General features: G+C 75.6%; 53 protein-coding genes, 1 tRNA gene, 1 pseudogene and 1 riboswitch (1 of these 56 running past the window's edge). Of the genes and pseudogenes, 25 read left to right on the top strand and 30 right to left on the bottom strand.

All coding sequences use genetic code 11. From position 1 onward, the window contains the following. The 4 genes from atzF to VER05_RS03785 form a co-directional block, all read left to right on the top strand. A protein-coding gene (gene atzF / locus VER05_RS03800) for an allophanate hydrolase (RefSeq protein ID WP_324844063.1) crosses the window boundary here: on the top strand, positions 1–822 show its 3' portion. It extends 960 nt beyond the left edge of the window; the window shows 822 of its 1,782 coding nt (coding positions 961–1,782); the start codon falls outside the window, past its left edge; it ends in the stop codon at positions 820–822. Between the two features lie 52 nt (positions 823–874). Then, entirely contained in the window at positions 875–1,864 is a 990-nt protein-coding gene (locus tag VER05_RS03795; protein ID WP_324844062.1) for an ABC transporter substrate-binding protein, read from the top strand. Between the two features lie 62 nt (positions 1,865–1,926). Then, positions 1,927–2,868 carry an ABC transporter permease gene (locus VER05_RS03790; RefSeq protein ID WP_324844061.1) on the top strand — a complete coding sequence of 314 codons (942 nt, stop codon included), beginning with the start codon at positions 1,927–1,929 and terminating at the stop codon, positions 2,866–2,868. Positions 2,869–2,899: 31 nt separating this feature from the next. After that, on the top strand, positions 2,900–3,715 hold the full coding sequence (locus VER05_RS03785) for an ABC transporter ATP-binding protein (RefSeq protein WP_324844060.1): 816 nt from the start codon (positions 2,900–2,902) through the stop codon (positions 3,713–3,715). Between the two features lie 88 nt (positions 3,716–3,803). On the opposite strand, the gene bla is transcribed toward VER05_RS03785, so the two are convergent. The 5 genes from bla to dnaK form a co-directional block, all read right to left on the bottom strand. Further along, entirely contained in the window at positions 3,804–4,787 is a 984-nt protein-coding gene (bla, locus tag VER05_RS03780; RefSeq protein WP_324844059.1) for a class A beta-lactamase, read from the bottom strand. After that, entirely contained in the window at positions 4,777–5,226 is a 450-nt protein-coding gene (locus tag VER05_RS03775; RefSeq protein ID WP_324844058.1) for a heat shock protein transcriptional repressor HspR, read from the bottom strand. Before VER05_RS03775 ends, bla begins: the two co-directional genes overlap by 11 nt. A gap of 75 nt (positions 5,227–5,301) precedes the next feature. Then, the gene (locus VER05_RS03770; protein ID WP_324844057.1) at positions 5,302–6,312 is read right to left on the bottom strand and encodes a DnaJ C-terminal domain-containing protein; all 1,011 of its coding nucleotides are present in this window, start codon (positions 6,310–6,312) and stop codon (positions 5,302–5,304) included. A gap of 127 nt (positions 6,313–6,439) precedes the next feature. Continuing rightward, positions 6,440–7,069 carry a nucleotide exchange factor GrpE gene (locus VER05_RS03765; RefSeq protein ID WP_324844056.1) on the bottom strand — a complete coding sequence of 210 codons (630 nt, stop codon included), beginning with the start codon at positions 7,067–7,069 and terminating at the stop codon, positions 6,440–6,442. Next, the gene (gene dnaK, locus VER05_RS03760) at positions 7,066–8,928 is read right to left on the bottom strand and encodes a molecular chaperone DnaK (RefSeq protein WP_324844055.1); all 1,863 of its coding nucleotides are present in this window, start codon (positions 8,926–8,928) and stop codon (positions 7,066–7,068) included. The genes VER05_RS03765 and dnaK overlap by 4 nt, the downstream gene beginning before the upstream one ends. A gap of 203 nt (positions 8,929–9,131) precedes the next feature. Here dnaK and VER05_RS03755 point away from each other — a divergent pair, with 203 nt between their 5' ends. Beyond that, positions 9,132–10,019, top strand: a complete 888-nt coding sequence (locus VER05_RS03755; protein ID WP_324844054.1) for a hypothetical protein — start codon at positions 9,132–9,134, stop codon at positions 10,017–10,019. Positions 10,020–10,050: 31 nt separating this feature from the next. Here the strand turns inward: VER05_RS03755 and VER05_RS03750 are convergent, their stop codons facing one another. Beyond that, complete coding sequence (locus VER05_RS03750; protein ID WP_324844053.1) at positions 10,051–10,641, bottom strand: GNAT family N-acetyltransferase; 591 nt, start codon at positions 10,639–10,641, stop codon at positions 10,051–10,053. Between the two features lie 60 nt (positions 10,642–10,701). Next, positions 10,702–11,670, bottom strand: coding sequence for a cold-shock protein (locus VER05_RS03745; RefSeq protein WP_414647542.1), 969 nt, complete (start codon positions 11,668–11,670; stop codon positions 10,702–10,704). 101 nt (positions 11,671–11,771) lie between these two features. Here VER05_RS03745 and VER05_RS03735 point away from each other — a divergent pair, with 101 nt between their 5' ends. The 8 genes from VER05_RS03735 (at position 11,772) to VER05_RS03700 (ending at position 17,636) form a co-directional block, all read left to right on the top strand. Then, a complete protein-coding gene (locus tag VER05_RS03735; protein WP_324844052.1) occupies positions 11,772–12,191 on the top strand; it encodes an HNH endonuclease signature motif containing protein in 420 nt (139 codons plus the stop codon). Further along, positions 12,188–12,661: an NUDIX hydrolase gene (locus VER05_RS03730; protein ID WP_324844051.1), complete on the top strand. Its 474-nt coding sequence runs from the start codon at positions 12,188–12,190 to the stop codon at positions 12,659–12,661. The genes VER05_RS03735 and VER05_RS03730 overlap by 4 nt, the downstream gene beginning before the upstream one ends. A 97-nt stretch (positions 12,662–12,758) precedes the next feature. Next, the gene (locus tag VER05_RS03725; RefSeq protein WP_324844050.1) at positions 12,759–14,321 is read left to right on the top strand and encodes an SDR family NAD(P)-dependent oxidoreductase; all 1,563 of its coding nucleotides are present in this window, start codon (positions 12,759–12,761) and stop codon (positions 14,319–14,321) included. A 28-nt stretch (positions 14,322–14,349) separates the two neighbouring features. Next, a complete protein-coding gene (locus VER05_RS03720) occupies positions 14,350–15,207 on the top strand; it encodes an arginase family protein (RefSeq protein ID WP_324844049.1) in 858 nt (285 codons plus the stop codon). A gap of 81 nt (positions 15,208–15,288) precedes the next feature. Beyond that, positions 15,289–15,696 (top strand): PadR family transcriptional regulator, encoded by a 408-nt coding sequence (locus VER05_RS03715; protein WP_324844048.1) that lies wholly within the window; start codon positions 15,289–15,291, stop codon positions 15,694–15,696. Between the two features lies 1 nt (position 15,697). After that, entirely contained in the window at positions 15,698–16,066 is a 369-nt protein-coding gene (locus VER05_RS03710) for a DUF1048 domain-containing protein (RefSeq protein ID WP_324844047.1), read from the top strand. Continuing rightward, positions 16,063–16,863, top strand: a complete 801-nt coding sequence (locus VER05_RS03705; protein ID WP_324844046.1) for an ABC transporter ATP-binding protein — start codon at positions 16,063–16,065, stop codon at positions 16,861–16,863. The genes VER05_RS03710 and VER05_RS03705 overlap by 4 nt, the downstream gene beginning before the upstream one ends. Further along, the gene (locus VER05_RS03700; protein WP_324844045.1) at positions 16,860–17,636 is read left to right on the top strand and encodes an ABC transporter permease; all 777 of its coding nucleotides are present in this window, start codon (positions 16,860–16,862) and stop codon (positions 17,634–17,636) included. Before VER05_RS03705 ends, VER05_RS03700 begins: the two co-directional genes overlap by 4 nt. 16 nt (positions 17,637–17,652) lie before the next feature. On the opposite strand, the gene VER05_RS03695 is transcribed toward VER05_RS03700, so the two are convergent. From VER05_RS03695 to VER05_RS03670, 6 genes are all read right to left on the bottom strand, one after another. Next, positions 17,653–18,492 (bottom strand): class II glutamine amidotransferase, encoded by an 840-nt coding sequence (locus VER05_RS03695; protein ID WP_324844044.1) that lies wholly within the window; start codon positions 18,490–18,492, stop codon positions 17,653–17,655. A gap of 93 nt (positions 18,493–18,585) precedes the next feature. Continuing rightward, the gene (locus tag VER05_RS03690; protein ID WP_324844043.1) at positions 18,586–18,807 is read right to left on the bottom strand and encodes a hypothetical protein; all 222 of its coding nucleotides are present in this window, start codon (positions 18,805–18,807) and stop codon (positions 18,586–18,588) included. Between the two features lie 124 nt (positions 18,808–18,931). Further along, positions 18,932–19,870 (bottom strand): S41 family peptidase, encoded by a 939-nt coding sequence (locus VER05_RS03685; protein ID WP_324844042.1) that lies wholly within the window; start codon positions 19,868–19,870, stop codon positions 18,932–18,934. Between the two features lie 190 nt (positions 19,871–20,060). Beyond that, entirely contained in the window at positions 20,061–20,729 is a 669-nt protein-coding gene (locus tag VER05_RS03680) for a TetR/AcrR family transcriptional regulator (protein WP_324844041.1), read from the bottom strand. Positions 20,730–20,940: 211 nt separating this feature from the next. Continuing rightward, positions 20,941–22,179 (bottom strand): Nramp family divalent metal transporter, encoded by a 1,239-nt coding sequence (locus VER05_RS03675; RefSeq protein ID WP_324844040.1) that lies wholly within the window; start codon positions 22,177–22,179, stop codon positions 20,941–20,943. A gap of 102 nt (positions 22,180–22,281) precedes the next feature. Then, the gene (locus tag VER05_RS03670) at positions 22,282–22,947 is read right to left on the bottom strand and encodes a hypothetical protein (RefSeq protein WP_324844039.1); all 666 of its coding nucleotides are present in this window, start codon (positions 22,945–22,947) and stop codon (positions 22,282–22,284) included. 127 nt (positions 22,948–23,074) lie between these two features. Between VER05_RS03670 and VER05_RS03665 the strand changes: the two genes are divergently transcribed. Then, on the top strand, positions 23,075–24,202 hold the full coding sequence (locus tag VER05_RS03665) for a GNAT family N-acetyltransferase (RefSeq protein WP_324844038.1): 1,128 nt from the start codon (positions 23,075–23,077) through the stop codon (positions 24,200–24,202). Between the two features lie 77 nt (positions 24,203–24,279). Further along, complete coding sequence (locus tag VER05_RS03660; RefSeq protein WP_324844037.1) at positions 24,280–24,741, top strand: SRPBCC domain-containing protein; 462 nt, start codon at positions 24,280–24,282, stop codon at positions 24,739–24,741. A gap of 131 nt (positions 24,742–24,872) precedes the next feature. Here the strand turns inward: VER05_RS03660 and VER05_RS03655 are convergent, their stop codons facing one another. From VER05_RS03655 to VER05_RS03645, 3 genes are read right to left on the bottom strand one after another with little or no spacing between them, the layout of a single operon-like run. Next, the gene (locus VER05_RS03655; RefSeq protein ID WP_324844036.1) at positions 24,873–26,000 is read right to left on the bottom strand and encodes an ABC transporter ATP-binding protein; all 1,128 of its coding nucleotides are present in this window, start codon (positions 25,998–26,000) and stop codon (positions 24,873–24,875) included. Continuing rightward, a complete protein-coding gene (locus tag VER05_RS03650; RefSeq protein WP_324844035.1) occupies positions 25,997–27,769 on the bottom strand; it encodes an iron ABC transporter permease in 1,773 nt (590 codons plus the stop codon). Before VER05_RS03650 ends, VER05_RS03655 begins: the two co-directional genes overlap by 4 nt. A 22-nt stretch (positions 27,770–27,791) precedes the next feature. Further along, positions 27,792–28,904, bottom strand: coding sequence for a thiamine ABC transporter substrate-binding protein (locus VER05_RS03645; protein WP_324844034.1), 1,113 nt, complete (start codon positions 28,902–28,904; stop codon positions 27,792–27,794). Positions 28,905–28,977: 73 nt separating this feature from the next. Then, positions 28,978–29,111: riboswitch (TPP riboswitch) on the bottom strand. A 113-nt stretch (positions 29,112–29,224) separates the two neighbouring features. On the opposite strand from VER05_RS03645, the gene VER05_RS03640 reads away from it, so the two are divergent. Both VER05_RS03640 and VER05_RS03635 read left to right on the top strand, forming a co-directional pair. Continuing rightward, complete coding sequence (locus VER05_RS03640) at positions 29,225–29,509, top strand: DUF4235 domain-containing protein (protein ID WP_158370717.1); 285 nt, start codon at positions 29,225–29,227, stop codon at positions 29,507–29,509. Positions 29,510–29,603: 94 nt separating this feature from the next. Continuing rightward, on the top strand, positions 29,604–30,398 hold the full coding sequence (locus tag VER05_RS03635; RefSeq protein WP_324844033.1) for a class I SAM-dependent methyltransferase: 795 nt from the start codon (positions 29,604–29,606) through the stop codon (positions 30,396–30,398). Positions 30,399–30,426: 28 nt separating this feature from the next. On the opposite strand, the gene mnhG is transcribed toward VER05_RS03635, so the two are convergent. The 6 genes from mnhG to VER05_RS03605 are packed head-to-tail and all read right to left on the bottom strand — an operon-like array spanning position 30,427 to position 37,159. Continuing rightward, positions 30,427–30,831: a monovalent cation/H(+) antiporter subunit G gene (mnhG, locus tag VER05_RS03630; RefSeq protein WP_324844032.1), complete on the bottom strand. Its 405-nt coding sequence runs from the start codon at positions 30,829–30,831 to the stop codon at positions 30,427–30,429. After that, positions 30,828–31,400, bottom strand: coding sequence for a monovalent cation/H+ antiporter complex subunit F (locus VER05_RS03625; RefSeq protein ID WP_324844031.1), 573 nt, complete (start codon positions 31,398–31,400; stop codon positions 30,828–30,830). Before VER05_RS03625 ends, mnhG begins: the two co-directional genes overlap by 4 nt. Then, complete coding sequence (locus VER05_RS03620; RefSeq protein ID WP_324844030.1) at positions 31,397–31,978, bottom strand: Na+/H+ antiporter subunit E; 582 nt, start codon at positions 31,976–31,978, stop codon at positions 31,397–31,399. The genes VER05_RS03625 and VER05_RS03620 overlap by 4 nt, the downstream gene beginning before the upstream one ends. Then, complete coding sequence (locus VER05_RS03615) at positions 31,975–33,525, bottom strand: Na+/H+ antiporter subunit D (protein ID WP_147795228.1); 1,551 nt, start codon at positions 33,523–33,525, stop codon at positions 31,975–31,977. Before VER05_RS03615 ends, VER05_RS03620 begins: the two co-directional genes overlap by 4 nt. Next, positions 33,522–34,064 carry a Na(+)/H(+) antiporter subunit C gene (locus tag VER05_RS03610; protein ID WP_324844029.1) on the bottom strand — a complete coding sequence of 181 codons (543 nt, stop codon included), beginning with the start codon at positions 34,062–34,064 and terminating at the stop codon, positions 33,522–33,524. The genes VER05_RS03615 and VER05_RS03610 overlap by 4 nt, the downstream gene beginning before the upstream one ends. After that, positions 34,061–37,159: a Na+/H+ antiporter subunit A gene (locus tag VER05_RS03605; protein WP_324844028.1), complete on the bottom strand. Its 3,099-nt coding sequence runs from the start codon at positions 37,157–37,159 to the stop codon at positions 34,061–34,063. Before VER05_RS03605 ends, VER05_RS03610 begins: the two co-directional genes overlap by 4 nt. Before the next feature lie 310 nt (positions 37,160–37,469). Between VER05_RS03605 and VER05_RS03600 the strand changes: the two genes are divergently transcribed. Then, positions 37,470–39,710 carry a (Fe-S)-binding protein gene (locus VER05_RS03600; protein ID WP_414647544.1) on the top strand — a complete coding sequence of 747 codons (2,241 nt, stop codon included), beginning with the start codon at positions 37,470–37,472 and terminating at the stop codon, positions 39,708–39,710. 121 nt (positions 39,711–39,831) lie between these two features. On the opposite strand, the gene VER05_RS03595 is transcribed toward VER05_RS03600, so the two are convergent. Next, positions 39,832–41,412, bottom strand: a complete 1,581-nt coding sequence (locus tag VER05_RS03595; protein ID WP_324844026.1) for an MFS transporter — start codon at positions 41,410–41,412, stop codon at positions 39,832–39,834. A gap of 82 nt (positions 41,413–41,494) precedes the next feature. Between VER05_RS03595 and VER05_RS03590 the strand changes: the two genes are divergently transcribed. The 3 genes and pseudogenes from VER05_RS03590 to VER05_RS03580 all read left to right on the top strand — a co-directional run bounded on the left by VER05_RS03590 (position 41,495) and on the right by VER05_RS03580 (position 45,994). Further along, on the top strand, positions 41,495–42,013 hold the full coding sequence (locus VER05_RS03590) for a TetR family transcriptional regulator (protein WP_324844025.1): 519 nt from the start codon (positions 41,495–41,497) through the stop codon (positions 42,011–42,013). A gap of 483 nt (positions 42,014–42,496) precedes the next feature. Next, a pseudogene (locus tag VER05_RS03585) lies at positions 42,497–45,220 on the top strand (cation-translocating P-type ATPase); the annotation flags it as partial. Further along, the gene (locus VER05_RS03580; RefSeq protein ID WP_324844100.1) at positions 45,203–45,994 is read left to right on the top strand and encodes a type II toxin-antitoxin system prevent-host-death family antitoxin; all 792 of its coding nucleotides are present in this window, start codon (positions 45,203–45,205) and stop codon (positions 45,992–45,994) included. The pseudogene VER05_RS03585 and the gene VER05_RS03580, both read left to right, overlap by 18 nt. A 54-nt stretch (positions 45,995–46,048) precedes the next feature. Here VER05_RS03580 and VER05_RS03575 read toward each other — a convergent pair whose 3' ends face one another. The 6 genes from VER05_RS03575 to VER05_RS03550 all read right to left on the bottom strand — a co-directional run bounded on the left by VER05_RS03575 (position 46,049) and on the right by VER05_RS03550 (position 52,255). After that, complete coding sequence (locus VER05_RS03575) at positions 46,049–46,849, bottom strand: SDR family NAD(P)-dependent oxidoreductase (RefSeq protein ID WP_324844024.1); 801 nt, start codon at positions 46,847–46,849, stop codon at positions 46,049–46,051. Positions 46,850–46,919: 70 nt separating this feature from the next. Next, on the bottom strand, positions 46,920–48,800 hold the full coding sequence (locus tag VER05_RS03570; RefSeq protein ID WP_414647541.1) for a glycoside hydrolase family 15 protein: 1,881 nt from the start codon (positions 48,798–48,800) through the stop codon (positions 46,920–46,922). A 25-nt stretch (positions 48,801–48,825) separates the two neighbouring features. Further along, on the bottom strand, positions 48,826–49,719 hold the full coding sequence (locus VER05_RS03565) for an SDR family oxidoreductase (protein ID WP_324844023.1): 894 nt from the start codon (positions 49,717–49,719) through the stop codon (positions 48,826–48,828). Positions 49,720–49,865: 146 nt separating this feature from the next. Further along, complete coding sequence (locus VER05_RS03560; RefSeq protein ID WP_324844022.1) at positions 49,866–50,963, bottom strand: hypothetical protein; 1,098 nt, start codon at positions 50,961–50,963, stop codon at positions 49,866–49,868. A 7-nt stretch (positions 50,964–50,970) separates the two neighbouring features. Next, positions 50,971–51,546, bottom strand: coding sequence for a dCTP deaminase (dcd, locus tag VER05_RS03555; protein WP_147795220.1), 576 nt, complete (start codon positions 51,544–51,546; stop codon positions 50,971–50,973). A gap of 178 nt (positions 51,547–51,724) precedes the next feature. Next, complete coding sequence (locus VER05_RS03550; protein ID WP_324844021.1) at positions 51,725–52,255, bottom strand: hypothetical protein; 531 nt, start codon at positions 52,253–52,255, stop codon at positions 51,725–51,727. Positions 52,256–52,442: 187 nt separating this feature from the next. On the opposite strand from VER05_RS03550, the gene VER05_RS03545 reads away from it, so the two are divergent. The 3 genes from VER05_RS03545 to VER05_RS03535 all read left to right on the top strand — a co-directional run bounded on the left by VER05_RS03545 (position 52,443) and on the right by VER05_RS03535 (position 56,008). Beyond that, on the top strand, positions 52,443–54,935 hold the full coding sequence (locus VER05_RS03545; protein WP_324844020.1) for a GH36-type glycosyl hydrolase domain-containing protein: 2,493 nt from the start codon (positions 52,443–52,445) through the stop codon (positions 54,933–54,935). Positions 54,936–55,056: 121 nt separating this feature from the next. Further along, positions 55,057–55,127 (top strand) — tRNA-Gly (locus VER05_RS03540). Positions 55,128–55,312: 185 nt separating this feature from the next. Then, positions 55,313–56,008 (top strand): hypothetical protein, encoded by a 696-nt coding sequence (locus VER05_RS03535; RefSeq protein WP_324844019.1) that lies wholly within the window; start codon positions 55,313–55,315, stop codon positions 56,006–56,008. Here the strand turns inward: VER05_RS03535 and VER05_RS03530 are convergent. After that, positions 55,970–56,482 carry an Lrp/AsnC family transcriptional regulator gene (locus tag VER05_RS03530; protein ID WP_324844018.1) on the bottom strand — a complete coding sequence of 171 codons (513 nt, stop codon included), beginning with the start codon at positions 56,480–56,482 and terminating at the stop codon, positions 55,970–55,972. The two genes, VER05_RS03535 and VER05_RS03530, sit on opposite strands and share 39 nt — an antisense overlap. Before the next feature lie 128 nt (positions 56,483–56,610). On the opposite strand from VER05_RS03530, the gene VER05_RS03525 reads away from it, so the two are divergent. After that, a partial coding sequence (locus VER05_RS03525) for a hypothetical protein (protein ID WP_324844017.1) occupies positions 56,611–56,915 on the top strand: 305 nt, incomplete at its 3' end.

The raw sequence follows: 56,915 nt of genomic DNA, 5'->3' as shown, positions 1-56,915 counted from the left end.
GCGCGGATCGCCGCCGAGGCCGGCCGGGTCACCGCGGCCGAGTACCAGGCCGCGCGGGACGAGGTGGCCGCGCTGCGGACGACCGCGCTGGCCGCGCTCGACGGCTGCGACGCGCTGCTCGTCCCGACCGCGCCCGAGCACCCGACGCTCGCCGAGGTGGCCGCCGCGCCGCTCACCACCAACGCCCGGCTCGGGGTGTTCACCAACTTCGTCAACCTGTTCGACCTGGCCGGCGTCGCGATGCCGCTCGGACCGACCGGCGCGGGCGAGGCGGGCGTCACCGTCCTCACCCGGGCGTTCGACGACCAGGTCGCGCTGGACCTGGCCGCGCTGCTGGAGCTGGACGGCCGGGCCGACGACGCCTCGTGGCGCGACCTGCCCGCCGCCGACGCCCCGGCGCCCGCGCCGCTCCCGGCGGCCGGCGTCCCCGTCCTCGTGTTCGGCGCCCACCTGCGCGGGCAGCCGCTGCACCCCGAGCTGCTGGCGCTCGGCGCCCGCTGGGTGGGCCCGGCCCGCACGGCGCCCGACTACCGGATGCTCGCGCTGGCGACGACCCCGGCCAAGCCGCTGGTGCACGCCGTCGCGCCCGGGACCGGCGGGGTGCTGGAGGGCGAGGAGTACCTCCTCACGCCCGACGCCCTCGGGCGGCTGCTGCTGTCCGTGCCCGCGCCGCTCGGCCTGGGCCGCGTCCGCACCGACGACGGTCGCGAGCTCGTCGGCTTCGTCGGCCAGCCCGGCGCCGCCCCGGACGCCGCCGACGTGACCCACCTCGGCGGGTGGCGCGCGGCCCTCGCCGCGAGGACCGCCGCCCCCTCCGCCTGACCTACCCGAGACCCTCCCCGATCCCCCGCACGCCGAGAGAGAAGAGACCCCCGTGCGCCTCCGCAGCCCCCTCGTGACCGGCTCCGCCGTCCTGCTCGTCGCCGGCCTCGCCGCCTGCTCCCCCGACTCCGCGGGCGCCGCGCCCGCCGGTGGCGACGGCGACGGCCCCACCGTGGTCACCGTCGGCACCCTCAAGGGCCAGCCCCACCTGTACGCCCCGTTCCTCTACGAGGACCTGGCCCCCGAGGGCGTCGAGTTCGAGGTCGTGCAGTTCGACACCTCGCCCGACATCAAGAACGCCGTGGTCAGCGGCAACATCGACTTCGGCGTCGCCGGCGTCCCGTCCGCCGTGTCCGGCGCGGCCGCCGGGCAGGACGTCGTCGTGGTCGCCGCGGCGGCCGACGGCGGCTCCGGCATCATCGGCCGCGAGGGCCTGGACGGCGTCGAGTCGCTGGCCGGCCTGACCGTCGGGTACCCGCAGGGCTCGTCGCAGGAGATCCTGCTCCGCCTGACCCTCGAGGCCGCCGGGATGGACGCCGACTCCGACCTCGAGCTGGTCAACCTGCCGTTCTCCGACATGGCGGGCGCGCTGGCGGCCGGCCGGATCGACGCGTTCGCCTCCGCCGAGCTCGGCCCGTCCACGGCGCTGCAGGCCGGCGCCGTGGAGGTCGCCTCGCCGTACGACACCCCGGTCGGCCGCGTGAACATCGGCCTCTACACGACCGGCGAGCTCATCGAGAGCGACCCCGAGCTGGTGCAGCAGGTCGTCGACACCCACGTGCGGGCCACCGAGCAGATGGCCGCGGACCCGCAGGCGTGGGCCGACGGCGTGGTCGCCGAGTTCGGCATCGACCAGGCCGTCGTCGACACCGCGGTGCAGAACATCTGGCCGCGCTGGGAGATCGACGACGAGTACGCGGCCCAGGTCGGCGCGCTCGTGGAGCAGATGGCCCTGCTGAAGCAGATCGACGGCGACGTGGACGTGGCCACGCTGCTCGACACCACGTTCGTCGAGGCCACCGAGGCCGGCGGCGACTCCTGACCACCCGGTGCGCCGGCCCGGCCCGCCCGGGCCGGCGCACCCCGCCCGCGAGGGAGACCCCCATGACCAGCACCGAGGCCACCCCGGCCGCCCCGGCGACCGCCGCCGTGCCCGCCCGTGCCGCGCAGGCGGCCGCGCCCGACGACGCGCCCACCGCCGCGGCCGCGCCGCGCACCGGGCGTCCCGGGCGCCCCGCCCGACGCGGCCCCCGCGTCGGCCCGCTCCTGCTCGCGCTCCCCGTCCCCGCGCTCGTCCTGGTCCTGTGGACCGTCGGCGTGCAGCAGGCGTGGGAGCTGCCGTTCGGCATCAAGATGGGCTTCCTGCCCACCCCGCTGGAGGTCGGCCGCCGCCTGGTCGACCTGGCCGTGGGCGGGATCGTCGACGACGCGTTCAGCGGCACCCTGCTCGCCCACCTGTGGGCGTCGACCCAGCGCGTGCTCGCCGGGTTCGCCCTGGCGGTCGCGCTCGCCGTGCCGCTCGGCGTCGTCATGGGCCGGTTCTCGCTCGCGTTCCGGATGCTCGAGCCGACGGTGAACCTGGCCCGGCCGATCCCGGTCACCGCCTGGGCGCCGCTGACCCTGCTCATCATCGGCTACGGCGACGGCTCCGCGATCTTCCTGGTGTTCCTCGCCGCGTTCTTCCCGGTGCTGCTCAACACGATCGCCGGCGTGCGGCAGGTCCCGGTGCGGCTGCTGGAGGCCGCCGCGATGCTCGGCACCAAGAAGGCCCAGGTGCTCTACAAGGTGGTGCTGCCCGCCTCGATGCGGTCGATCGCCAGCGGCCTGCGGGTCGCGCTCGGCCTGGCCTGGGTGATCCTCGTCGTCGGCGAGACCGTCGGGATCAACACCGGCCTCGGCGCCATGATCACGCAGGCCCGCGACCAGTCGAAGACCGACCTGATCGTCGCCGGGATGGTCGTCATCGGCCTGTGCGGCTTCGTCGCCGACCGCCTGCTCACCGGCCTCCTCGCGCTCGCCACCCGCGGCCGACCCACCCTGACCTGACGCGCCCCGCCCGACCCGACAGGAGACGACCATGCCCCGCATCGGCACCGTCCGCCCCCGCCAGCCCGCCGACGTGCACGTCGCCGGCCTCGGCAAGCAGTACCCGACCCGGTCCGGCGGGACCGTCGCCGCGATGGCCGACGTCGACCTCGACGTCCCCGCCGGCGAGTTCGTGTGCGTCGTCGGCGCGTCCGGCTGCGGCAAGAGCACGCTGCTGCGGATCCTCGCCGGATTCGAGGACGCCACGTCCGGCACCGTCGCGGTCGCCGGCGCACCGGTCACCGGCCCCGACCCCGAGCGCGGCGTCGTGTTCCAGGACTACGGCCTGTTCCCGTGGCTGTCCGTGCGGGAGAACATCGCGTACGGGCCGCGGCAGGCGCGGCTGCAGCGCTCGGTCGTCGCCGAGCGGACCGACCGGTTCCTCGCCGCCGTCGGCCTGACCCGGTTCGCGGACAAGTACCCGAGCGAGCTGTCCGGCGGCATGCAGCAGCGCGTCGCCATCGCGCGCGTGCTCGCCAACGACCCGTCGCTGCTGCTGATGGACGAGCCGTTCGGCGCGCTCGACGCCCTGACCCGGTCCTCGCTGCAGGGCGAGCTGTCCCGGATCCACCGGGAGACCGGCACGACCGTGCTGTTCGTGACGCACTCGATCGAGGAGGCCGTGTTCCTCGCCGACCGGGTCGTGGTGATGGCGGGCGGCGCGGCGCACGGGGTCCCCGGGCACGTGAAGGAGGTCGTCCGCATCGACCTCGCCGGCGAGCGGGACGTCACGTCCGCGGAGTTCAACGCCCTGAAGCGCCGCATCTCGGCCCTGGTGCACGAGGAGGTCGCGGCCCCGGCCGCGTGACCCGCGGATCGGCCCTCGGCCACCTCGCCGAGAGAGGACCCGCGCGCCGAGACAGGACGCGCCGCGGCCCTGTCTCGGCGAACGGGTCCTACCTCGCGGCCTCGTCGGCCCCGTACGCCGCGAGCACCGCGCGGGCCGCCGCGGCGAGGACCGCGTCGTCCGGCTCCGCGGCCTCGTCCGGGTGGTCCGTCAGCACGGCGAGCACGATCGGCTCGCGCCCCGGGGGCCAGACGACCGCGAGGTCGTTCCGCGAGCCGTACCGTCCGGCGGTCCCCGTCTTGTCGCCGACCACCCAGCCCTCCGGCGTCCCCGCGCGGATCGCGTCCAGGCCCGTCGTGCTCGCGGTCAGCCAGCCGACGTAGGCCTCGCGGACCGCCGGGTCCAGGGCGTCGCCGAGGGCGTAGGTCGCCAGCCCCTCGCCGAGGGCACGCGGGCTCGACGTGCGCGCCGGGTCGCCCGGCGTGAACCGGTTGAGCTCGGGCTCGGCGGCGTCGACCCGCGTCGTGGTGTCGCCGCGGGCCGCGAGCGCCGCCTGCAGCGCGTCCGGGCCGCCCAGGTGCCGGAGCAGCACGTTGAGCGCGCCATTGTCGCTGTCGGTGACCGCGGCCGCGCCGAGCTCGCCGATCGTCAGGTCCGTGCCGGCCGTGCCGGCGGTGACCGGGGCGTGGCCGACGTCCGCGACGTCCTCGGCGGTCACGGTCAGCGGCTGGTCGAGCACCGACGCCGGCCGCCCCGCCAGCACCTCGCCGGCCGCGAGCGCCTTGAGCGTCGACGCGTAGCCGAACCGCTCGTCCGCGCGGTACGCCACGGTGTCGCCGGTCGCGGTGTCGCGGGCGTAGACGCCGACGCGGCGGCCGGTCGACCGCTCCAGCGCCGCGAGCTCGGCCGCCACGGCGGCGGTGAGGTCGGCGGGGGCGGCGGGCGCGGGCGAGGCGGTGCCCGCGGTGGGCGCCGGCGCGGGCACCTCGGTCGCCCGCGGGTCGGGCCCGCCGGGCGTCCCGGGCGCGCAGGCACCGAGCACGGCCGTCAGCGCCAGCGCGACCAGGGCGGCCGCGCGGCGCTCAGCGCGCACCCGGCCGCCACAGCACGATCGCCCCGCGCGCCCCCACGGCGCGCGGGTCCTCCGCGGGCGCGGCGCCGTCCGCGGTGCCCCGCCGGCGCTGGCCGCGGCCCATGGCCACGACGTCCCCGGACGGGTGCGCGGTGAACACGCGCCGCCCGGGCTCGGCGAACGCCCGCAGGTACTCGACCTGCCGGCTCAGCCGCTCGACCTCGGACTCGAGCTCGAGGATCCGCTTGATGCCGGCGAGGTTGACGCCCTCCTCCTGGGAGAGCCGCTGCACCTCGCGCAGCGTGGCGATGTCGCGCAGCGAGTACCGCCGGCCGCGGCCGCGGGTGCGCCCGGGCTGCACGAGCCCGAGCCGGTCGTACTGCCGCAGGGTCTGCGGGTGCATGCCCGCGAGCTCGGCGGCGACCGAGATCACGTAGACCTGCGCGTCCTCCGAGACCATCCCCGCCACCTCCTCCGGTCGTCCGTCGGCGGGCCGGCGCGCCCGGGCCGCAGCCCCGCGCGCCGGCGCCGTCCGTCAGTCCTTGGCGCGCGCCAGCAGGTCGGCCCGCGGGTCCTCGCCGGACGTCGCGATCCCGAACGCCTGCACGGCCTCCTTCGCCGCGGCGCTGAGCCGCTGCGGGACGACGACCTGCACGGTGACCAGCAGGTCCCCGGTGCCGCTCGTCGTGGTGACGCCGCGGCCCTTGACCCGCAGCGTCCGGCCCGACGGGGTGCCCGCCGGGATCTTCAGGCGCACCTGCCCGCCGTCGAGGGTCGGCACGGGCACCTCGGCGCCCAGCGCGGCCTCGTCGAAGGCGACCGGCAGGGTCACCCGGAGGTTGTTGCCGTCCAGCGCGAACACCGGGTGCGGCGTCACGCGCACGGTGACCTCGAGGTCGCCCGCGGGCGCGCCGTTCTCCCCGGGGCGGCCCTTGCCGCGCAGCCGGATCTTCTGGCCGTCCCGCACGCCGGCGGGGATGCGGGCCTTGACGGTCCGCCCCTCGACGCCGAGCGCCACGGTCGAGCCCTCGACCGCCTGCCGGAACGGCAGCGTGGTCACGGCCGCCAGGTCGGCGCCGCGTCGCGCGGTGCGGCCCTGGCCGAAGCCGCCGCCCCCGCCGAACAGGCCGCCGAGCAGGTCCTCGAACCCGCCGTTGCCGCCCGCGGCGCCGCCGCCCGCGCCCTGCGGGAACCGCACGCGGGTGCCGCCGGCGCCGCCGCCGAACACCCCGCCGAACAGGTCCTCGAAGCCGCCGTTCGCGCCACCCGCGCCGCCGGGCCCGCCGGCGCCCGCGCGGAACCGCGCGCCGCCGGCCATCGCCCGGAGCTGGTCGTACTGCTGCCGCTGCTCGGGGTCGGAGAGCACCGCGTAGGCCTCGCCGACCTCCTTGAACTTCGCCTCCGCCGCCGCGTCCCCCGGGTTGTGGTCGGGGTGCATCGTGCGGGCGAGCTTGCGGTACGCCTTCTTGATCGTGGCCGCGTCCGCGTCCTTGGCGACGCCGAGCACGGCGTAGAAGTCCTTCTCCAGCCAGTCCTGACCGCTCACGACGCCTCCTTCCGCTCTCTCGTCCGGTCCCCCGGGGCCTGCGTCCGACCCCGGACCGGGGTGGACCCGACGGCCGGGGCCGCGCCGTGACGACGCGGCCCCCGCCGGTGGGTCCTGATGATGCCCGTCACGCCTCCGGGTCGACGACCGCCACCCGGGCGGCGCGGATCACGCGCTCGCCCATGCGGTAGCCGGGCTGCAGCACCTGCTGCACCGTCGGCTCCGTGACGTCGGCCGAGTGCCCGTGCATGAGCGCCTCGTGCACCGTCGGGTCGAACGGCTCGCCGGCCGCGCCGTAGCGCTCGATGCCGAACCGCCCCAGGGTGCCCTCGAGCTTCTCCGCGATCGACGCGAACGGGCCGACCAGGTCGCCGTGCTGGCGAGCCAGCTCGATGTCGTCGAGGACGCTGATCAGCGCCTCGGCGACGGACGCGACGCCCTGGTCCCGGGCGGTGACCGCCTCGGCCTTGGACCGCTTCACGTACGCGGAGTACTGCTGCTCGAGGTTGAAGTAGTCGGCGTTCCGCCGCTGCAGCTCGTCGAGCCGCTCGGCGGCGAGCTTCTGCGCCTCGACCAGGCCCTCCAGCATCACGGCCTCCTCGGCGGCGGTCGCCGCCTGCTCGGCCTCGGCCAGCACCTGCTCCTCGGCCGTCGGCTCGCGCAGCTGCCCGGTCTCCGGGTCGATGCGCCGCTTGTCGGTCACGCGCGGGGCCTCCTCCTCGGGATCGCGCCCCTGCGGGTTCGGCTGGTCGGTCACTTCTTGTCGCCCTCGTCGTCGACGATCTCGGCGTCCACCACGTCGTCGTCCTGCGCGGACGACGCGTCGCCCGCCGGCTGCTCGCCGGCCGGGGCGCCCTCGGGCTGCTGGTTCGCCGAGTACAGCGCCTCGCCGATCTTCTGCGACGCGGTGACCAGCGCGGTCTGCTTCGCGGTGACCTCGGCCAGGTCGTCGCCCTCGAGCGCCTTCTTCAGGTCGTCGACGGCCGAGCGGACCTCGGTCTTCACGTCGTCGGACAGCTTGTCGTCGTTGTCGGTGAGCAGCTTCTCCGTGGAGTAGACCAGCTGCTCGGCGGAGTTGCGGGTCTCCGCCTCCTCGCGACGCTTCTTGTCCTCGGCGGCGTGCGCCTCGGCCTCCTTGACCATGCGGTCGATCTCGTCCTTCGGCAGGCCGGAGCCGCCGGAGATCGTCATCGACTGCTCCTTGCCCGTGCCGCGGTCCTTGGCGGACACGTGCACGATGCCGTTGGCGTCGATGTCGAAGGTGACCTCGATCTGCGGGACGCCGCGCGGGGCCGGCGCGATGCCGGTCAGCTCGAACGTGCCGAGCGGCTTGTTGTCCCGGGCGAACTCGCGCTCGCCCTGGAACACCTGGATCAGCACGGACGGCTGGTTGTCCTCGGCCGTCGAGAAGATCTCGCTGCGCTTGGTCGGGATGGCCGTGTTGCGCTCGATGAGCTTGGTCATCACGCCGCCCTTGGTCTCGATGCCGAGGGACAGCGGGGTCACGTCGATCAGCAGGACGTCCTTGCGGTCGCCCTTGATGACGCCGGCCTGGAGCGCGGCGCCCACGGCCACGACCTCGTCCGGGTTGACGCCCTTGTTGGGCTCCTTGCCGCCGGTGAGCTCGCGCACGACGTCGGCCACGGCCGGCATGCGGGTCGAGCCGCCGACGAGCACGACGTGGTCGATGTCGGCCAGCTTGATGCCGGCGTCGCGGATGACCGCGTTGAACGGCGCCTTGGTCCGCTCGAGCAGGTCGGCCGTCATCTGCTGGAACTGCGCCCGGGTGAGCTTCTCGTCCAGGTGGATCGGGCCGTTCTCGGACATCGAGAGGTACTGCAGGCTGATGTTGGTGCTGGTCGCGGAGGACAGCTCCTTCTTGGCCTGCTCCGCCGCCTCGCGCAGCCGCTGCAGCGCGATCTTGTCCTTCGACAGGTCGACGCCGGTCGAGTTCTTCACCTGGCCGACCAGCCACTCGACGATGCGGTTGTCCCAGTCGTCGCCGCCGAGGCGGTTGTCGCCGGAGGTCGCGCGGACCTCGATGGTCGAGAAGTCGTCGTCCTTGCCCACCTCGAGCAGGGAGACGTCGAACGTGCCGCCGCCGAGGTCGAAGACGAGGATGAGCTCGTCCTCCTTGCCGCGCTCCAGCCCGTAGGCGAGGGCGGCCGCGGTCGGCTCGTTCACGATGCGCAGGACGTTCAGGCCGGCCACCTGGCCGGCGTCCTTGGTCGCCTGGCGCTCGGCGTCGTTGAAGTACGCCGGGACGGTGATGACCGCGTCGGTGACGGGCTCGCCCAGGTACTCCTCGGCGTCGCGCTTCAGCTTGCCGAGCACGCGGGCCGAGATCTCCTGCGCGGTGTACTTCTTGTCGTCGATCTCGACGGACCAGTCCGTGCCCATGTGGCGCTTGACGGACGAGATGGTGCGGTCGACGTTGGTGACGGCCTGGCGCTTGGCCACCTCGCCGACGAGGACCTCGCCGGTCTTGGAGAACGCGACGACCGACGGGGTCGTCCGCGAGCCCTCCGCGTTGGCGATGACGGTGGGCTCCCCGCCCTCGAGGACGGCGACCACGGAGTTCGTGGTGCCCAGGTCGATGCCGACTGCTCGTGCCATGTCTGTGCTCCTTCGTCGTGCTGCGTGGTCCGGCGCTCGTCCGTCCCGGGGCGGGACGGTGGCGCCTTGAGCCTGCTGCGCTCAAGTCTGCGTCGCGGTCGGTCGCGGTGCAACTCCGCGGCTGCGAACTTGAGTCTGCTGGGCTCAACGTTGGACTCGCCCGGATGATTCCCCTCCCGCCGGGCGGGCCCTACGCTCGGCCCGTGGCGACTGACCCGGACGAGGCGCGCGCCGCGGTCCAGGCGGCCGCGTGGCGTCGCCGTGCGGGGGTCGAGTCACCCGAGGGGCTCGTCGACGTCGCCGTCTCCGCGCTGGTGGCGGGTCTCGACTCCCCGGCCCTGGCCGAGCTCGCGGGCGCGGACCCGCGCGAGGCGCACGACGTGCACGACCTGTTCGCGGAGGCGCTCGGACAGCTCGGGCTCGCCTGGCCCGACGAGCGGACGGCGCTCTGGCAGGTGGTGCGCTCGACCGCGCGGCAGATCGTCGACGGCGAGGTCGACCCGTGCGACGGGGCCGCCTGGATCTGGCGGCACGCAGGACACGACCGCGCGCTCGAGGGCGACCTCCGGGTCTTCATCGGGCTGGCGTCCGAGTACGAGGGCCTCCCCGCAGACGGGGCTCCGCTGCCGCCGGGATGGCCGCGCTCGGCTGCGGACGACCTTCCCGGGTACCGCGACCGGCTCCGCCGCGAGATCGTGCGGGCCGCCGAGGACCTGCTCGGACGCGCCGAGCCCCGGAGGTGGCTCCGGCTGAGCGCGGACGCCGACCACCCGCTCTCGCTGTCGCTGCCGAGCCAGCACGGCACCCTGCCGCCCGTCGACCCGACCGGCCTCCCGGTCCCCGCGGGCGTGGCGGAGCAGGTGGACGCGTGGCGGCTGGCGCGGCGTGCGGTGGAGGGGCGGGGTGGGTTCGACTCCCGCGAGCACGCCGTCCGCTTCGTCGAGGAGGGCCGGGCGCTGGCCGCGTCGCTCCAGGAGGCGCTCGGCGACACGTGGGTCGTGGAGTACTGGCCCGAGCCGACGGCGCCGCCCGGCCTCCGGCTGCGCCCGCGGGGATGGCGACGCCGGAGAGGGCGCGGCCGACGCTCGTGACGCTGCGCCGACGGGCACGGCTCGGACGAGGTCAGATCACGTCGCCGCGGTCCTCGGCCGCCCGTCGGGCCCACCGCTCCCGGGTGATCTCGTACCGGTACCCGCCGAGGTCCGCGCCCTCGACCGCGAGCATGTCGTCGGGGGTCGGCAGCGGCTCCGTCACCGTCATCCCGACCTTCTCCATGACGCGCTGCGACGGGCGGTTCAGCGCCATCGTCGCGCCCCACACCACCCGCACGCCGAGGTCGGTGAACGCCTTGTCGACGAGCGCCGTCGACACCTCCGTCGCGTAGCCCCGGCCCCAGGCGGCGCGGCGCAGCCGGTACCCGAGCTCGACCTCGTCCAGCGGGCCCTCGCGCTCCGGGCGCAGGCAGAACCAGCCGAGGAACGCGCCGTCGCCGGCCTCGTGCGCCGCGAACAGGCCGAACCTGCCGGCCCACCGGTCGTAGCCGGCGCGGATGCTCGGCAGGTCGCGCTCCCGCACCAGCTCCGGCGCGGTCGGCTCGCCACCGGACAGGTAGCGCATCACCGCGGGGTCGCTGTCGAGCTCGATCAGGAGGTCGGCGTCGTCCGCGCCGAACGGCCGCAGCGTCACGCGCTCGGTGCGCAGGTACGTCTCCACGGCGGCCAGCATGCCGGACCGGCCGGCCGGGGCGGCGGTGCCCCGGCCGGCCGTCGCGGTTCAGATCAGGTCGACGCGGTCCGCCTGCGGCCCGCGGTCGCTCTGCCGCACCTGGTAGCGGACGCGGTCGCCCTCGTACAGCGCCTCCTCGCGCTCCAGGACGGACACGTGCACGAACAGGTCCGGCCCGCCGTCGTCGGGCGTGATGAAACCGAACCCGCGCTCCGCGTCGTAGCGCGCGACGACGCCCTGGCCGCCGCGCGCGGACGTGCGGGGCGCCGGGCCGCGGCCGGCGTCGCGCCGGTCCGACCCCCCACGGCCGCCGTGGCCGCCGTGGCCGCCTCGCGACGGGCCGCCGACCAGCCGGACGCCCTGGGCCTGCAGGCCCTTCTCCCCCTCCGAGGCCCGGAAGCTGACCCGGTCGCCCTCGACGAGCTCCGCGAGGTCGCCGGACAGCGACCGGGCGTGCACGAACACGTCCTGGTCCCCGGAGTCGGGGGTGATGAAGCCGAAGCCCTTGCCCGCGTCGTACCAGGTCACGGTGCCGTCGGCGCCGTCGTTCTTCGCGGCGGCGCGGCTCGGGCCCGCCGCGGCGTCGGCGCCGAGCGGCAGCAGGTGGTCGGCCTGCGGGCCCTTCTCCCCCTCGACGACGAGGAACGCGACGCGCTGGCCCTCGGCGATCACGCCGCCACCGACGATCGCGGAGCTGTGCACGAAGATCTCGCCGTCCCCGCTGTCGGGGGTGACGAAGCCGTAGCCCTTGGCCGGCTCGTACCAGTTGACGGTGCCGAGCACGCCGAGCGCCGCGTCGGCGGCGACGTCACCGGTGACGCGGACCTGGCGGGCCTGCGGGCCGCGGTCGCTCTCGCCGACCTCGAACTCGACGGCCTGCCCCTCGCGGAGGGACTTCGTCCCGTCCTGGCCGACGATCTCGGACGCGTGGACGAACAGGTCCTCGGCGTCGTCGCCGAGGGCGAGGAAGCCGAACCCTCGCTCGGTGTCGAACCAGCGGACGGTTCCCTGCGGCACGGTGGTACTCCTCGGTGGTGATGGCGGTTGCTGACTCCAGTGTCCACCGGTCGGCGGCGCGGGACGAACCGCTCCCGGGCGGCGGGCGGTAGCGTCGCCGCGTGGTCCGCCGTCGCAAGGTCTCCTCCGGGGCGTCGCCGGCGACCCGGGCGCGGTACGCGAAGCGGCGGGCGCGCCGGGTCGCCCTCGCGGACAACGACCTGACGGCGGCCGAGTGGGCCGGCCTGGTCGACGCGTGGGGCGGGGCGTGCGCGTACTGCGGCACGGCCACCCCGGCGCTGCAGCGCGACTGCGTGCTGCCGATCTCGCGCGGCGGCCGGTACACGCTCCAGAACGTCGTGCCGGCGTGCGCGTCCTGCAACGCGAGCAAGCACAACGACGAGGTCACCGGGTGGCTGCGGCGGAAGAGGCTCGACGAGCGGGCGTTCCTTGTCCGGCACGCGACGATCCTGCGGGCGCTGCGGCCCACGGACGACGCCGCCGAGGCGGCGGACGCGGCCGAGGCCGGCGGGCCGGCGTGAGGCCCGACGCGCCAGCGCGCCGAATCGTCACCGCCACCCCGGACGCGCCCTGGCTTCCGCCCGGCGGGCTCGCCGAGGTCGTCGCCGATCCCGGCGGCCACGCGCCCGCGCCGACCGGGCTGGTCCGGCTCCTCGTGCGCCGCCACGGTCGCGCGTTGTGCGTGCCGCGCTCCGGCTCCGGCAAGGTCGACCTGCCGACGCGGCCGGTGCCCGACCTGGGCGACGGGCGCGGGGCGGCGGAGGACCTGGCGGGCGAGGTGCTCGGCACGGCCGACGGCCTCCGGCTCGTCGGGTACGTCCGCAACGTCGTCGCGCCGGGGGCCGAGGACTACCCGTGGCCGACGCCCGTCGCGCACTTCGCGGTGTGGGAGGCGGAGGGCGACCCGCAGGTGCCGGGGTCGTGGGTCCCGCTCGACGGCCCGGTGCTCCGCGACCGCCACTGGTGGCCACTGGCCGGCGGGCCGGTGTGACCAGACCCACCGTGGGCCTGCCGGGACCCGCCGCGTAAGATCCTCCGGGCCCCGCGCGACCGCGGCGCCCTACTCCCCACCCCAGGACGGACGGCGCATGAGCGCGCAGACGACCACGCCCGCGCAGCACCCGGACGGGCCCGGCGACGACGCGGACCTCGACCTCGCGACCGGCACGGACCTCGACCCGACGGCGGACGTGCCGCCCGGCGTCGACCCCGCCGAGTTCGCCACCTTCCTGCGCGTCGCCGACCAGGTCGCGGCCCTGCCGCAGACGCACCCGCAGCACGCCGCCGCCCGGCGCGCCGCGTCCGCGATGTTCAAGGCCGCCAAGAAGCACCGCCGCGGCGAGAAGCGCCGGCTGATCGCCGAGGCCGACGCCGCCGTCGTCGCCGCGACCGCGACGGGCAGCCCGGGCCGCATCGACGACGAGACCGCCGGCATCCAGATCACGTCGTCGGCCACCGGCGCGATCGCCGGCACGCTGCTGCGCCCGCGCGCCTGCTACGTCTGCAAGCAGGACTACACGGTGGTCGACGCGTTCTACCACCAGCTCTGCCCGGACTGCGCGGCGCTGCACCACGCCAAGCGCGACGCCCGCACGGACCTCACCGGCCGGCGCGCGCTGCTCACCGGCGGCCGCGCGAAGATCGGCATGTACATCGCGCTGCGGCTGCTCCGCGACGGCGCGGACCTGACGATCACCACCCGGTTCCCGCAGGACGCCGTGCGCCGGTTCCGGGCGATGGACGACTCCGCCGAGTGGATCGACCGGCTGCACGTCGTCGGGATCGACCTGCGCGACCCGGCGCAGGTGGTGTCGCTCGCGGACCACGTCGCCGCCCAGGGGCCGCTGGACATCCTCATCAACAACGCCGCCCAGACGGTGCGGCGGTCGCCGGGCGCGTACGCGCGGATCGCCGAGGCCGAGGACGCCCCGCTGGCGCCCGAGGACGCGCGGATGATCACGACGTTCGGGCGCACCAGCGACGCCCACCCGCGCGCGCTCGCCGGCTCGGTCAGCGAGCTGAGCAGCCCGGCGCTGGCGATCGAGCGGGCCGGCCGCGCCGCCGCGGAGGAGCTGACCGCGCTCTCGCTCACCGCCGAGGCCGCGAGCCTGGAGCGGCTGGTCGCCGGGACGTCGATCGACGCCGGCGGGCTGATCCCCGACGTCGCCGAGACCAACTCCTGGGTCGCGACGGTCGACGACGTGGACCCGATGGAGCTGCTCGAGGTGCAGCTCTGCAACCAGACCGCGCCGTTCATCCTGGTGAGCCGCCTGCGCCCTGCCCTGGCGGCGTCGCCGGCCCGCCGGACGTACATCGTGAACGTCTCCGCGATGGAGGGCGTGTTCGCCCGCGGGTACAAGGGCCCCGGCCACCCGCACACGAACATGAGCAAGGCCGCGCTCAACATGCTGACCCGGACCAGCGCCGGCGAGATGCTCGCGGACGGCATCCTCATGACCGCCGTCGACACCGGCTGGATCACCGACGAGCGCCCGCACCCGACCAAGGTGCGGCTCGCCGAGGAGGGGTTCCACGCCCCGCTCGACCTGGTCGACGGCGCGGCGCGGGTGTACGACCCGATCGTCCGCGGCGAGGCCGGCGAGGACCTGTACGGCTGCTTCCTCAAGGACTACGCGCGCTCCCAGTGGTGACGGGGGCCCGCTGGGCCATGCTGGCGGCATGCCGCAGCGGATCCGCCTGATCGAGGTCCCGTACGACTCCGGCCGCCACGGGGTGCGGCACGGCGCGGGGCCGGGCGCGCTGGTCGCCGCCGGAGCGGCCGCGCGGCTGGGGGCGCACGGCGCCGACGTGGCGCACGCGGTCGTGACGGTGCCGGACGGCTTCGCGGTGGAGGCCGCGCACGGGACGGCGGCGATGGGCGCCGTGGCCCGCGAGGTCGCGGCGCACCCGGCGGACCTGCCCGTGGTGCTCGCGGGGAACTGCGGGGCCACGCTCGGGGTGCTCGCGGGGCTGCGCGCCCGCGCCCCGGGGCGGCGGGTGGCCGTGCTGTGGTGCGACGCGCACGGCGACCTGCAGCTGCCGAGCACGTCGGGCAGCGGGTTCTTCGACGGGATGGCCCTGGCGATGGCGACCGGGCGCGCCTGGCAGCGGCTGGCCGCGGGCGTGCCGGGGCACGCGCCGGTGCCCGACGAGCGCGTGCTGCACGTCGGCGGGCACGACCTCGACGACGCCGAGCGCGCCCTGCTCGCCGCGTCCCGCATGGCGCGCCTCGGCGTGCCGGACGTCCGGGCCGGCCGGTCCGCCGCCGCCCTCGACGCCCTCGCCACGCGCTGCGACGCCGTGCACGTGCACGTGGACCTGGATGTCCTCGACCCGTCGGTGGCACCCGCCAACTCCTACGCGGCGCCCGGCGGGCTGACGGCGGACGAGCTCCGCGGGGTCGTGGCGGCCGCGGTCGACCGGCTGCCGCTCGCGTCCGCGACCGTCGCGTCGTGGGACCCGGCCTGCGACGTCGACGGCCGGATGCGCCGGACGGCGCTCGACCTGCTGGGACTGCTGGGGCGGCTCGCCGGCTGATCGGTATTCAGTGTTGCCAAGTACCGGTACCTAGCGTTACGTTGTACCGGTAGTCAGCGACACCGAGTACAGGAGCCTCCGATGGCCAACCAGATGACCGAGATGCTCAAGGGCACGCTCGAGGGGATCGTCCTCGCGATCCTCGAGGCGCGGCCGGCGTACGGCTACGAGATCACCGCGCAGCTCCGGGACGAGGGGTTCGCCGACCTGGCCGAGGGCACCGTGTACGCGCTCCTGGTCCGGATCGAGCAGCGCGGGTTCGTCGACGTCGAGAAGGTCCCGTCCGAGAAGGGCCCGCCGCGCAAGGTCTACTCGCTCAACGCCGCGGGCCGGGCCCAGCTCGACGAGTTCTGGGCCACCTGGACCTTCCTGGCCGGGCGGATCGAGCACCTCCGCGCCGCGCACGCCGGCCGCACCGGCACGGGCACCACCAGCACCGACTCCGGCACCACCCAGCGCACCACCGACCGCACCGAAGGGGACGACTGACATGGTCGCGAAGTGGATCGAGGCCCTCACCGGCTCGCTCGAGCAGAAGAAGCAGTACCGGCAGGACATGGCGCGGATCAAGGCGCTGCCCGAGCCGTACCGCACCGCCGCGAAGGCGACCCACCGGTACCTCATGTACTCCGGCGGCGTCACGGACGGCGACACGATGGTCACGATGTTCACCGACCTCGCGGACCTGTGGGAGCGGGCCGCGACCGACGGCACCCCGGTCCGCGACGTCGTGGGCGACGACCCGGTCGAGTTCGCCGAGACGTTCGCGCAGGCGTACGTCGGCGACCGGTGGATCGACAAGGAGCGCGCCCGCCTGACGAAGGCGATCGACGAGGCCGAGGACGGGGGTGCCCGGTGACCGCCGGGCGCGCCGGGGTCGCGGCGCCGGCCGTCGCCGTCCGCGGCGTCGAGAAGTCGTTCGGCGACCTCCGGGTCCTGCGCGGCGTCGACCTGGAGGTGGCGCCCGGCACGATCGTCGCCCTGCTCGGCTCCAACGGGGCCGGCAAGACCACCCTGGTCCGCATCCTGTCGACGCTGCTCCGGCCCGACGCCGGCACGGCGACGGTGCACGGCTTCGACGTGGTCGCCCAGGCCGCCGACGTCCGGGAGTCCATCAGCCTCACCGGCCAGTTCGCGGCCGTCGACGGGATGCTGACCGGGCGGGAGAACCTCCGCCTCGTCGCCCGGCTCCGGCACCTGCCCGACCCGGGCGCGGTGGCGGACCGGCTGCTCGACCGGTTCGCGCTCACCGAGGCCGGCGGGCGCCGGGCGTCCACCTACTCCGGCGGCATGCGGCGCCGGCTGGACATCGCGATGAGCCTGATCGGCGACCCGCCGGTGATCTTCCTCGACGAGCCGACCACCGGCCTCGACCCGCAGGCCCGCGCCGAGGTGTGGCGGACCGTCGAGGAGCTCGCCGGCGGCGGCACCACCGTCCTGCTCACCACGCAGTACCTGGACGAGGCGGAGCGCCTCGCCGACCGGATCGCGATCCTGCACGAGGGGACGATCATCCAGGACGGCACGCTCGCCGAGCTCAGGCAACTGCTCCCGCCCGCGCGGGTGGAGTACGTCGAGAAGCAGCCCACGCTCGAGGACGTCTTCCTCGCCCTCGTCGGCGCCGGCAGCACGCCGGCCGGGAAGGACCCGCGATGAGCGCCACCGCCACCACCCACGTCGTCGGCGACACCGTCGCCCTCACCGACCGGTCGCTGCGGCACATCCTGCGCAGCCCGGACACCATCATCACGACCGCGGTCACCCCGGTCGCCCTCATGCTCCTGTTCGTCTACGTGTTCGGCGGGGCGATCCACGGCGGGTCCACCGCGTCGTACGTCGACTACCTGCTGCCGGGCATCCTGCTCATCACGGTCGCGTCCGGCGTCGCGTACACCGCCTACCGGCTGTTCCTCGACCTGCAGGGCGGCATCGTGGAGCGGTTCCAGTCCATGCCGATCGCCCGGCCGAGCGTCCTGTGGGCCCACGTGCTGACCTCGATGGCGGCCAACCTGACGTCCGTGGTGCTGGTCGTCGGGATCGCCCTGCTCATGGGGTTCCGCACGGGGACGACCGTGCTCGCGTGGCTGGCCGTGGCCGGGATCCTCGTCCTGTTCACGCTCACGCTGACCTGGATCGCGGTGCTCGCGGGCCTGTCGGCGAAGACCGTCGACGGGGCGAGCGCGTTCTCCTACCCGTTGATCTTCCTGCCGTTCATCAGCTCGGCGTTCGTGCCGACGGACTCCATGCCGACCGCGGTCGCGTGGTTCGCCGAGCACCAGCCGGTCACCGCCGTGGTCGACTCGATCCGGGCGCTGTTCGCCCAGGAGCCGGTCGGGGGCGACCTGTGGGTGGCGCTGGCCTGGCTGGTCGGGATCCTCGCGCTGGCCTACGTGCTGGCGGTGCGGGCGTACCGGCGCAAGATCGGCTGACCCGCCGGGCCGGCGGTCACGCCGTCGTCAGGACGGGCGCGAAGGGCACCAGCTCCTCGCGCCCGTCCTCGACGACCAGGCAGGTGCTCTCCGGGACCTCCAGCCAGGCGCCCTTGAGGTCGCCGAGCGGCTCCGAGACGACGATCCGGGTGTCGTCCGACAGGCCGTGCAGCACCGGGTTGTCCGGGTACTGCGCCCGCAGCACCGCGACGTCCCGGTTCCGGAACAGCGACCGCGACCGCCCCTCGGAGGAGTACCGGAACGTCCAGAGCCGCTGCCCGTCGGTCGTCGCGAACGTCCCCTGCACCGGGAAGGCCACGCCGTGCCGGAGGGCGACGTCCTCGATCAGGCCGACCGCCCGGGCCACGGCGGCCGGCGGGTCGTCCGTCAGCCCGAAGGTGAGCGCCAGGTAGAACAGCGTCTCCGAGTCGGTCGAGCCCTCGATCAGCGGGTAGAGCGTCGGGTCGACGGCGAGGCGCAGGTCGCGCTTCAGGGTGCTGAACCCGTTGATGACGCCGTTGTGCGCGAACAGCCACTGGCCGTGCCGGAACGGGTGGCAGTTGGTCTGCTGCACGGCGGTCCCGGTGGTCGCGCGGATGTGGGCGATGACCATGCCGGACCGGATGTGCTGCGACAGCTCGCGCAGGTTCCGGTCGCTCCACGCCGGCTCGATGCTGCGGAACAGCCCGGGGATCGGCGAGTGGTCGTCGTACCAGCCGACCCCGAACCCGTCGCCGTTCATGGGCTCGACGCCGAGCCGGCTGTGCCGGCTCTGCATCACGAGCGAGTTCTCCGGCTTGTAGAGCAGCTCGTCGAGCGTCACCGGCGAACCCGTGTACGCGAGCCATCGGCACATGGCGGCCTCCCGTGTGGGTGGGCCCGCGCCGTCGCCGGCCCCTCGGGGCCACTGTGCACCGGGGCCTCGCAGGCGGGCCCCGGTGCGCGCGGGTCAGCGCTCGGTCGGCGCCTGCTCGACGGCGGCCGGAGCGGGCTGCCGGCGGCGCATCGCGATCGACGCGACGGAGACGACGGCGGCGGCGCCCATCGCGGCGAGCACGAGCCAGGCAGCCGCCTCCATCTGCGACGCGACGACGCCGAGGACGAGCAGGGAGCCGCCGATGCCGAGCAGGGCGGTGGCCGGGGTGGACGCGGTGTACTTGTCGGTGTTCATGCTGGTCAGCCTAGGTTCGCGCCCGGGGCCGACGCCTCGGGCCGGCGGCGGATCTTCTCCCTCGTGCTCGAGGACGAGACACCGCGCCGCCGGTCCGTCGCGGGGTGGACCACGCCCGCGAGCGCTAGGCGGACGCCTCGCAGCCCCGCTCCGCGAGCCACCGCGCCGCGTGGGCCGCGGCGTCCCCGGCGGGCGTCGCCTCGTCGGGCGGGATCGGCGCGTCCCCGAAGAGCTCGCCCGTCCGGGCGCGGGTCTCCCCGACCGTGAGCACGAGCGTGGAGCCGCTGAAGAGCGTGGTCGACCGGTTGACGCTCGCGTACCCGGCGGTCGGCTCGCCGAAGGTGCGGGCGTCCTCCAGCCCGCGGAACGCCAGGACCACCTGCTCCGCCGAGCTCCCCGTCCCCCCGTCGGTGAGGACCGCCACCGGCACGCCGAGCGCGGTCCCGCCGCTGTCGGCGCGCGTGGGCGTCCCGCCCCCGGTGAACCGGCCGTCGTCCAGCCGCAGGTCGGTGACCACGTCCCCCACGACGAACGACCCGAGGACGCCCTCCGGCAGCAGCGGGGCCAGACCCGCCAGCATCGGGCCCATGTCCCCTCCCCCGTTCCCCCGGACGTCGACGACGACGCCGCACGCCCCGGACCCGGCCAGGCCGTCGGCGAGGGTCTCCGCGTACCTGCGCCCCGCCTCCGCGCCGCCGGTGAACTCCGGCACGACCGCGGTGGCGACGCCGCCCTGCACCGCGACGGTCGGGACGAGCTCGTCCGACGCATCGGCGTCCCGGTCGCGCGGGGGCAGCACCGTCGAGTGGTGCCCGCCCGCGACGGCCACCGCCACCCGGAGGACGTCGTCGGCCTCGGCGAACGAGGTCACCCGCTCCAGCTCCGCCAGCGCGGAGCGCCGCGCGGCGTCCCACGCCTCCCCGTGCGCGTACAGCCCGGCGTCCATCTGCCGCACGGCGTCCTGCCCGTAGCGGGCCGGGCTCGGCGGCACCACCCAGATCCCCACCCGGGGGCCGAGCTGCCAGGCCGCCCACCCGGCGCCGGCGACCGCCAGCCCACCCACGACCACCATCGTCAACGCGACCCGTCGCGCCGTCCTCCGCCTGCTGCGCACCACTGCTCCTCCGACGTCACCACGACCCGCGGCCGCTGGACCCACCGTCTCGTGACGTCGCAGGTCAGCGCGTCCGCCCGCGGTTCCGCCCTCGGTACCACCACGGGATGACGACCCCCGGGCCGTTGCCCCGATCGGCCTACGCCTCGGGGTCCCAGCGGGACGGCACCAGGTCGGCCAGCAGGGTGCGGTGCGCCCACCGGGCCCAGGCGAGCGCGCTCCACCCGCCCCGCCGCACGAGCGCGTTCCACGTCTCCGGCCCCAGCACGAGCGCCACGACGTCGGTCGCGCGCTCGACGTCGAGACCGGGCCGGAGCACCCCGTCCCGGTCGCACGCCTCGACGAGCAGCCGGTGCACCCCGCGCCGCCGCGCCTCGTCCCGCTCCCACGCCGCGTGCAGCACCGGGTCCCCGACGGCGTGCGCCCGCACGAGGTCCTGCACCCCGGCCGCCCGGCCCAGCAGCTCGGCGGCCCCGCGCGCGTGCAGGAACACCCGGCGGGCGGGGTCCGGCTCGGCCACGACGGCGCGCACCCACGGCTGGTCGGCGAGGTCGGGCGCCGCGTCCCGGCGGTCCGCGCCGTCGACGGCGTGGTCCAGGCAGCCGACGAGGATGTCGGACTTGGACGGGTAGGAGTAGTAGACGGTCTGCACGCCGAGGCCCGCGGCCCGGCCGACGGCCGTGATCGTCGTCGGGCCGTAGCCGTCCGCGAGGAACAGCCGGGTGGCGGCCTCGGCGATCCGCGCGCGGGACGCGGCGGCCCGGGCGGCCCGCCCGTCGCGCGCGGGCGCGGTCTCGCTGCTGGTCACGCCGGTAACCGTAGCAGCGCTACGCATTCCTTCCGGTAGCGCCGCTCCGGAAACCGTGTGCACCCCTCGACTTCCTCCGCCCCTCTCCCGGCGCACCCCGCACCGAGATGGCAACTCTCGGCTGTGACCAGGGCCTTCGCCGCAGCCGAAAGTTGCCATGTCGGCGATCCGGGCCGGCGGGGTTGTCGGAGCGGCGCTACCGAAAGCGCCGTCAGTGGCCCGTCGCGAGGAGGACCAGCAGGGCCAGGTTGAGCGCCACCACCAGGGCGACGACGACGATCAGCACCGCCTGCAGCCGCGCGCCGTTGGCGTGCGCGCCCATCAGCGCCCGGTCCCGGTTCAGCCGCACCAGCGGGATCACCGCGAACGGGATGCCGAAGCTCAGCACCACCTGGCTCACCACCAGCGTCCACGTCGGGTCGGCCCCGACCGCGAGCAGCACCAGCGCCGGGACGAGCGTGATCGACCGCCGGACCAGCAGCGGGACGCGCTTGCGGATCAGCCCCTCCATCACGGCGGCGCCGGCGTAGCAGCCGACCGACGTGGACGCGAGACCCGACGCCAGCAGCCCGACCGCGAACACCACCCCGACGACCGGGCCGAGGGCCCCGCTGATCGCCGCGTGCGCGCCCTCGATGGTGTCGGTGCCCTCGACGCCGCGGAGGTTCGCGGCGGCGAGCAGCAGCAGGCCGATGTTCACGGTCCCCGCGAGCGTCAGCGCCGCGCCGACGTCCCACCGGGTCGCGCGCAGCAGCCCCGACCGGGCCGACGCGTCGGGCACCCGGCCGAACCGGTCCCGGCTCAGCGCGGAGTGCACGTAGATCGCGTGCGGCATGACCGTCGCGCCCAGCATCGACGCCGCGAGCAGCACCGAGTCCGTGCCGGCGAACCGCGGGACCAGGCCGCCGAGCATCTCGCCCGGGTCCGGCGGGCCGACGAGCAGCCCGGCGAGGAACCCGACCACGATCACCAGCAGCAGGCCGACGACCACCGCCTCGAACCGCCGCTGCCCGTACCGGTTCTGCGTCGCCAGCAGCAGCATCGAGACCGCGCCGACGATCAGGCCGCCGAGCACCAGCGGCAGCCCGAACAGCAGATGCAGCGCGATCGCGCCGCCGACCACCTCGGCGATGTCGGTGGCCGCCGCGACCACCTCGGCCTGCGCCCAGTAGGCCAGCCGCGAGCGCCGGCGCAGCCGCCGCCCCAGCACGCCCGGCAGCGAGTCGCCCGTGACGATGCCGAGTTTGGCCGACTGGTACTGCACCAGCACCGCCATCGCGTTCGCCCCGACCAGCACCCACAGCAGCAGGTAGCCGTAGCGCGCGCCGGCGGTCAGGTTCGCCGCGACGTTGCCGGGGTCCACGTAGGCGATCGCGGCCACGAACGCCGGGCCGAGCAGGGGCAGCACGCGGCCGCGCCGCGCGGTCTGCCGGTCGACAGTGCTGGTCACCGCACCTCCAAGTTCGGATGTCCGAACTCAGTCTAGGCACACGAGTTCGGGTGTCCGAACTCTGCTCCCGGGCGCGGCGCCCCGCACGCCGGGCGCGGCGGGTCAGGCCGCGGCGGCCTCGACCTCGCGGCGCCACCGGCCGTCGACCCGGGCGAACCCGACCCGCTCGAGGTAGGGCCCCGTGTCCCGCGCGTCCTCGGCCACGACCAGCGACCGCAGGCCCGTCCCGGCGAAGGCGCCCGAGCGCCGGTAGACGAACTCGCCCGGCGCGAAGTCGCGGAACCGCGGCGTGACCCAGTCGAGCTCGACCTCGCCGACGCCGTCGCCGGCGTCCCGGACGACCACGACCCCGACGGTCTCGTCGCCGCGCAGCACGAGGTAGGCCCAGCGTCCGGCGGCAGCGGAGTCACCCGGCGCGTCACCCGGCGCGTCACCCGGAAGGCCGAACGACGGGTAGAACCGCGCGATGTCGTCCGCGTGCACCCCGAGCACGTGCCGCAGGTAGTGGTCCCCCGCGCCGACCGGCACGACCTCGTACACGTCGGCGTCGTGCCGCTCCCGCGTCAGCCGCCACAGCCAGTACGCGTCGATGACCGCGATCACGCCGTTCATGGCGGCGAACGGCCAGATGCCGACGATCGTGTTGTACGCGGTCGCGATGACCGAGCCGGCGAAGTTGAGCCACCGGAACCGCAGGACGCGGGCCTGCATCAGCGACACGACGACGAGGACGGACCCGACCCACCCGATGATCTCCAGGACTGGCATGGCGCGAACCGTACCGGTCGGCGGGGGCCGCGGCCCGGGACCCGGTTCCGGTAGCGCCGCTCCGGAAACCGGGTCCGGTCCCGGAAATCCGTGGCCCGCCGCGACGACCCCGACGACCATGGGCGCCATGACCGCCTCCGCCGCCACCCGGCCGCACCTGGTCCCGCTCCCGGTGCCGTCCGCGCTCGACGCCCCGGACGCCTGGCTGCTGCACGGCCTCGTCGACACCGCGAACGCCGCCGTGCTCGACGCCTGGGGCGACCTGGACCACGCGCGCACGCCCGCCGAGATCCTGGCGGGCCTCCGGCACCAGGAGTACGACGAGAAGCTGCGGTTCGTCGCGCTCGACACCCGGGTCGACGCGGGTCCCCCGGACCCGGCCCGGGTGCTCGGCTACCTCGCGCTCAACCTGCCCCGCCGGGACAACACCCACACCGGGCTGCTGCAGCTCGACGTCCGGCCGGAGCACCGCGGCCGCGGGATCGGGGCGGCGCTGCACGACCTCGCGGTGGCCACGGCGCGCGGGCGCGGGCGCAGCATGCTGACGACGTCGACCGACCAGGCGGCCGAGCCCGACGCGGCGACCGACGCCCTCGTGCCCAGCACCGGCACCGGCCGGGTCCCCGCCGCGCACCCGGGCGTGACGTTCCTGGTGCACCGGGGCTGGGACCTGGAGCAGGTCACCCGGCGCTCGGTGCTCGACGTGCCGCTCCCCGCGGACCGCCTGGCGGCGCACGCGGCGGAGGCGGCCGCCGCGGCCGGGCCCGACTACCGGGTCGTGCTCTGGGAGGGCCGGTGCCCCGACGAGCTGCTCGACCGGTTCGCCCTGCTGCAGACCCGGATGAGCACCGACGCCCCCGCGGGCGGCCTCGACCTGCGCGAGGACGTCTGGGACGGCGCGCGCGTGCGGGACGCCGAGCGGGCGTTCGCCGAGCGCGGGATGACGTACCGCGTGGCCGCGGCGCTGCACGGGCCGACCGGGGCGCTGGCCGCCTTCACCGCGCTCGTCAGCCGCCCGGACACCGACGCGTACGTGTTCCAGGACGACACCCTGGTGCTCCGCGACCACCGGGGGCACCGGCTCGGGATGCTGGTGAAGACGGCGAACCTCGCCCGGCTGGCCGAGGCGCAGCCGGGCGCGCGACGGGTCGGCACCTGGAACGCCGAGGAGAACGCGTACATGCTCGCGATCGACGTCGCACTGGGCTTCCGCCCGGCCGGTGGCGCCGGGGAGTGGCAGCTCCGGCTGGGGTGACCGCGCCGCGCCCGCGCCGGGCCTGTGCCGCGCCCGCGCAGCGCGCCGGGGCCGGGCCGGTCCGCTAGCGTGCGGCCGTGGGCCGGACCGATCGCGCGAGCCTCCTCGTGCACGTGAGCGCCGCCGAGGCGTTCGCCGCCCTGACCGACCGGGACGCGCTGCTCGCCTGGCTGCCGCCGGCCGGGATGCGCGGCCGGTTCGAGCGGTTCGACATGCGCCCGGGCGGCTGGTACCGGCTGGTGCTCACCTACGCCGACGCCTCGGGGGCCCCGGGGAAGACCACGGCCGACTCCGACGTGTCCGAGGTGCGCGTCGTCGAGGTCGTCCCGGGCGAGCGGGTGGTGCAGGAGGTCGAGTTCGCGTCCGACGACCCGGCGTTCCGGGGCACCATGCGGATGGAGTGGCGGCTCCGTCCCACGGCGGAGGGGACCGACGTCGAGGTGCTGGCGCGGGACGTGCCGCCCGGCGTCCGCGCGCGGGACCACGCCGAGGGGATCCTGTCGTCGCTCGCGCAGCTCGCCGCGCACCTCGAGCCCTGACCCCCGGCCGCGGCGCGGCACCCGCTCACCCCGCTCCCCCGCTCGACAGTGGAAGGTTGTGACGGACACGCCGACGGCGTGTCCGTCACAACCTTCCACCGTCAGACCGGTCCGGCCCCCGGCCCGGAGGCCTACGGCTGCCGCTCGGCGCCGACGACCGCGACCGCGCCCTCCTCGGCCGCGAGCCGCACCCGGTCCCCCGGCCCCGGCGCCCCGGCACCGGCCGCGGGCAGCGCCGCCGTGACCCGGGCGTCCTCGGGCTCCAGCACCGCGACGACCTCGGCCCGGCCGCGCCGGGTCCGGCGCTCCGCGACGACGGCCGCGCGCACCGGGGTCCCCGACCCGGGCTCCGGGTCCGCGGGTCCGAGCACCCGCCAGCCGCCCGCGGCCACCGCGAGCGCCGCGCCGTCGGGGTCGGACGCCCCCTCGGGGTCGGACGCCCCCTCGGGGTCGGACGCGCCGCCGCGGCCCGCGGCCAGGAACGTCCGGTACCCCAGGAACTCCGCCACCTCCCGGGTCGCCGGCCGCCGCCACAGCGTCTCCGGGGCGGCCACCTGCAGCAGCCGCCCGGCCGACATCACCGCGACCCGGTCGGCGACGGTCGCCGCCTCGTCCTGGTCGTGCGTCACGAACAGCGCGGTCGTGCCGGTGGCGACGAGCGCCCGGCGCAGGTCGTCGGCCAGCCGCTCGCGCAGCGACCGGTCGAGCGCGGACAGCGGCTCGTCGAGCAGGAGCAGCCGGGGCCGGGGCGCGAGCGACCGGGCGAGCGCCACCCGCTGCCGCTCGCCGCCGGACAGCGTGGCGACGGGCCGCCGGTCGTAGCCGGGCAGGCCGACGAGGTCCAATAGCTCCGCGACCCGCGCCGCGCGGGCGTCCCGCGGCAGCCCGCGCAGCCCGTAGGCCACGTTGCCGGCCACGTCCCGGTGCGGGAACAGCTGCCCGTCCTGGAACACCAGCCCGAACCCGCGCCGGTGCACCGGCACCGCGGCCAGGTCGACGCCGTCCCAGGTCACCGCGCCCGCCGTCGGCGGCTCGAGCCCGGCGACGGCCCGCAGCAGCGACGACTTGCCGCAGCCCGACGGCCCCAGCAGGGCCAGCACCTCGCCGACGGGGACGTCGACCGAGACGCCGTCGACGGCCGTGACCGCCGGGGCGCCGCGGCCCGCGCCGGGGTAGCGCACGACCAGGTCGCGCACCGCCAGCCCGCGACCCGCCGCCCCGCGACCCGCCGGCCCCGCCCCGGACCCCGTCCCCGTCACAGCTCTCCTCCCGCCGGCCCGCGGAACCGCTCCGCGAGCGCCATCACCCCGGCCGTCAGCACCGCGAGCACCACGCTCGCCGCGAGGGCCATCCCGTAGTTGTCCGCACCCGGCTGCCCGATCAGCCGGAAGATCACCACCGGCAGCGTCGGCAGGTCGGGCCGGGCGAGGAACGACGTCGCGCCGAACTCGCCCAGCGAGACCGCGAACGCGAACCCGACGGCCAGCCCGATCGACCGGGCCGCGAGCGCGGCGTCGACCCCGAGCAGCACCCGGCCCGGCCCCGCCCCGAGGGTCCCGGCCGCCTCGCGCAGCCGCGGGTCGATCGCCCGGAGCACCGGCAGCACGGTCCGCACCACCAGCGGCACGGCGACCACCGCCTGCACGACCGGCACCAGGATCCCGCTGCTCCGCAGGTCGGTCTGGATGCCGAACGGGTGGCCGAGCGTCAGCAGCGCGCCGAACCCGACGGTCACCGCGGACACCCCGAGCGGCAGCATGAACGCCCCGTCCAGCACGCCGACCGCGCGCCGCGCCGCCCGGGCCCGGGGGCGCCGGGACACCACGAGCGCGACCAGGCAGCCGACCAGCAGGGCCAGCAGGGTCGCGTCGACGGCGATCCGCAACGAGTTGCCGAGCGCCTCCCACACGGTGACGGTCAGGGCGTTCCGGCCGCCGGTGGTGCCGAGCGCCCGGTAGTGGCCGAGGCCCCAGCCGTCGCCGGTGCGCAGCGACCCCAGCAGCAGCGCTCCGAGCGGGAGCGCCAGCAGCACGAGCACCCCGCCGGTGACCAGCGACGGCGCCCAGTGCGGCCGCGCCGGGGCCGATCCGGGGGCCCCCGGCGCCACCAGCGACAGCGCCCGCTCCCGCCGTGCCCGCGCCCGCCCGGCCACCGCCAGCGCGGCGACCACGACGACCACCTGCACCACCGACAGCACCGCGGCGGCCCGGAGGTCGAGGAACTGCGTGGTCTGGATCCAGATCTCGGTCTCGACCGTGCCGTACCGCATCCCGCCGAGCACCAGCACCGTGCCGAACGCGGTGGCGCAGAACAGGAACACCAGCGAGGCCGCCGAGACGATCGCGGGCGTCAGCGCCGGCAGCGTCACCGTCCAGAACGCCCGGGCCGGCGACGCGCCGAGCGACCGCGCCGCCTGCTCGGGTCGCGGGTCGAGCCGCTGCCACAGCCCGCCGACCGTCCGCACGACGACCGCGTAGTTGAAGAACACCAGCGCGGCGACGATCGCCGCGAACGTGCCGTCGAGGTGCAGGAAGCCGAGCGGCCCGTTCTCCCGGAGCAGCGCGCGGAACGCGACGCCGACCACCACGGTCGGCAGCACGAACGGGACCGTGACGAACGCCCGCAGCGCCCCGACCCCGCGGAACCGGCACCGGTAGAGCACGTACGCCCCGGGCACGCCGAGCAGCACGGACAGCACCGTGCCGATCGCGCCCTGGGCCAGCGTCAGCCCGACGATCCGCCAGGTGCGGGGGCGGGAGAACACGTCCGCGAACCCCGACAGGTCGAGCGCCCCGTCCGGCAGGAAGCCCCGCCCGACCAGGGACAGCACCGGCCAGGCGAAGAACGTGCCGAGGAACGCCAGTGGCACGGCCGCGGCGAGCGCCCACGCCGCGCCCCGGCCGAGCGCCCAGCCGCGGGACGGCGCGCGCAGCGGAGGGCGGTCCGCCCCGGCGCCCGCCGGCCCCGGGCGCGCGGGCGCCCCCGGCCGGCCGGTGCCGGTCGGGGGCGTCCGCGTCGCCGTGCTCATCTCGTCCGCCGGTCCCGTCGCGTCAGCCGACGACCAGGTCGGTCCACTCGCGGACCCAGGTGTCGCGGTTCGCCGCGATGTCGTCGAGCGGCACCTCGTACGGCGCGTCCGACAGCGGGGCCCACTGCGCCCAGTCCTCGGGCAGGTCGACGGCCGTGCTCACCGGGTACATGTACATGGACCCCGGGATGTCGGCCTGGACCGCGTCGGACAGCAGCCAGTCGACCAGCTGCTGCGCGCCCTCGGGGTTCTGCGCGCCGGCCAGGACGCCCGCGTACTCGACCTGGCGGAAGCAGGTGCCGAGCAGCGCGCCGGTGGTCGGCTCCCCGCCGCCCTCGGGGATCGTCTCCGGCGGGCTCGACGCGTAGGACAGGGCGATCGGCCGCGGGCCGCCGCCCCCGCCGCCGGAGAAGTCGGTGTAGTAGGCGTCCGACCAGCCCTCGGCGACCTTCAGCCCGTTGGCCGTCAGGTCGGTCCAGTACTGCTGCCAGCCGTCCTCGCCGAAGGCGCCGACCGTCGCCAGCAGGAACGCCAGGCCCGGGCTGCTGGTCGCGGCGTTGGTGACGACCGTCAGGTCCCGGTACCGCGGGTCGGTGAGGTCCTGCAGCGACGTCGGCTCCGCGATCCCGCGCTCCGCGAACCAGGCGTGGTCCACGTTCAGGCACACGTCGCCCATGTCGACCGCGGTCAGCGCGTGCGAGGCGTCCGGCGCGTACTGCGCGGCGTCGGCGGCCGCGGGCGCCTGCGACTCGTACGGCTCCAGGACGCCCTCGTCGATCGCCCGCGACGCGAAGGTGTTGTCGATCCCGTAGACGACGTCGCCCAGCGGGGCGTCCTTGGTGAGGATGAGCTGGTTGACCAGCGCCCCGCCGTCGCCCGGCGCGACCTGCTTCACCGTCAGGCCGGTGTCGGCCTCGAACTGCTCGAGCAGGCCGTCGCTGAGGTGGAACGAGTCGTGCGTGACCAGCGTGACGGTCCCGCCGGAGCCGTCGGTGCCGGAGCCGGAGGCCGCGTCGGAGCCCGAGCCCGACCCCGTGACGGAGCAGGCGGTGAGCGCCAGGACGCCGGCGACGGCGGCCAGGCCGGCCGTGGTGGTCCGCCGGGGCGCCCGGCGGCGTGCGCGCGTGCGCGCCATGGTGGTTCCTCCTCGATGTGCACCGAGGGGGCCGCACCGCGCCGGCGCGCCCCGGGGAGCACGACGGCACGGGGCGACTGAGATCCCGACTCCCTACGCCGGTGCTAACCGGATCAGGTGCGAGGGTCTGCGGATTCCGTCCGCACTCTCAGCGTCGGTCGGGCCGCGGTGTCACGCACGGCCCGGGACGCTCCCCTGTCGTTCGGGGCCGACCCTACACCGGCCCGGCGCGCCGCCCGTCCCGCGCGGGCTGACCTGCGGCGCGGCAGCGGCGGCGCTAGCGTGGGGCGGAGCACAGCCGTCCCGACGCAGGAGGTCCCGTGGCCGACGAAGAGACCCAGTCCACGTTCGCGAAGATCACCGGCCTGGTGGTCGCGGGCGCCGTCGCCTGGATCGCCGGCAAGGCGGTGGACGCGGCGTGGAAGGCGGCGTCCGGGCACAAGCCCCCGAAGCCCGAGGACGACGACGACCCGCGCATCGCCGAGGTCGTCGCGGCCGCGGCGGTGACCGCCGCCGCCGTCACCGTGGCCCGGGTGTTCGCGACCCGCGGCACCAAGAAGTTCGTCGAGCGGGTCGACAAGAACCGGCGCCTGCCGAAGGCCTGACCGCCCGCACGTCGACGGCCGGAGGTCCCGCCCGCGGGGCCCCGGCGCGCCCTAGCCTGAGCACCCCGTCCACCGACGAAGGTGCAGGTCAGCCGTGCCCCAGCCCTCCGCGCACACCCCCGCGCAGCCGCCCGTCGGCGCCGGCCGTTCCGTGCACACCGTCGACGACGTCCTGGCCCTGATGGACCTGCTGTTCGCCGAGCGCGCCGACCGGTGGACCGACCGCGGCGGCGCCGACTTCTGGGACCGGTTCTACGCCGACCGGGACCGCCCGGTGCCGTTCTTCCGCTGGGCGCCGGACGAGAGCCTGGTCGCCTGGGCCGCCGACGGCCGGCTGCCGCTCGGCCCCGGCACCCGCGTGCTCGAGCTCGGTTGCGGCCCCGGCCGGAACGCCGTCTGGCTCGCGCAGCAGGGCTGCACGGTGGACGCGCTCGACCTGTCCGCGACCGCCGTCGCCTGGGGCGCCGAGCGCGCCGCCGAGGCCGGGGTGGACGTGCGGTTCGCGCGCGCGGACATCTTCGCGTGGCGGCCGCCCGCCGAGCCCTACGACCTGGTCTACGACTCCGGCTGCTTCCACCACCTGCCGCCGCACCGCCGGGTGTCCTACCGCGCGCTCCTCGAGCGCACCGTGCGGCCCGGCGGCCGGTTCGGGATCGCGTGCTTCGCGGCGGGCGACGGCGGCCACGACGACCGCGGCGGCACCGGGGCCGACGACGTCGACCTGTACCGGGAGGGCGGCCTGGGCGGCGGGCTGGCCTACCGCGCCGAGGACCTGCGCCGGGCGTTCGGCTGGCTCGCGGAGGTCGAGCTGCGCCGGATGCGCCCGGCCGCGGGGCCGGGCGCCGCGTTCGGCGAGGACTTCCTCTGGGCGGGCCTGTTCCGCCGCTGAACGGGCGGGCGGGCGCGCCGCGGCTCCGTCAGCCCCGGTCGCCCGACCCCGGGGCGTCCTCGGGCGGCGTGCCGCGCTGCGTGGCCTGGTCCTGCGCCTTGGTCAGCTCGTCGACGACCAGCAGGTCCCGGCGCACCTTGCCCGTGCGGTAGCCCGCGCGGCCGACCAGGTGCGCGGCGACGGGCGCCGTCAGCATCTGGAACAGCGCGACCAGCACCAGCGCCCACACGGCCGCGCCGGAGCGCAGCCGGAGCGACAGGCCGATCAGCACGAGGATCAGGCCGAGCACCTGCGGCTTCGTCCCGGCGTGCATCCGGGACAGCAGGTCGGGGAACCGCAGCACGCCGACGCCGGCGGCGAGCGCGAGCAGCGCCCCGCCGATCAGGCAGATCGAGGCCACGACGTCGGCGACGACGTTCCAGTCCCAGCTCATCGGTCGCTCCCCTCGCCGTGCTCGCCCGGACCGTGCTCGCCCGGCCCGTGCTCGTCCACGTGCGGGTCGTCGCCGTGCTCGCGCCGGTCCTCGTCGGGCACGACCTCGGCCCGGCGGGCCTCGTCCCCGTGCGCGGCGTGCTCCGCGCGCACCTCGGCGGGGTCCGTCGCGGGCCGGGGCGCGTCGGTGGCGGCGTTCTCGGCCTCCCGGGCCCGGCGCGCACGACGGCGCTGCTCGGCCTCGTCCTCCGCGCGGATCCGCTCGGCCTCCTCGGCGGCGATCTCCTCGCGGGTGCGGACCCGGCCCTCGCCCGCGGGCTCGACGGACGCGAACCGCGCGATCGTCGTGGAGCCGACGAAGCCGACGAGGGACAGCACCACGAGGATCGGCACCACGTCGGTGCGCCGCTCGGCGGAGGCGTACAGCGCGACGGCCGCGACCACGACGGTCACGATGATGTCGAGCGCGACCGTGCGGTCGAGCATCGACGGCCCGCGCTCGGCGCGGATCAGCGCGAGGATCCCCGCGGCCGTGAGCAGCACCGCGCAGGTCAGCAGGACGGCGGTCACGCGCGCACCTCCCGGCGTCGGGACGGGCGCCCGCCGGGCAGCAGGCCCGCCTCGCGGAGCTCGTCGTCGGAGGCGAAGGCCCGCAGCACCCGCTCCTCCTGGTCCAGCACGTTCTGCCGGGCGCGCTCGACGCCGCCGGACTGCTCGACGTCGAGGACGTGCAGGTAGAGCATCCCGGTGAGCCGGTGCGCCTCGACGACCAGCGAGCCCGGCACGAGCGAGCAGAGCTCGGCCGTCATCGTCAGGTACAGGTCGGAGTGGTTCCGCAGCTGGACCCCGATCACGGCGCCGCGCGGGGTGTGCCGCGGGCGGAACGCCACCCACGACACCTCGACGGACGCGTGCACCAGGTCCCAGGCGAACCGGCCGACCAGCACGAGCAGCGGCCAGGGCCGGACGGTGCCGTGGAAGTCGATCGGCGTCATGCGCAGCAGGCCGGTGACCGCCACCGCGATCAGGGCGCCGGCCAGGACGTTGCCGACGGACAGGTCGCCCCAGAGCAGGACCCAGACGACGACCAGCCAGACCATGGTCGGCCACTGGGCCGCCAGCTTCTTGCGGCGCGGGTGCAGGCTCACGCGTCGTCACCCCCGTGCGCCACGTCGACGGACTCCCCGGAGCCGCGGCCGCCCTCCGGCAGCACCGACTGGATGTACACCGACCGGTCGGCCAGCGCCCCGGCGGCGCGCTCGGCGTAGCCGTAGAGCGGGCCGGCCCCGACGGTCAGCGCGAGGCCGAGCACCACGAGCGCGGCGGCGGAGCCGACCATGCCCTTCGGCAGCGTGGCGTCGGGCAGCGGCTCGGGCGGGGTCTGCCAGAACGCCTTGTTCCACGCCTTGATGAGCGCGTACAGCGTGAGCAGCGAGGTGGCCACGCCGCCGACGACCAGGGTCAGCGCGAGCCAGGACCCGTCGGCGACGCCGGCCTGCAGCAGCCCGACCTTGCCGAGGAACCCGGACAGCGGCGGGATGCCGCCGAGGTTCATCGCGGGGATGAAGAACAGGATGGCGAGCACCGGCGCGAGCTTGGCCAGGCCGCCGAGCGAGTCGAGGGACGTCGACCCGCCCCGGCGTTCGATGAGGCCCGCGACCAGGAACAGCCCGGTCTGCACGATGATGTGGTGCGCGACGTAGTAGATCGAGGCGGACCAGCCGGCCTCCGAGGCGAGCGCGATGCCGAACAGCATGTAGCCGATGTGGCTGACCAGCGTGAACGACAGCAGACGCTTGAGGTCGTCCTGCGCCACCGCGCCGAGGATGCCGACCACCATCGTGGCGAGCGCGGCCCACATGAGGACGTCGTCCATCCGGCCCTCGGGGAACAGCAGGGTCTGGGTGCGGATGATCGCGTAGACGCCGACCTTGGTGAGCAGGCCGGCGAACACCGCCGTGACCGGCGCGGGCGCCGTCGGGTAGGAGTCGGGCAGCCAGGCGGACAGCGGGAAGATCGCCGCCTTGATGCCGAACGCGAGCAGCAGCAGCACCTGGAGCAGCAGCCGCACGCCGGGGTCGATCTCCGGAAGGCGCTCGGCGAGCTGCGCGAGGTTGACCGTGCCGGCGGCGGCGTAGGTCAGCGCGATCGCGATGAGGAACAGCAGCGAGGACAGCAGCGCCACGACCACGTAGATGCTGCCGGCGCGGATGCGCTCGCCGGTGCCGCCGAGGGTCAGCAGCACGTACGAGGCGGCCAGCAGGATCTCGAAGCCGACGTAGATGTTGAACAGGTCGCCGCTGAGGAACGCGTTCGCGACGCCCGCGGCCAGGATCAGGTAGGTCGGGTGGTAGATCGAGACCGGGGCGGCCTCGTCGCCGTCGGCCTCGCCCTGGGCCAGCGAGTACAGCTGGACGCACAGCGTGACCGCGGCGGAGACCGTGAGCATGAGGGCCGACAGCCGGTCGGCCACCAGGTCGATGCCGACGGGGGCGGCCCAGCCGCCGATGTCGACCACCAGCGGGCCGTCGTCCGCGAGGACCAGGAGCGTCGCGGCGACGACGAGCACGATGCTCAGCGCGATGACGCTGATGATCCGCTGCAGCCGGGGCCGCCGGTACAGGGCCAGCGCGAGGCCGGCGCCGAACAGCGGGACGACGACGGGCAGCGGCACCAGCCAGGTGTACTCGGTCATCGGCTGCCCTCCCCGCGGTCGTCGGTCGGTCGGTGGTGCGTCCCGGCGGCGCCCGCGGCGCCGGCCGGCGACGGTTCGCCCTCGTCGGTCTCGTCGCGGGTCTCCGCGGCCTCCTCGTCGAGGGTGGTCGTCGACTCCTCGGTGTCGTCGTCCGCGAAGGCGCGCTCGTCGCGGGCGGCGAGCCGGGCGATGCGGCGGTCCTCGACGTCGTCCTGCACCTCGTCGTGCCGGTGCAGCTGCCAGGACCGGTAGGCCATCGCGAGCAGGAACGCCGTCATGCCGAGCGTGATGACGATGGCGGTGAGCACCATGGCCTGCGGCAGCGGGTCGGCCATCTCCCGCTCGAGCTCCAGGCCGACCAGCGGCGGCCGGCCGGCAGCGCCGCCCGCGACGAGGAACAGCAGGTTCGCGCCGTTGCCGATGAGGATCACCCCGATCAGCACCCGGGACAGGCTGCGCTCGAGCAGCAGGTACACGCCCGCGGTCACCAGGACGACGATGAGGCCGACCAGGACGAGGTTGGGGCTCATGTCGATCATCGCGGTCCCTCCTCGTCGTGGTGGCGGTGCTCCACCAGGCCGGCCGCCACCGCGTCCACCCGGATCTCCTCGGCCGGCTCGGCGTCGCCGCCCACGGCCTCGGGGTCGCCGTCCTGCTCGGCCTGCCGGTCGATCTCGGCGCCGAGGCTGCGCAGGATGTCGAGCACCAGGCCGACGACCACCAGGTAGACGCCGACGTCGAAGAACAGCGACGTGACCAGGTGGATGTCCCCGATCAGCGGGAGCGAGACGTCGATGATCCAGGACTGCAGGACGGTGCCGCCGAAGATCAGCGCGCCCAGGCCGACACCGGCCGACAGGAACAGGCCGCTGCCCAGCAGCAGGCCGGGCTGGACCGGGGCCGCCTCGCCGAGCTCGTACCGGCCGCCCGCCAGGTAGCGCACGATCAGCGCGATGCCCGTGACGAGGCCCGCCGCGAACCCGCCGCCCGGGGCGTTGTGCCCGGAGAACAGCAGGAACAGCGAGTACACGATCATCGTGTGGAACAGCAGCCGGACCACGACCTCGAACACCACGGACCGGCGGCGCGGGGCCAGGGTCCGGCCCGCGCGCAGCCACTCGCGCGGCTGGTAGCCGGCGCGCGCCGCGACGGGCTTGCGCAGCGCGGCCTGCGGGTCGTCCTCGCTGCCCCACACCGCGCGGTGCTCGGGGGCGTCGCCGGCGCGGAAGATCGCGCCCGACCGCTTGCGGAGGAACACGAGCGAGGCGACGCCGGTGGCCGCGACCAGCAGCACCGAGATCTCGCCCATGGTGTCCCAGGCGCGGATGTCGACCAGCGTCACGTTGACGATGTTCTTGCCGCCGCCGAACGAGTACGCCTCCTCGGCGAAGTCGACCGACACCGGGATGTGGATGCGGGCGCTCGGCACGATCAGCGCGAGCGCGCCGACGGTCAGGCCCACCGACAGCGCGACGACGAGGCGGACCCAGCGGGACGCCACCAGCGGCCGGTCGGAGAAGTACGGCGGGAGCCGGCGCATCACCAGCACGAACACCACGAGCGTCACGGTCTCGACCAGCACCTGGGTCAGCGCGAGGTCGGGCGCGCCCTGGAGCAGGAACAGCGCCGCGATGCCGTAGCCGGAGACGCCGAGCAGGATCACGGCCTTGAGCCGGCGGCGCGCGCGGGCGACCAGCACGGCCGCCACCGCGACGAACCCGCCGATGACGAGCTGCGCGGGCCGGTCCCAGGCGCGGGTCTCGGTCGGCAGCGAGGTGAACCGGACCAGCGGCACGCCGACGGTCACGACGAACACCACGAGGATGCCGCCCAGGTAGAACGGCAGCGAACCGCGCTGGGTGATCGCGGTGACGTCCGCGGCCAGGTCGTCGAGCTTGCGCATGAACCGGCGGTAGACGCGGTCCGCCTCCGGCACGTGCGGCACCGCGGCCTGCGCGGCCTCGACCGGACCGCGCGCCAGGAAGAGCAGCACGCCGACCGCGAGCACGGCGACCGTGATCGCCAGCGTCGGGGTGAAGCCGCCCCAGAGCAGCAGGTGGCCGGGCTCGCCCTCGGGGTACAGGTCGGCCTGCGGGGCGAGCAGCTCCTCGCCGAACGACGGCACCAGCGCGACCGCGAGGCCCAGGACGGCGAGCAGCAGCGCGGGCCACACCAGCAGCAGCGACGGGCGGCCGACGGCGGCGGGCTCGGCGCGGTCGTCGTCCGCGGGGGCGTCGAGCTCGGGGACGCTGCGCTCGTCGCGCGCGCCCGGCTCGTCCTTCGCGGCCCTCGCCTCGCGGGCGATCGTGAGCGCCTTGACCGCGGCGGGCGACAGCACCGGCTTGGTGGCGAACGCGCCCCACCACAGCCGCAGGCCGTACGCGACGGTCAGGGCCGAGCCCACCGCGACGAGCACGAGCACGACGAGGTCGAGGGGGTGGCCGCCGTGGCCCAGCGCCTCGAGCGCGGCCTCCTTCGCGACGTACCCGGCGAACGGCGGGGCGCCGATCATCGACAGCGTGGCGAGGCCGCCGGCGAGCGCGGTGATCGGCAGCGCGCGGCCGACGCCGGACAGCCGGCGCAGGTCGCGGGTGCCGGTCGCGGCGTCGACGACGCCGACCACGAGGAACAGCGCGGCCTTGAACATGGCGTGCGCGCCGACCAGGGCCAGGCCCGCGAGCGCGGTCGCCTTGGTGCCGTAGCCGACCAGCAGCACGATGAGGCCGAGCTGGCTGACGGTGCCGAACGCGAGGATCAGCTTGAGGTCGTGCTGGCGCAGCGCCCGGTAGCCGCCGAGCAGCAGCGTGCCGCCGCCGAGCGCGACGACCATCCAGCGCCAGGCCGACAGCTCGGCGTACGCCGGGGCGAACCGCGCCACCAGGTAGACGCCGGCCTTCACCATCGCGGCGGCGTGCAGGTACGCGGACACCGGCGTCGGCGCGGCCATCGCGGCCGGCAGCCAGAAGTGGGTCGGGACGAGCGCGGCCTTGCTCATCGCGCCGACCAGCAGGCAGACCACGGCGGCCGTCACCATCGCGCCGTGCGGCGGGTCGGCGAGCGTCTCGGAGATCCGGTACGTGCCGGCGGCCTCGCCCAGCAGGATCACGCCGACGAGCATCGTCAGGCCGCCCGCGGTGGTCACCACGATGGCCTGCATCGCGGCCCGGCGGCTGGCCTTGCGCTCGTGGTAGTGCCCGATGAGCAGGTAGGAGAAGACCGTGGTCAGCTCCCAGAACACGAACAGCAGCAGCGTGTCGTCGGCGGTGACCAGGCCGAGCATCGCGCCGGCGAACGCCACCAGCACCGCGCTGAACCGGCCGAGGCCGCTCGCGCCCGCCTTGAAGTAGGCGGAGCAGTACACCAGGACGATCGCGCCGACGCCGCCGACCAGCAGCGTCATCAGCCAGGACAGCGTGTCCAGCCGGAACGCCAGCTCCAGGCCGAGCCCGGGGATCCACTGCACCACCTGCGTGGGTCCGTCGCCGTCCAGCACGCGGCCGGTGAGGGAGAGCGCCCACACCGCCACCGCGGCGGGCGCGAGCGCGAGCACCCAGAACGCCCTGCGGCCGATCCACGCGACGAGCGCGGGCGCGACCAGGGCAGCGACGAGGTGCACCGCGAGGAGCTGCAGCACGTCCGCTCCGTCCTGTCGTGGGCGGGTGGTCGGTCGGTCGGTCGCGCCGACCCGGTGCCCACGGTGGCCCTGAGGCGCGCCCGCGGCGGTTCGACGACTGTGGTGTTGTCAGCGGGCAGGTACAGGGACGCACGGCGACGCGGCGCACGCAAGCGTGCGGAGGCCGACCGTGGTCGAGGGATTACCTGGACTCTATCAAGTGATGGCCCAGCACGACGGGGCCGCACGGCGTGCGGGACCTCACCCGGGACCTCCGGAGGCGGGGCCGGCGACCCCGGGCGATTAGCGTGATCGCGTGGACCTGCTGCGGATGACCTGCCTCGTCGTAGTGCTCGCGGCCACCGTCGCCGGGGTCGCGACGTTCGCTCTCGGCGCACGCCGGCTCACCCGGACCATCCGCGTCGGCCGGCCCGCGCCGGGCCGGCTGCGGCCGGTCGGGCGGCGCGCGTGGCTCGTCGTGCGCGAGATGGCCGGGCACGGCCGGTTCCAGCACACCCCGGTGGTCCGCGCCGCCCACTGGGTCGTCATGGTGTCGTTCCCCGTCCTGTTCTTCACGCTGGTCGCCGGGTACGCGCAGGTGGTCGACCCGCGGTGGGCGCTGCCGCTGCTCGGGCACCTGGCGCCGTGGGAGTGGCTGACCGAGGGGATCGCCTGGCTGTCGCTCGCCGGGATCCTCGCGCTGATCGCGGTCCGGGTGCGCCGGACCCCGCGGGGGCTGCCGGCGATGCCCGCCCGGGCCGTCGCCGCCGTCGGGGCGGGGACCGGGGACGGGTCCGGCCCGGTGCCCGACCCGGGCGCGCTGCCCCAGCGGCGGTCCCGGTTCTTCGGGTCGAGCACCGCGCAGGCGGTCGTGGTCGAGGCGACCGTGCTGCTGGTCGTGCTGGCGGTGCTGCTGCTCCGCGGCCTCGAGCACGAGCTCGCGGCGCGGGACGGCTCGGCCCTGGCGAGCGCCTGGCACTTCCCCACCACCGCCTGGATCGGCGGGCTGTGGTCCGGGGCGCCGACCGGCGCGGTCGAGGCGGCCGTCGTGCTGTGCGCGACCGTGAAGATCCTGGTGTCGATGGCGTGGTTCGTCGTCGTCGGCCTGCAGCCCACGATGGGCGTCGCCTGGCACCGGTTCCTCGCGGTGCTGAACGTCTACGCGCGACGGTCGGCGTCGGGGGCGCCGGCGCTCGGCCCGCTGCAGCCGGTGCGGGTCGGCGACCGGGACCTCGACGTCGCCGCGCTGGAGGACCTGCCGGACGACGCCCGGCTCGGCGCCCGCGCCGTGGAGGACCTGACCTGGAAGCAGCTGCTGGACGTGTCGACCTGCACCGAGTGCGGGCGGTGCCAGGACCAGTGCCCGGCGTGGGCCACCGGCAAGCCGCTGTCCCCCAAGCTGCTGACGCTGGCCCTCCGGGACCACGCGGCCGCGACCGCGCCGTACCTGCGGGCCGCGCGGGGCGGCGCCGAGGCCGAGCCGGGCCACGTGGACGTCGACCTGGTGGCCTCCGGCGTGATCGACGCGGACGCGCTCTGGGCGTGCACCACCTGCGGCGCCTGCGTGCAGCAGTGCCCCGTCGACATCGAGCACGTCGACACGATCGTCGACATCCGCCGGTACCAGACCCTCATGGAGTCGGCGTTCCCCGCGGAGCTGGGCGGGACGTTCACGAAGCTCGAGCGCCGCGGCAACCCGTGGGGCCTGCCCGCCCGGCAGCGGCTGGACTGGGCGAAGGGGCTGCCGTTCGACGTGCCCGTGGTCGGCGCGGACGTCGCGAGCGCCGCCGAGGTCGACTACCTGTTCTGGGTCGGCTGCGCGGGGGCGTACGAGGAGAGGGCGAGGCGCACGACCCGGGCGGTGGCCGAGCTGCTGCACACCGCGGGCGTCTCGTTCGCGGTGCTGGGCGACGGCGAGGGCTGCACCGGCGACCCGGCCCGGCGCGCCGGCAACGAGGTGCTCTACCAGATGCTCGCCTCCGCCAACGTGGAGACGCTCGCCGCCGCGGAGGCGCGCGCGGTCGTCGTGACCTGCGCGCACTGCTTCAACACGCTGGCCCGGGAGTACCCGCAGCTCGGCGGCCGGTACGACGTGGTGCACCACACCGAGCTGCTGGACCGGCTGGTCGGCGAGGGCCGGCTGACGCCGGTGGCGGCGCCGGAGGCCGCGCCGCAGCGCGTGACCTACCACGACCCCTGCTACCTCGGCCGGCACAACGAGGTCTACGAGCCCCCGCGCGAGCTGCTCGGCGCGCTGCCCGGGGTCGAGGCCGTCGAGATGCCGCGCAGCCGGGAGCGGTCGTTCTGCTGCGGGGCCGGCGGCGCGCGGATGTGGCTCGAGGAGTCGATCGGCACCCGGATCGGGACCGCCCGGGCGGCGGAGGCGATCGCGACGGGCGCCGACGTCGTGGCGACCGCGTGCCCCTACTGCACGGTGATGCTGACGGACGGCGTGGCGGCGGCGGGAGCGGCCTCGGGCGCGGTGCCGGACGTCGACCGCGCGGCGGTCGGCGTCCCGGAGGTCACCGACATCGCCCTGCTCCTCCTGGACCGCGTCCGCGCCGCCCGCTGACCGCCCGCGCTCCGCCCCCGCCGAGATGGCAACTCTCGGCTGCGCCGAGCCCCCCGCGTACAGCCGAGAGTTGCCATCTCGCCGAGACCACATCGCGTCTGCGCGCGGAAGGTGCGGGGCGTCAGAGCGCCGTCGCGCGGCGCAGGGTCACGAACGAGACGACCGCCGCGCCCACCGCTACGACCGCGCCGACCGCCGCCGCGTGCTGCGTGCCCGCGTCGAACGCCAGGCGCGCGGACTCCAGCAGCGCCTCGCCGGTGCCCCCGCCGACCTCGCCGGCCACCCGCGACGCCCCGCCGAGGGTCTCCCCCGCGGCGTGCGCCTGGTCGGCGGTCAGCGTCCCGGGGAGCGCGACCCGGGCCCGGTAGGTCGCGTTGAGCACCGAGCCGAGGATCGCGACGCCCAGCGTGGTGCCGAGCTCGTAGGCGGTCTCGGAGATCGCGGACGCGGCGCCGGCCTTCTCCGGCGGGACCGCGGTGGTGATCTGGTCGTTGGTCAGCGTCTCGGCCAGGCCGACGCCCAGGCCCATGATCACGAACGTCACCGCGACCGTCACCGGCGTGGGCACGTCCCCGACCAGCGTCAGGACGCCGTAGCCGACCGCCGCGAGCAGGAAGCTCGACCCGATCAGCACGCCCGGCCGGACGTACCGCACCAGCCGGACGGCGAGCAGGCCGGCGGTCACGGACGCGGCCAGCCCGGGCACCAGCACCAGGCCCGCGTCCATCGGGCTGAGCCCGGCGGCGAGCTGCAGGAACTGCGACACGATCACCAGCAGCCCGGAGAAGCCGAGCACCGACAGCAGGTTGGCCGACACCGCGCCGGAGAACACCGGGTTGGTGAACAGCCGCACGTCGAGCATGGGCGACGGCAGGCGGCGCTGCCGGCGGACGAACGCCCACCCGGCCGCGAGGCCCACGAGCACGGCGCCCGCGGTCGCCGGCGTCAGGCCGTGCTCGCCCGAGGCGATGATCGCGTAGACCAGCGGCAGCATCGTGGCGAGCGCCAGCACGCTGCTCCACGGGTCGAGCGGGCCCGGGGCGGGGTCCTTCGACTCCGGCACCAGCGCCGCGGCGAGCGGCAGCAGCACGAGCAGCACCGGCACGTTGAGCAGGAACACCGATCCCCACCAGAAGTGGGTGAGCAGCGCGCCGCCGACGATCGGGCCGAGCGCGGCGCCGCCGGCGAAGCCGGACGCCCAGATCGCGATGGCCAGCCGGCGCTGCGCGCGGTCGAGGAACACGTTCCGGATCAGCGACAGCGTGGAGGGCATCAGCGTCGCGCCGAACAGGCCGAGGGCGGCGCGCGCCGCGATCAGCATCGCCGGGCTGGTCGACCACGCCGCCAGCAGCGAGACGACCGCGAAGCCGGTCGCGCCGATCATCAGCAGCCGCTTGCGCCCGACCCGGTCGCCGAGGCTGCCCATCGGCACCAGCAGGCCCGCGAGCACCAGCGGGTACGCGTCGACGATCCACAGCAGCTCCGACCCCGAGGCGCCGAGCGCGGCGGTGATCGACGGCAGCGCGAAGCTCAGCACCGTGTTGTCCACGGAGATGAGCAGCACGGGGAGCATGAGCACGACCAGCACCGCCCAGGGGCGGACGGGGCGGCCGCGGTGCTGGAGCGGCGCGGGGACGGCGGCCGTGGGACCGGCGGCCGTGGGACCGGCGGCGGCGGGACCGGTGGTGACCGGGGCGGACATGACGCGACCTCGTTCGTTCGGGGAATCGGCGGCTACTGTACCGTCTGGACGGTAAAGCGTCATGGCCGGTACGGTCATTCCCATGTCCGCGACCCGCGACCGCCTCCTCGACGCGTTCGAGGGCCTGCTGATCGCGCACGGGCCCCGCGCCGCCACCCTCGACGCCGTCGCCGCCGCGGCCGAGGTGTCGAAGGGCGGGCTGCTCTACCACTTCCCCAGCAAGGCCGCGCTGGTGCAGGCGCAGCGCGAGCGGCTGGCGGAGCTCGGCCGGGCGGACGTCGCCGCGATGCGCGCCGCCCCCGAGGGCGCGGCGGAGTACTACCTCCGGGAGTCGCAGCAGTCCGGCGGGCCGCTCGACCGGGCGCTGATCGCGTTCGCCCGGCTCGCCGAGGAGGCGGGCGACGACGCCACGGCCGTGCTCGACGACCTGCGGCGGCACTGGTTCGAGGCGCTGGCCGACGAGCTCGGGGACCCGGCTCTCGCGCACGTGGTCCAGCTGGTCGGCGACGGCATGTACTACAACGCGGTCACCGGGGTGCGGGACGACACCGCGCTCGCCGACGCCCGGGCCGTGCTCGGCCGGCTGCGCGCGCGCGCCTGACGCGCTCGGCGCCGTCCGGACGCCCGCCGCGCACGACGACGGCCCCGCGGCGCGTGCCGCGGGGCCGTCGGAAGCGGTGTGCCGCCCCGTGCGGAGGACACGGGGCGGGACGGGTCCGGCGCGTCAGATCCGCACGCGCCGGGGGTTGCTCACGCTCGTCCAGCGCACGTCGTCGAACTCGGTCTCCGACGCCTGCTGGTCGTTCGTCGTCATCTCCATGACTACCCCCTCGATCCGTTCCGGAGTGCCATCCTGCGGCGCGCGAACGTCCGTCGCGACCCCACCGGGTGAATTCCACGTAAAACGTGGCGAACCCGACTCACCCCGCCCGCACGTGGGACCCGGGTCCCGCGGAAGCCCGCCGCAGCCCGTGGCATCACGCGCGCGACGGGCCGCGACACGGTCCACGGGCCGGTCCGCGGCTCGGTGGACGACGACCGGGCGTGCCACCATGACCCGGACGCCGATCGGTCAGGTGGTGACATGACGACCTCAGCCCCCACGACGCCCTCGCCCGCGAGCCCAGCCGCCGCGAGCTCAGCACCCGGTGCCCGGCCCTACGCCGAGGCCCCGGACGCGGTGCTCGCCGAGCTGCGCAGCGCGCCGGCCGGGCTGCACGACGCGGAGGCCGCGCGCCGGCTCGCCGAGCACGGTCCGAACCGGCTCCCCGCGCCGCCCGGCAAGAGCTGGCTGCGCCGGCTGCTGGGGCACTTCGACGACATCCTGATCTACATCCTGCTGGCGTCGGCCGTGCTCAAGGCGCTGCTCGGCGACTGGGTCGACTTCACGGTCATCCTGGCCGTCGCCGTGATCAACGCGGCCGTCGGCTTCCTCCAGGAGGGGCAGGCGGAGCGGGCGCTCGACGGCATCCGGACCATGCTGTCGCTCGACGCGCAGGTGCGCCGGGACGGCGAGTGGCAGGAGGTCGACGCCGAGACGCTCGTGCCGGGCGACGTCGTGCGGGTGCGCTCCGGCGACCGCGTGCCCGCCGACCTGCGGCTCCTCGAGGCGACGAACCTCCAGGTGGAGGAGGCCGCGCTGACCGGCGAGTCCGTCCCGGCCGCCAAGCACGTCGAGGCGGTGGGCGTGGACGCGGGCGTCGGCGACCGGGCGTCGATGCTGTTCTCCAGCACGATCGTCGCGGTCGGCACCGGGGTCGGCGTGGTGACCGCGACCGGCGCGGGGACCGAGATCGGCCGGATCCAGTCGCTGATCGCCGAGGTCGACCACCTGGAGACCCCGCTGTCCCGCAAGCTGGCGCAGTTCGGCAAGGCCCTGTCGCTCGGCATCCTCGCGATGGCCGCGTTCATGCTGGTCATCGGCCGGGTCATCCACGACTGGGACGTGCCGGAGCTCATCTCCGCCGCCATCGGGTTCGCGGTCGCCGCCGTGCCCGAGGGGCTGCCCGCGCTGGTCACGGTCACGCTCGCGCTCGGCGTGCAGCAGATGGCCCGCCGCAACGCGATCACCCGCAAGCTCACCGCCGTCGAGGCGCTGGGCTCGGTGACCACCATCTGCTCCGACAAGACCGGCACGCTGACCAAGAACGAGATGACGACGCGCACCGTCGTCACCGCCGCCGGCACGTACCAGGTCGAGGGCCTGGGCTACGCGCCCGAGGGCCGGATCACGCGCGACGGGCGGCACGCGCCGCTCGCCGCGCACGGCGACCTCGCCACCCTCCTGACCGCCGCGGCCGCCGCCAACGACGCCCGCGTCGTGCAGGACGGCGCGCAGTGGCGCGTCGTCGGCCAGCCCACCGAGGGCGCGATCGCGACCCTGGCGCTCAAGGCGGAGGTCGACGTCCGGGACGTCGAGCGCGTCGCGGTCCTGCCGTTCGAGTCGGCCACCAAGTACATGGCGACGCTCGACCGCGTGCCCGGCGCCGGCACCCGCATCCACGTCGTCGGCGCGCCCGACCGGCTGCTCGAGCGGTGCAGCCACCAGCGCGCGGCCGACGGCAGCACCGTGCCGCTCGACGTCGCCCGGTGGGAGGCGGTCATCGACGAGCTCGCCGGGCAGGGCCTGCGCACGCTCGCCGCCGCCGAGCGCCCGGTCGCCGACGGCACCACGACGCTCGACGCGGACGACGTCGAGGGCGGCCTGGTGTTCCTCGGCCTGTTCGGCATCGTCGACCCGCCGCGGCCCGAGGCCGTCCAGGCGATCGCCGACTGCCACCGGGCCGGCATCCGGGTCAAGATGATCACCGGCGACCACGTCGGCACCGCCACCGCCATCGCCCGCGAGCTCGGCATCGCCGCCGCGGACGGCGAGGTCCAGGCCCTGACCGGCGCCGAGCTCGAGGCCATGACCCAGGAGCAGCTCCGCTCCCGGGTGCGCGAGGTCGACGTCTACGCGCGGACCAGCCCCGAGCACAAGATCCGCATCGTCCGGGCGCTGCAGTCGCACGGCGAGGTGGTCGCCATGACCGGCGACGGCGTGAACGACGCGCCCGCGCTCACCCGCGCGGACGTCGGCATCGCGATGGGCATCAAGGGCACCGAGGCCACCAAGGAGGCCGCCGAGATCGTCCTCGCGGACGACAACTTCGCCACCATCGAGCGGGCGGTCGAGGAGGGGCGGCGGATCTACGACAACATCGCGAAGTCGGTCGTCTTCCTGCTGCCGACCAACGGCGCGCAGTCGCTGGTGATCCTGGTCGCGGTGCTGTTCGGCCTCACGCTGCCGCTGTCGCCGGTGCAGATCCTGTGGGTCAACCTCGTCACGGCCGTCACGCTGTCGCTGGCGCTCGCCTACGAGCCCGCGGAGCCCGGCGTGATGTCCCGGCCGCCGCGCTCACCCGGGGGGTCGGTCATCTCGGGCCGGTCGCTGCAGCACGTCGTGATCGTGTCGCTGCTCATCGGCGGCGCCACCCTGGCGGTGTTCTTCATCGAGCGGGCGCGCGGCACCGACTACGCCGTCGCGCAGACCACCGCGGTGACCATGCTCGCCCTCGGACAGCTGGCCTACCTGTTCAACTGCCGGTTCCTCAACGAGTCCAGCCTGACCCTGCGCGTCCTGCGCGGGAACCGGGTGGTGTGGATCGCGTCCGGCGCGCTCATCGTGCTGCAGCTGCTGTTCACGTACGTGCCGTTCATGAACAGCTGGTTCGACTCCGCCCCCATCGGGCCGCGCGAGTGGGCGCTGACCCTCGGGTTCTCCATCCTGGTGTTCCTGCTGGCCGAGGGCGTGAAGGCGATCGGCCGGACGGTCGACGCCCGACGGGCCGCCGCGGGTGCGGCGACCCGCGCGGGCCACGCCGCGGACGAGGGCGACGCGCCGGACGGCGAGGTCCTCGGGTCGGTGGCCGCGCCCGTGCCCGGCGCGGTGGCGCTCGACGACGCCGCGGGGCGGCTGCCCGAGCTCGTCCACGCCGTGGAGCACGGCGACGAGGTCACGCTCACCCGCGACGGACGCCCCGTGGCGCGGATCGTGGCCGTGGCGGGCGTGGCGCGGCGGACGAGCGGGCGCGGCGCGGCGGCGGGCGCGACCGTCGCGGCGAACGTGAGCACGACGGCGATCCAGCTGACGCCGCCCGGGGAGCCGGGCGCGCCGGGTGCGCCGGGGACCCCGCCCGCCGGCGGGGAGCCCGGGGCGACGGGCGCGTTCGACGCGCTCGCCGCGCCCCTCGGCGTCCCGGCCGAGGCGCCCGGCGACGGGCGGCACGCGGCGCCGGAGACCGCGGCGGTGCCGGTCGAGCCGGTCGGGTCGCCCGCGGCGCCGGCCGAGGCGGTGGGGACCGCGACGGAGGCCGTCGAGGCTTCCGGGCCGCCCGCGCGGCCGGAGCCGGAGCCGGAGCCGACCGTCCCCACCCGGGTCAGCACCCGCCCCGCGGCCGAGCCCGAGCCGCCCGCCGCCACGGACGCGACCATCGTGCTCGACCCGGTCCCGGCGGACGACGAGCCCGCGGCCCCGCCGCGCCGCCGCTCCCGCCGCGACCTGGCCGGCCCGGCCGACCCGGCCGGCCCGACGGCGCCCTGACGCCGGGCCCGGCCGCTCCGCACGGCGCGGGGCTGCCGGGCCCGCCCGCCCGGGTCAGACCGTGGCGACCGACCCCGAGTCGACGCGGTAGTTCGAGCCCGTGACGAACGACGCGCGCTCGGAGACCAGGAACGCGATGACCGACGCGACCTCCTCCGGCTCGCCGCGCCGCTTCAGGACCATGCCGGGGCGCTCCTCGTCCAGGAACGACGCGATCGCCTCGTCCCGGTCGGTGCCGCGCTCCTCGGCGCGCTCCGCCATCATCGCGTCGGTCATCGGCGTCGCGATGAACGCCGGCGACACCGCGTTCACCAGCACGCCCTCGGGGCCGTACGCCTTCGACAGCCCCTTGGCCAGCGACAGCACGCCGGCCTTGGCCGCGCAGTACGGCAGCTCGTCGACGTAGGGCTGCACGCCGTCCTCGGACGCGAGCAGCACGATCCGACCGCGGCCCGCCTCCCGCATCGGGCCGAGCACCGCGCGCACGACGCGCACCGCGGCCAGCAGGTCGACCTCGATCGTGCGGGCCCAGCCCGCGTCGTCGATCTCGTGGAACAGCCCCTGCGCGCCGGTGACGCCCGCGGCGTGCACCAGGATCTCCGGGGCGCCGAACGCGTCGTGCGCCCGCGCGACCAGGGCCTCGACCTCGGCCGGCACCGTCAGGTCCGCCAGCACCGGCACCAGCCGGTCCGGCCCGGCGCCGAGGTCGGCCACCGCCCGCTCCAGCGCGGCCGCGTCCTGGTCGGTGAGCACGACGCGCGCGCCCTCGTCGAGCAGCAGGCGCGCGGTGGCGAGGCCGATGCCGGAGTCGCCGCCGGTGACGAGCGCGACGCGGCCGGTGATGCCCAGGTCCATGGGGTCCTCCTCGGTGTGCGGGTGCGGCGCGGGCCGGTCGGCGGGCGCCGGGTGGTGCCGGGCGGGCGGGTCAGCCCGTCGCGGGGTCGTCGTCGCGCAGCGCCGGCGCCAGGGTGAGCGCGGCCTGCACGAGCGCCAGGTGGCTGAGGGCCTGCGGCAGGTTGCCGAGGAAGTCGCCCGTCGCCGGGTCGACCATCTCGGGCCACACGCCCACGTCGTTCGCGAGCCCCAGGAGCTCGTCCATCCACGCGGCGGCCTCGTCGGTGCGCCCCACGAGCGCGAGCGCCGCCACGCCCCAGAACGCGCACGCGACGAACGCGCCCTCCTCGGCGGGGGTGCCGGTGTACCGGTGCAGCAGCGGCCCGGAGCCGAGCTCGGCGCGCAGCGCGTCGACGGTGCGGCTCATGCGGTCGCCGGTGTCGAACCCGCTGCGCGCGTGCAGCAGCACGGAGGCGTCCAGCGCGTCCGAGCCCGGGTGCATCAGGTAGGCGCCGCGCTCCTCGGACCAGCAGTGCTCGCCGACCCAGCGCGCGATCCGGTCGGCCTCCGCGCGCCAGCGGTCCGGCTCGCCGGGGATCTGCCCGAGCTCGGCGAGGTGCACGGCGCACTGCAGCGCCTGCCAGCAGCCGAGCTTGGACGAGGTGTAGTGCCGCTCCTCCGTCAGCTCCCACATCCCGGCGTCCGGGCGGTGCCAGGCGTCGGCGGCCTCGTCCGCGACCGCGGCGAGCAGCCGGCCGGTCTCGGCGTCGAGCAGGTTCCCGGCGTCGACGTACCCGCGGACCACCGCGAGGACGTCGCCGTAGACGCCGAGCTGCAGCTGACCGTCCGCGCGGTTCCCGGTGACGACCGGGCCGATCCCGCGCCAGCCCGGCACGTGGTGCTCCTCCGGCTCGGTCGGCAGGGCGCCGTCCAGGCCGAAGAAGATCCGCACGCCGTGCGCGCGCAGGGTGCGGAGCGTCCAGGAGATGGCGGCGTGCACCTCCTCGCGCAGGCCGAAGCCGATCCACGCGTCCAGCGTGTACGCGGCGTCCCGGACCCACGCGTACCGGTAGTCCCAGTTCTTCCCGCCGGCGAGGCTCTCGGGCAGCGAGGTCGTGCCCGCCGCGGCGATGGCGCCGGTCGGCTCGTGCAGCAGCAGCTTGAGCGCGAGCGCGCTGCGCTGGACCGCCTTGCCCCACGGCCCGTCGTAGTGGAACTCGCGGGTCCAGGCGCGCCAGTTGTCGACGGTGCGGTCGATGCCGCGGTCGACGTCCTCGGGGTCGGGCAGCATGACGGGCTCGCGCTCCGTGCCGACGACGGCGACGAGGTGCCGGGACCCGGCCGTGGCCTCGAACGCGCCGGTGCAGGCCTGGTCGTCGACGACGGTGGTCATCTCGCCCAGCGTCCGGACGGTGAGCGTCACCCCGTCGACCCGCAGCACCGGGCCCTGGACGGTCCGCTGCACCCAGGGCGACGCCGTGCCCAGCACGGTCCCGGGCGCCACGCGCCAGGCCATCGGCACCGAGCCGGACAGCCCCTCCACCCGCGCGGCGAGCTCGCTCCACGGCAGCCGCCCGGCCACGCCGGTGTTCATCGCCTGCGTCACCCGCGCCTGCCCGCCGTCGGTGTCGTACGTCGTGACCAGCACGTTCGTGCCGACGACGTACTGCCGGCGCAGCCGGTACGGCACGGTCGGCGCGAGCGCGACGAACCCGCCCGCGTCCGCGTCCAGCAGCGCGGCGAACGCCGGCGGCGTGTCCAGGTCGGGGACCGGGAACCAGTCGACCCGGCCGTCGTCCGCGACGAGCGCGACCGTCCGGCCGTCCCCCAGCACCGCGTACGCGCGCAGGTCGGCGTACCCGTCGGCGCGCGGGGTCGGGTCGCGCGGCTCGTCCGCCGCCGCGTGACCCGACCCCTCCGTCCGCGTGCCGGCGTCGCCGTCCAGGTTCTCGAGGCCCGGCTGCTCCGTCACGCGTGCACCCCCGTCGCGGGGTCCGTCACGGGGTCGGCATCCCCCCGTTGACGTTCAGCGTCTCGCCGCTGACGTAGCTCGACTCCTGGGACGCGAGGTACACGTACGCCGGCGCCAGCTCGGCCGGCTGGCCGGCGCGCCCGTACGGCGTCTGCTGCCCGAACTCCGGCAGCGCCGACGGCGGCTGGCCGCCCGCGGTCTGCAGCGGGGTCCAGATCGGGCCCGGCGCCACGACGTTGACCCGGATGCCCTTCGGCGCGAGCTGGCCGGCGAGCGCCTTCGAGATCGTGTTGATCGCGGCCTTCGTCGTGGCGTAGTCCACGAGGATCGGCGCCGGCTGGTACGCCTGGATCGACGAGGTCGTGATGATGCTCGAGCCCTTGGGCAGGTGCGGCACCGCCTCCTGGACCAGCCAGTACAGCGCGTACACGTTGGTCTTGAAGGTCTCGTCGAACGACTCGGGCGTCAGCTCGGTGATGTCCTCGACGTACTGCTGCCGGCCGGCGATGATCGCGAGCGTGTCCAGCCCGCCGAGCTCGTCGAGCGCGGTGCGGACGAGCGACCGCGTGTAGTCCTGGTCGACGACGTCGCCGGGCGCGAGGACGATCTTCCGGCCGGCCTCCCGCACGAGCTCCGCGACGCGGTTGGCGTCCTCCTGCTCCTCGGGGAGGTAGGACAGCACGAGGTCGGCGCCCTCGCGGGCGAACGCGATGGCGACGGCGCGGCCGATGCCGGAGTCGCCGCCGGTGATGATCGCCTTGCGCCCCTCGAGGCGGCCGGAGCCGCGGTAGGTGTCCTGGCCGTGGTCGGCCTGCGGCGTCAGGTCCGCGTCGAGGCCGGGGCCGTCCTGGCTCTGCTCCGGCGGCTCGGGCATCGGGTACTGCGCGATCGGGTCCTGGAACGTGTACTGGTCGGCCATGAGGCGTCCTTCCCGTCCGGCGATGAGAGCGAAAGGCGACGCCCGCCGGCGTGGTGGCCGGCGGGCGTCGTCCCGCGTTCATCGTCTGCCGGGGTCCCGGGGCCCGCAACCGCGGGAGATCCCAGCCCGGGCCGCACCCGCGCGACCTAGAGGTCCGCCGGGTCCACCAGGAACCCCGCCATGTCGGCGATCTCCCCGCCCACCTCGTCGTGCAGCTCGCGCGCGATCCCGCGCACCACCCGCGCCGCGCGGCCGCGCGCCACCCGGTGCGGCAGCGACGGCCGCTCGGACTCGAGCTGCTCGACGTCCGGCGCCTCCCACCGCACCCGGTACGCGACGACCTCGCCCTGCGCCCAGTCCACGCCGGCCAGCACCTGGGGCACCTCCGCCTCGGCGGCCACCTCGACGACCACGATGCCGTCGACCTCGAGGTCGACCTGCAGGCCGAACGCCTCGGCGGCCGGCGGGTTCGCGCGCATGTGCGCGTCGAACGCGTCCGCCTCGGCGTGCAGCCGCCGGCGCTCCTCGGCGTCGGCGACGCCCGCACCGACCCGGTCCCGCGCCGCGAGCGCCGCGCCGGCCTGCTGCGGCGACACGGTCCGGGGGTCGGGGGGCCGCGGCGCGTCCAGCGCGGCGCGGGACGACACCCGGCGGGCGGCGGCGAGGACCGTCTCGGGCTCCACCCAGCGGTCGCTGAGCACCGTGAGGTCGAGCGCGGCGTCCATGTCGGGTTCGAGCACCACGCCGGAGTCGACCCGGAGCGCGCCGCCGAGCCGGCGGGCGACCGCGACGAGCCACAGCACGACGCGCTGCTCCTCGCGCACCGGCCCGGCGGTGCCGAACGCACGGCGCAGGCCGTCCCGGTCGCCGCCGAACGCCGGCTGCTCGGCGCGCTCGCGCGGGCAGTCGACCACCCACGCGACCCGCGCGTCGGAGGGGAGACCCCAGCCGGCCACCTGCGCGGGCTCCAGCGCGAACGGCCCGGTCAGCGTCGACAGCCGCCCCAGCCGCAGCACCCCGGGGGTCGCGGTCGGGGCGGGGCCGCGGCTCGCGCCCGACGCGCGCCGGCCGGACGGGACCCGCGGCGGTCGCTCCCACCGCGCGGCCGGGAACCGGCTGCTCGCGAGCACGTCCACCTCGTCCGGCGCCACCCCGTCCGGGAGCACCAGCAGGTGCCGCCCGGGCGGCGGCGTGACGCCCGCGGTGGCGGGCACCTCGGGCAGCGGCGGGAACGACGCGGTCACGGCGCGGTCAGACCTGGGTGCGGTGGAAGTGCTGCCACGAGCGCGAGGCGGTCGGCCCGCGCTGACCCTGGTACCGGGAGCCCGTCGCGCCCGAGCCGTACGGCGCGAGCGCCGGGGAGGACAGCCGGAAGAAGCACATCTGCCCGATCTTCATGCCGGGCCAGAGCGTGATCGGCAGCGTCGCGACGTTCGACAGCTCGAGCGTCACGTGGCCGGAGAAGCCCGGGTCGATGAACCCGGCCGTCGAGTGCGTGAGCAGGCCGAGCCGGCCCAGCGAGGACTTGCCCTCCAGGCGCGCCGCGATGTCGTCGGGCAGCGTCACCTGCTCGAACGTCGAGCCGAGGACGAACTCGCCCGGGTGCAGCACGAACGGCTCGTCCCCGTCGACCTCGACCAGCCGCGTGAGGTCGGGCTGGTCCTGGGACGGGTCGATGACCGCGTACTTGTGGTTGTCGAACAGCCGGAAGAACCGGTCGAGCCGGACGTCGACGCTCGACGGCTGCACCATCGCGGGGTCGTGGGGGTCGAGGACCACCCGGCCGGCGTCGAGCTCGGCGGTGATGTCGCGGTCGGAGAGCAGCACGGGTCCACGGTACCGGGGTCGGCGGGCCGCTCCGAGCGCGCGACCGGCCCGGGAATGCCCTACCGCGACGGGCGGGAGGCCCGCTAGCGTGGCGTCATCGCCCGGGGAGCTGATCCTCGTGGAAGTCGAGGGCCCGAGACTCTGTCCGGAGGGCAGAGCGCTCGGGCCCTACGCACGCCTAGACGTCCACGACGCCCGCGACGAGACGCGAGGCGCGACGGCGCCACTCCCCGCCCCGCGCCCAGGACCACGCCACGACGTCCGGCACCGACAGCAGCGGCTCCTGCGCCGCGCGGAGGTGCTCGTACCGCAGCGAGTCACGGCACCCTGCGGCGCGCGTGAGGTCGAGGAGATCGCGGCGGTCGCGCGCGTCCTGGGACTCGTCGGACTCGAGCGCGAGCCGGTCGGATCTCCCTGCGAGGTCGCCGACCAGGCGCGCGAGGCACGCCCGGCGGCGCGCGACCTGGGTCGGCGCGCGGGACGCCGCGGCGCGGTAGAGGACCGTCGAGGCATCCACGTCGACCAGGGCCGCCAGGATCAGCCGGCGCCGGCGGTCCGGCTCGCCACGCATGTGCAGACGGGACTGCCGCGGCGGCACCAGCGCCCGCACGGCGGCGCGGCCCGCCGTCGCACGAGCGGGCTCCACCAGCGTCGCCGCGAGGAGGTAGTCGCCCGCCTTGGACTCGTCCACGTAGGCGTGGAAGGTCATGGCCGGCCCTGCTCGTCGTCGCGCATCCCGGGACGGTAGGTGCCGCCGCGGCGCACTGAGTGGGACCTCCGCTCCGGGCCGGGACCACGGCCCGCCGGAAGCGTTTCGACCGTGCGCTACGCTGACCGACGCATGCCGCGTGGGAGCGCTCCCGCACGGCCACCACAGACGACCGGAAGGCGCGACGATGCGGTACGGCCACTTCGACGACGAGGCACGCGAGTACGTCATCACGACGCCGCGGACCCCGTACCCGTGGATCAACTACCTCGGCTCGGAGGAGTTCTTCTCGCTGCTGTCGCACACCGGCGGCGGGTACTCCTTCTACCGGGACGCGAAGATGCGCCGCCTCACGCGCTACCGGTACAACAACATCCCCTCCGACGAGGGCGGCCGGTACTTCTACGTGCACGACGGCGGCGACGTCTGGACGCCGGGCTGGCTGCCGGTCAAGGCCGAGCTCGACCACTACGAGGCGCGGCACGGCCTGGGCTACTCGCGCATCACCGGCGAGCGCGGCGGCCTCCGGGTCGAGACGCTGTTCTTCGTCCCGCTCGGCGAGACCGCCGAGGTCCAGCACGTCACGCTGACCAACACCTCCGACGCCGAGAAGACGGTGTCGCTGTTCTCGTTCGTCGAGTTCTGCCTCTGGAACGCCCAGGACGACCAGACCAACTACCAGCGCAACCTGTCGCTGGCCGAGGTCGAGGTGGAGCAGGACGGCCCGCACGGGTCGGCGATCTTCCACAAGACCGAGTACCGCGAGCGCCGCGACCACTACGCCGTCTACGGCGTGAACACCCGGGCCGCCGGCTTCGACACCGACCGCGACGCGTTCGTCGGCCCGTTCAACGGGCTCGGGGAGGCGGACGTGCCGCGCACCGGCAGGGCCACCGGCTCGATCGCGTCCGGCTGGTACCCGATCGGCTCGCACCAGGTCGACGTGACGCTCGCGCCGGGCGAGAGCCGGTCGCTGACCTACGTGCTGGGCTACGTCGAGAACCCGCACGACGAGAAGTGGGCGCCCGCCGACGAGGCCGCCGGCGTCCCCGCGATGCAGCGGGTCAACCGCGAGCGCGCGCACGCCCTGCTGTCCCGGTTCGCGACGACCGAGCAGACCCTCGCGGCGTTCGAGGCGCTGCGCACCTCCTGGACGGACCTGCTGTCCACCTACTCGGTGACGAGCACGGACGAGAAGCTCGACCGGATGGTCAACATCTGGAACCAGTACCAGTGCATGGTCACGTTCAACATGTCCCGGTCGGCGTCGTACTTCGAGACCGGCATCGGCCGCGGCATGGGCTTCCGCGACTCGAACCAGGACCTGCTCGGCTTCGTGCACCTGGTCCCGGAGCGCGCGCGGCAGCGGATCATCGACATCGCGTCGACCCAGTTCCCCGACGGCTCGGCGTACCACCAGTACCAGCCGCTGACGAAGCGCGGGAACAACGACATCGGGTCGGGCTTCAACGACGACCCGCTGTGGCTGATCCTGGGCGTCGCCGCCTACCTCAAGGAGACCGGCGACTGGGGCATCCTGGACGAGCCGGTGCCGTTCGACAACGAGCCCGGCTCCGAGGTGCCGCTGTTCGAGCACCTGACCCGGTCGTTCGACTTCACGGTGGACAACCGCGGCCCGCACGGGCTGCCGCTGATCGGCCGCGCCGACTGGAACGACTGCCTCAACCTCAACTGCTTCTCCACCGAGCCCGGCGAGTCGTTCCAGACGACCGAGAATCAGGCCGGCGGCGTGGCGGAGTCGGTGTTCATCGCCGCGATGTTCGTGCACATCGGCCCCGAGTACGCCGAGCTCGCCGAGCGCCGCGGCCTGACCGACGTGGCCGAGCGCGCGCGCACCGAGATCGAGGCCATGCGCGCCGCGGTGCTGGAGCACGGCTGGGACGGCGAGTGGTTCCTGCGCGCGTACGACTTCTACGGCAACCCGGTCGGCACCGACGCGAAGCCGGAGGGCAAGATCTGGATCGAGCCGCAGGGCTTCGCGGTCATGGCCGGCATCGGCGTCGACCCGCAGGACCCGGCCGCTCCCGGGAGCCCGGCGGTGCGCGCCCTCGACTCCGTGCGGGAGCACCTGGCGACGCCGCACGGCATGGTCCTGCAGCACCCGGCGTACACGAGCTACCAGATCGAGCTCGGCGAGGTGTCGACCTACCCGCCGGGCTACAAGGAGAACGGCGGCATCTTCTGCCACAACAACCCGTGGGTGATCATCGGGGAGACCGTCCTCGGCCGCGGCGAGCGCGCGTTCGACTACTACCGCCGGATCACCCCCGCCTACCGCGAGGACATCTCGGACGTGCACCGGCTCGAGCCGTACGTGTACGCGCAGATGATCGCGGGCAAGGAGGCGGTGCGGCACGGCGAGGCCAAGAACTCCTGGCTCACCGGCACCGCGGCGTGGAACTTCGTGGCCGTCTCCCAGTACCTGCTGGGCGTCCGGCCCGAGCACGACGGGCTGGTCGTCGACCCGCAGATCGGGCCGGACGTGCCGTCGTTCACCGTCACCCGGGTCGCCCGCGGCGCCCGGTACGAGATCACCGTGACCAACGGCGGCGCGCCGGGGGCGCGCGGGCGGCTGGTCGTGGACGGGGCCGCGGTCGAGGGGTCGACCGTGCCGTACGCGCCCGCGGGGACGACCGTGCGGGTGGAGGTCACCGTCTGACGACGCGTGACGCGCGCTCCGGGCGCCTGCGTGTGCGGGCGTCCGGAGCCGCTATGCTGGACGCGCTTCCTCCTCGTGGGGGCGCGTCGACCGCCCGGCTCGAGCAGCCCGGGACGGTCGCGCGGGTGTAGTTCAATGGTAGAACTTCAGCTTCCCAAGCTGATAGCGCGGGTTCGATTCCCGTCACCCGCTCTCCCGAGAGGGCCAGGCCGGCACCGCCGCGCCTGGCCCTTCGTCGTTCCCGCGCCGCGGCGCCCGGCACCACTCAGCCGAACTGGCGGTTTGCCCCCCGCCCTGAGTGATCTCCCCTACTCACCGCACGGGGGGTCGCTCGGCACCCGCCTACCTTCCCAAGGCCAGCCCGACGGAAGGACCGCATGAAGCACGAGATCTCCCGGATCGACCTGCGGCTGCCCGACCGGTGGTGCGGGTGGCGGCCGGGCGACGCGCCGCGGATCGCGCAGCGGTTCGCCGCCGAGTTCACCGCCGGCCCCGTCGCCGCCGCCCGCCTGCGCTCCGCCCTCGAGGCGGTCGACCGCGCCGTCGTCGGCCTGCACGCCCGGCACGTCCGCGCCGGCGCGTGGGTGCCGGAGCCCACCGGGGACGTCGTCGCCGGGCTCGCGTGCGAGATCCTCGCCGAGGTGCCCGCGGGACCCGACGCGGCGGCGGCGTACCTGCACCGGGTGCAGCGCAAGATCTACCGCTCCCGCCGCACGGCCACCCGGGTCTCGTACCACACGGCCTCGCTGCGCGAGCTGCCCGCCGGGGACGCGGTCGTCACGCTGCGGAGCCACGGCGTGCTCCGCCACGAGGTGATCTGGACGGTCTTCCCGCCCGGCGCCGGCGAGGCGGTCGAGCTGCGGTTCGACACCCGCTCGTCCGAGCGCTACCAGGACGTCATCACGCACGCGGAGACGATCGCGCAGCGGCTGCGGGTCGGCCTCACCGCCCCGCGCCGGACGGCGCCCCGCCCGGCCGCACCCGCCCCGGCGGTGCCGACGCAGGCCCCCGGACCGGGCGGCCGCGCCGCGGGGTCACCGCCCCCGGACGCCGTCGCCGCCGGGGCGCGCTGACCGCACCGCGGCCGGGGCGGGGTCGACGCGGCGCCGGCGGAGGTGCTCGAAGACCACCGAGGTGCGCACGTCGACCACCTCGGGCCGCTCCGTCAGCCGGTCGATGACGAACCCGTAGAGCGCCTCGTTGTCCGGCACCGCCACGTGGACGAGGAAGTCCTCGGTGCCGGTGGTGACGAACACCCCGAGCGTCTCCGGCAGCGCGACCACCCAGGACCGGAACCCCTCGATGTTCCGCCGGGTCGGCGGGCGGATCCGCACCGCGACGAGCGCCTGCACGGGCCGTCCGATCGCCGCGAGGTCCACGTCGAGGGTGGCGCCGCGGATCACCCCGCGCTCACGCAGGGCGCGCGTCCGGTCGAGCGCGGTGGTCGGCGCGACGCCCACGGCGGCCGCGACGTCGCGGTTGGTGCGCCGTGCGTCCGCCTGCAGCTCGCGCAGGATCGCCGTGTCGAGTGCGTCCAGGTCGGCCATATGGCCACTCTATCCGTACGAAGTTCGGACACCGTGGACAGTCGGCGTACCGGTGCCTAGCATCGCCTCTCGTCGCCGAACGACGACCGCCGCGGTCCGCCGCGACGCCGCCCGCCCGAGAGGTCGCCGTGCCCGCATCGCCCGCGCCCACCGTCACCGCCGCGCCGAGCGCGCCCGCCGCGCCCGCCGCGTCCGCCGTGCACGCCATCGCGCTCCCCGGCGCGCCCGCCGACGGCGTGTTCATGGATTACCTCGCCTACGATCGCGCCCACCACCGCGTCTGGGTCCCCGCCGGCAACACCGGCCGCGTCGACGTCGTGGCCGTGCCGGGCGGCGAAGTCGCCGAGGTCGCCGGCTTTCCTACGAAGGAGATGGAGCGCCGCGGCAAGAAGCGCATCGTCGGCCCCAGCTCCGCCACCGTCGGAGACGGCGT

The sequence above is a fragment of the Cellulomonas sp. genome (assembly GCF_035634735.1).
In the GTDB taxonomy this organism is placed as follows: Bacteria; Actinomycetota; Actinomycetes; order Actinomycetales; family Cellulomonadaceae; genus Cellulomonas.
This window is presented reverse-complemented; position numbering and strand designations above follow the sequence as displayed.

Excerpts from the sequence above, each read along its gene's own strand:
- VER05_RS03670 (WP_324844039.1), bottom strand. The coding sequence starts at position 22,947 with ATGCCAGTCCTGGAGATCATCGGGTGGGTCGGGTCCGTCCTCGTCGTC.
- VER05_RS03565 (WP_324844023.1), bottom strand. The coding sequence starts at position 49,719 with ATGGCCGACCAGTACACGTTCCAGGACCCGATCGCGCAGTACCCGATG.
- VER05_RS03785 (WP_324844060.1), top strand. The coding sequence starts at position 2,900 with ATGCCCCGCATCGGCACCGTCCGCCCCCGCCAGCCCGCCGACGTGCAC.
- VER05_RS03600 (WP_414647544.1), top strand. The coding sequence starts at position 37,470 with ATGACCTGCCTCGTCGTAGTGCTCGCGGCCACCGTCGCCGGGGTCGCG.
- VER05_RS03650 (WP_324844035.1), bottom strand. The coding sequence starts at position 27,769 with ATGAGCACGGCGACGCGGACGCCCCCGACCGGCACCGGCCGGCCGGGG.
- VER05_RS03790 (WP_324844061.1), top strand. The coding sequence starts at position 1,927 with ATGACCAGCACCGAGGCCACCCCGGCCGCCCCGGCGACCGCCGCCGTG.
- VER05_RS03530 (WP_324844018.1), bottom strand. The coding sequence starts at position 56,482 with ATGGCCGACCTGGACGCACTCGACACGGCGATCCTGCGCGAGCTGCAG.
- VER05_RS03590 (WP_324844025.1), top strand. The coding sequence starts at position 41,495 with ATGTCCGCGACCCGCGACCGCCTCCTCGACGCGTTCGAGGGCCTGCTG.
- VER05_RS03695 (WP_324844044.1), bottom strand. The coding sequence starts at position 18,492 with ATGTGCCGATGGCTCGCGTACACGGGTTCGCCGGTGACGCTCGACGAG.
- VER05_RS03610 (WP_324844029.1), bottom strand. The coding sequence starts at position 34,064 with ATGATCGACATGAGCCCCAACCTCGTCCTGGTCGGCCTCATCGTCGTC.
- VER05_RS03575 (WP_324844024.1), bottom strand. The coding sequence starts at position 46,849 with ATGGACCTGGGCATCACCGGCCGCGTCGCGCTCGTCACCGGCGGCGAC.
- VER05_RS03725 (WP_324844050.1), top strand. The coding sequence starts at position 12,759 with ATGAGCGCGCAGACGACCACGCCCGCGCAGCACCCGGACGGGCCCGGC.
- VER05_RS03665 (WP_324844038.1), top strand. The coding sequence starts at position 23,075 with ATGACCGCCTCCGCCGCCACCCGGCCGCACCTGGTCCCGCTCCCGGTG.
- VER05_RS03715 (WP_324844048.1), top strand. The coding sequence starts at position 15,289 with ATGGCCAACCAGATGACCGAGATGCTCAAGGGCACGCTCGAGGGGATC.
- VER05_RS03720 (WP_324844049.1), top strand. The coding sequence starts at position 14,350 with ATGCCGCAGCGGATCCGCCTGATCGAGGTCCCGTACGACTCCGGCCGC.
- VER05_RS03545 (WP_324844020.1), top strand. The coding sequence starts at position 52,443 with ATGCGGTACGGCCACTTCGACGACGAGGCACGCGAGTACGTCATCACG.
- VER05_RS03550 (WP_324844021.1), bottom strand. The coding sequence starts at position 52,255 with ATGACCTTCCACGCCTACGTGGACGAGTCCAAGGCGGGCGACTACCTC.
- VER05_RS03690 (WP_324844043.1), bottom strand. The coding sequence starts at position 18,807 with ATGAACACCGACAAGTACACCGCGTCCACCCCGGCCACCGCCCTGCTC.
- mnhG (WP_324844032.1), bottom strand. The coding sequence starts at position 30,831 with ATGAGCTGGGACTGGAACGTCGTCGCCGACGTCGTGGCCTCGATCTGC.
- VER05_RS03775 (WP_324844058.1), bottom strand. The coding sequence starts at position 5,226 with ATGGTCTCGGAGGACGCGCAGGTCTACGTGATCTCGGTCGCCGCCGAG.
- VER05_RS03615 (WP_147795228.1), bottom strand. The coding sequence starts at position 33,525 with ATGACCGAGTACACCTGGCTGGTGCCGCTGCCCGTCGTCGTCCCGCTG.
- VER05_RS03700 (WP_324844045.1), top strand. The coding sequence starts at position 16,860 with ATGAGCGCCACCGCCACCACCCACGTCGTCGGCGACACCGTCGCCCTC.
- VER05_RS03710 (WP_324844047.1), top strand. The coding sequence starts at position 15,698 with ATGGTCGCGAAGTGGATCGAGGCCCTCACCGGCTCGCTCGAGCAGAAG.
- VER05_RS03645 (WP_324844034.1), bottom strand. The coding sequence starts at position 28,904 with ATGGCGCGCACGCGCGCACGCCGCCGGGCGCCCCGGCGGACCACCACG.
- VER05_RS03535 (WP_324844019.1), top strand. The coding sequence starts at position 55,313 with ATGAAGCACGAGATCTCCCGGATCGACCTGCGGCTGCCCGACCGGTGG.
- dnaK (WP_324844055.1), bottom strand. The coding sequence starts at position 8,928 with ATGGCACGAGCAGTCGGCATCGACCTGGGCACCACGAACTCCGTGGTC.
- VER05_RS03595 (WP_324844026.1), bottom strand. The coding sequence starts at position 41,412 with ATGTCCGCCCCGGTCACCACCGGTCCCGCCGCCGCCGGTCCCACGGCC.